This window comes from uncultured Methylobacterium sp. (assembly GCF_964242245.1).
GTDB lineage: Bacteria > Pseudomonadota > Alphaproteobacteria > Rhizobiales > Beijerinckiaceae > Methylobacterium.
The window spans coordinates 1-54019 of the sequence record NZ_CAXTBY010000002.1 but is presented as its reverse complement, the minus strand read 5'-3'; the positions used below and the strand labels follow the sequence as shown (position 1 = coordinate 54019).

Genomic DNA, 54019 nt, shown 5'->3' with positions numbered 1-54019 from the left:
TCCCGGTTCTCGACGACGAAGTCGTTGCCCTCCGCGTCGCCGAGGACGAGATCCGGCAGGTTTTCGCGCTTCTTCGTGAGGTCGAGGCCGGCCGCGGGACCGGCCACCAGCAGCATCGCGAGACCGAGCCCCGCGATCGTCGAGATCCGCCTCGTCACCACCGTTCCCCTCCCCTCGCGCCGCCGCTTCGGGCGGTTCCGATCACTGCGGCGAGATCGCCACGCCCCAGGGCAGCAGGCCCACGGGGATGCTCTTGACCACCTTCTCCGCCGCGACGTCGATCACCGAGACGTCGTTCGAGGTGCCGTTGGTGGAAAACAGCATCGCCTGGTCCGGGGTGAAGGCGAGCTGCCAGACGCGCTGCCCCACCGGCAGGTACTTCTGCACGTCGTAGCTCCTGGCATCGATCACGGCGACGCGGTTGGCCGGGCCCAGCGCCACGAAGGCCTTGGTGCCGTCCTTCGTGATGCGGATGCCGACGGGCTGGATCGCCTCGTCGTTCACGCTCGGGATCTTGAAGGTGATCCGCTTGACGACCCGGCGCTGGGCCACGTCGATCACGCTCACCGTGCCGCCGACCTCGGACGAGACCCACAGGAACTTGCCGTCCGCCGTGAACTCGGCGAATCGCGGGCGGGCATCGACCAGCACGTTGTCGATGACCTGGAAGGTCTTGGTGTCGATGAAGTGGGCCATGTTGGTGGTCTCGGAGGTGTTCACCAGGACCTTGCCGTCCGGCGACAGGCCCATGCCCTCCGGCTCGACGCCCACGGGCACCTCGGCCAGCACCTTGTTCTTCTCGATGTCGATGATCGTGACTTGGCTGTCGTCCTCGTTGGCGACGTAGAGCGGGTTGCCGGTGGCATCCAAGGTGAACTGCTCGGGGTCCGGCCCGGAGCGCAGCGAGCGCACCACCTTGCCGCTGACGGTGTCGAGGACGTCGATGCGGTCGTCGTCGCTGGCGCAGACGAACACCTCCTTGCCGTCCCGGCTGACGACGATGCCGCGCGGGCGCCGGCCGACCTTCCAGGTCGCGGTGACGGCCATGGTCGCCGAGTCGATGACGCTGACCGAGTTGCCCTTCTCGTTGGAGACGTAGACCGTGTAGGCTTCGGCCGACGCCGACGGGCCGAGTGCCGCGGCGAACGCCGCCAGCCCCAGCCCTGCTCTCACGCAGCGGTCCATGTCACGTCCTCCCGTGGCGCTCTATCGGCGCCGGATTCCCGTAGAGGGGAGTGTAGGGCGTTTTCCGCCCGATGCGAGGGCGGCCCATCGGCGCCGGGCGCTTCGTGATCCGCACGCGTCGCCGCTCACTTGAACTTGCACGTCGTCTCGGGAAGGTCGGTGCCGAGGGTGTCGAGCGGCGTGCGCTGGTGCAGGAAGCCCTGCTCCGGTGCCACCGAGACCAGGGCCCTGGGCTGCACCACGATCAGCGGCTGGCGCAACTGGTGGTCCCAGGGACGGAAGCTCAGCGAGACGCCCTTGTAGGCCGGCAGCCCGAAAGTCGGCTCGGTCAGCGCAGGGATCATCACCGCGGGATCGGTGCTCTTCGTGGTCGTGGCGGCGTTGCCGACGACGCGGAATGCGGCCCAGACCTGATAGTCGAGCGGCCGCATCAGGCGGCCGGAGAGGCGCCGGAAGCGGTTCTGCGCCTGCGCGGCGCCCCACGTCTCCAGCACCGGCGACCACGTGGTCGCCACGAGACCCTGCGTGCCCGCGACGGGCCGCGGATCGACGGTGCGATAGGGGACGTAATCGCCCCAATCGGCCTCCTCGTCGGCCACGACCGCCACGTCGTAGTCGAGGCCGCGGGTGAACACCATCGCCTCGGCCCGGGTCGGCGTGTCGCCCCGCGCCTTGGCCAGCGGCCCGAAGGTCCAGGGCTTCTCCGCGGTGAGCTTCAGGGCGAATTTTCTCGCCGAGTTGCGCATCGCGTCGGCGTAGAGCTTGTCCGCGTCGGTCGGCCCGACGATCAGGAACAACTTCCGCCAGCGCATGACGGTCAGGTACTGCGCCAGCGCGTCGGTGAGCATCGCGCGCGACGGCGCCACGTGGAACATGTTCGCGCGGCAATCGGGCCCGCGCAGGCGATCGTCCGGGGCCTGCGCGTTGAGCACGACCGTGCCGGGTCCGGCAGCCTCCGACACGGCCAGCACCTCGTCGGCCGGGAGCGCCAGGACGAGGAAGCGGATGCCCTTGCCCATCAGCGCCTTGGCCGCGTCGACCGCGCTCGGGCCGCCCTCGACGAGGGCGATCTCGTCCAGGGCGAAGGTCTGCTTGGTGAAGCGGCCGGTGGTGTTGTTGTCGGCGATCCCCATCCGTGCCCCGGCCACCCCCTCGTCCTCGGGAGGGGCTTCGGCGTCGTAGGAGGACGGCGCCGGCTGCGGCCGGTAGATCAGGCCGACATGGGTCGCGGCCGCTTCCGCGGGCGGGCTCGGCGCGGCCGCGGGCTCCTGGGCCCGGGCACCGTCGCCCGGGGCCGCCGATGCGGCGAGCGCGAGGATCGCGGCGGCGCGGAGGTATCGTGCAGGATCGTGCATCGGGGCGGCACGTAACAGCATTCGGACCCCCGACTCAACGCCCGGTCCCGCGAAGCGCCGTGCCGGCGTTCCGTGGCCCGCCCGGTGCCGTGCCCGGCTGCTGGGCCCGGCTGCTGGGATTGCCAAACCGCCCGGCCGCACGACCTATAAGGAGCTATAAGGAGACGCGACCCGCGAGGTTCGCGCGTCCCGCCCCGACCCGGAGCCCCGCCATGCCCCTCCGCCGCGCGCGCCTCGCGGGTTCGATTGCCTTCCTCGCCCTCTGCCATCCCGGCGCGGTGCTCGCCGGACCCGAGAAGGCGGCGATCTTCCCCGTCGAGCTGTTCGACCCGGGCGTCGTCGGTGGCCGTAAGGCCCGTCCGGACGAGGCCCGCAAGCTCGCCCTCGTGACCGATGAATTGCGCAGCGCGCTCAAGGACAAGGCCGGCCTCGAACCCGTCGACACCGCGCCCCAGGCGAAGGAGGTGGACAAGCAGGGGCCGCTCTACAGGTGCGACGGCTGCGCCGCGCCCATCGCCAAGGCGCTAGGTGCGGATCTGGCCGTGACCGGTTATGTGGAGAAGGGATCGGGCCAGATCTTCAACCTCAACGTCGTCATCGCGGACGCGGCCACCGGCAAGGTCGTGCGCGGCGGGCAGGTGGTGATCCGGGCCGACACCGACGACACCTGGACGCACGCCATGCGCTGGATCGTCAAGAACCGCCTGCTGGCCGAGCCCCTGCCCGGCAAGTCCTGATTTTTTTCCACTGTTTCGAACGCTGTCGAGTCCATCGTGTCCGAGTCGCCGCAACCCGGAAGCCCCCCCCGCCTCCTCGTCAGCGTCCGCGACGCCGCCGAGGCGGAGACCGCCATCCGCGCCGGCGCCGACCTGATCGACGCCAAGGACCCGGATCGCGGTGCGCTTGGCGACTTGCCGCTCGCCGCCGTTCGTGCGATCCGCGCAGCCGTTGCCGGCCGCGCCGCAACGAGCGCCGTGGCGGGCGAGCCGGACGGGGACGCCGCGATGGCGGCCCACGTCCGCGCGATGGCGGAGAGCGGCGTGGACTGGGTCAAGGTCGCAGTCCGCCCCGCGGTCCTGAACAAGGTGGCGGCCTTGCGCCGCGCGGCGGACGCCGCGCCCGGGCGCCTGATCGCCGTGCTGTTTGCCGAGGACGACCCGAGGCCGGACTCCGTCGCCGCGCTGGCCGCGGCGGGGTTTCGCGGGGCGATGATCGACACCGCCGGCAAGGACGGCTGGCGCCTGCCCGACCTTCTCAACTCCCACCGGCTCGAAACCTTCACCGCCGCCTGCCGGGCGCGCGGGCTGATCTCGGGCCTCGCCGGGTCGCTCCGTACCGCCGACGCCGCCGCTCTGGCCCGCCACCGGCCGGACTATCTCGGCTTCCGCGGCGGGCTCTGCCTGCGGGGCGATCGGCGGAGCGCCCTCGATCCGGCCCGCGTCGCGGACGCCGTGCGGACCTTGCGCGGTCTCGCCGCCCGAGACGCCGCGTGAGGCCGCTCGCCGTCGTCAAGGTCGGCGGCAGCCTGCGTGCCGACCCGGCCCGGCTCTCGGGCCTCCTCGCCGCGCTCGCCGACGGCGTTCACGGCCGCTGCGTGATCGTGCCCGGCGGGGGCGCCTTCGCCGATGCGGTGCGTGAGGCGCAACGACGCGACGGCTTCGACGATTCCGTCGCGCATCGGCTGGCGCTCGATGCGATGGGCCGGATGGCGAAGGTCTTTCACGCGATCGAGCCGCGGCTATCTCTGCGTTCAGTCGTACCCGCCGCGCTCTCCCCTCTGCGGGGGAGGGTGGCCCTCGCGTCAGCGAGGGTCGGGAGAGGGGAGCGACCTTTCCGGACGACGCGCTCCCCTCACCCGACCCGCTTCGCGGGCCCCCCTCTCCCGCACAGGGGAGAGGGAAAAGCCCGCAGCCTCGCGCAACACGAAACCGTCGTCTGGGACCCTGCCCTGCTGAAGGCCGGCCATCCCGACATCGCCGAGACCTGGGATGTCACCTCCGACAGCCTCGCGCTCTGGCTCGCGCGCGGGATCGGCGCCGCGCGCTGCGTGCTGGTGAAGTCCGCCGACGCGCCGTCCGGCCGGAGCCCGGCGGACCTCGCCCGTCTCGGCCTTGTCGACGCCGCGTTCCCGGCCTTCGCCGCGCGCTTTGCAGGCTGCATCGAACTCTGGGGACCGGCCGGCATCGCGACCCTGCCCGACCGGATCGCCGCGTGAGCGCGTCGGACGCCGAGACGCGCCCGGCCGAGCACATCGTGTTCGTCACCGGCAAGCTCGCCCGCGCCCGGTTGGAGAAGGTCGCGGGCACCCTGCCGGCCGAGCGCTTCGCCTGGAGCATCGCGGATGCCGGCGTGAAGGTCGCCGCGCTGATGACCGAGGAGATCATCCGCCGCCGCGTGACCATGCCGGAGGGCGCGACCCGTATCGTCCTGCCGGGCCGCTGCCGGGCGAGCCCCGCGGCGCTGAGCCGCCATTTCGGCCTGCCGGTCGAGCGCGGGCCGGACGAGATCGTCGACCTGCCGGCCCATCTCGGCCTCGCCGGCCGCACGGTCGACCTGTCCCGGCACGACCTGCGCATCTTCTCGGAGATCGTCGACGCCTCCAAGATGACGGCTGCCGAGGTGGTGGCCAAGGGCCTCGACCTCGCCCGGCGCGGCGCCGACGTCATCGACCTCGGCGGCCTGCCGGACACGGCGTTCCCGCACCTCGAAGACTGCGTGCGCGGCCTGAAGGCGGAAGGCCTTCGGGTCAGCGTCGATTCGTTCTCCGTCGACGAGTTGCGCCGCGGCGCGGCGGCCGGGGCCGACTTCCTGCTCAGCCTCAACGAGGAGACGCTGGACCTCGCCTTCGAGACAGAGGCGGTGCCGATCCTCGTGCCGGTGCGGCCGGACGACCTGCCGTCGCTGGATCGCGCGATCGCGCGGATGCGCACGGCCGGCCGGCCGTTCATCGCCGACCCGATCCTTGAGCCGATCCACTTCGGCTTCGTCGACTCGATTGCCCGCTACCGCGAGACGCGGGCCCGCTGGCCCGACATCGCGATGATGATGGGCACCGGCAACCTCACCGAACTCACCGAGGCCGACAGCCTCGGCATCACCGCCCTGCTCGCCGGCATGTGCTCGGAACTCGCGATCGGCAACGTGCTGATCGTGCAGGTCTCCAACCACACCCGCCGCACGGTGGAGGAGCACGACGCCGCCCGCCGGGTGATGTACGCCGCCAAGCAGGACGCCGCCCTGCCCAAGGGCTACGGCCGGGCACTTCTGGCCCTTCACGACAAGCGTCCCTTCGTGCAGACGCCCGACGAGATCGCAGGGCTGGCCGCCGCGGTGCGGGACCCGAACTACCGGATCGCGATCGCCGAGGACGGCATCCACGTGTACAACCGCGACGTTCACCGGGTCGGCACCGACGCGATGGCCTTCTTCCCCGACCTGGATGTCGCGAGCGACGGCGCGCACGCCTTCTACCTCGGCGGCGAGCTGGCGAAGGCCGAGACCGCGTGGCGGCTGGGCAAGCGCTACGTCCAGGACGAGCCGCTGGACTGGGCCTGCGCGGCGGAGGCCGAGGTCGCGGACACCACCGCCTTCAAGCAGGCCGGCCACACCAAGCATTCCGGCCCGGACGCCCCGGCGGCCACCCGCGACGCGCGGGTCCCGACCGAGGCCGACGCGTCGGCGCCCCGCACCGTCGCGCCGGACGAGGCCGGGCGCGCGGCGGCGGTCGCCGAGACGCCGCGGGACGCGCCGCAGAGGATCGCGTGCGGCAAGCTCGTGCCGGCCGGGGAGGCGTGAGCGGGTGCCCTTGATCCTCGAGACCATCGTCACGACGCTCTCGCCCGAGGGCGCCCTGCACCTCGTGCCGTTCGGGCTGATCCGCGAGGGCGAGGACACCATCCTGGCGCCGTTCCGGCCCTCGCCGACCATCCTCAACCTCGACGCGAACCCGTTCTTCTGCGCGTCGAGCCCCCGCGACGTGCGGGTGATCGCGGGCGCCGTCACGGGGCGGCGCGACTGGCCGGTGGTGGCCTGCGACAAGATCCCGGGCCGGCGGCTCGCCGACAGCTTCGGCCACGCCGAGTTCGCGGTGGAGGCGGTCGAGGCCGACGAGACCCGCCCGCGATACCGCGGACGCACGGTCCACGCCGCTGCCCACGCGCCGTTCATCGGCTACAACCGGGCGCAGGCCGCGGTGCTGGAGGCGGCGATCCTGTCGACGCGCCTGCACATGCTGCCCGCGGACAAGGTTCTGGCGGAGATGCGCTACCTCGCCATCGCGATCTCCAAGACGGCCGGCTCGCGCGAGCGGGAGGCCTGGGGATGGATCGAGGACAAGGTCGCCGCGGCCTTGAACCGCGACGCGCGCAGCCTCGCTTGAAGCAGACGCCGCGTGCGGAACGCGGCCATACAGGAGAGAGACGTCCATGAGACTATCCGCCCTCACGACCGCCGCGGCGCTCGCCGCAATCCTGGCCACGACCGCCCAGGCCCACGGCCCGACCCGCCGGAAGGTCGAGGAGACCGTGCAGATCAACGCGAGCCCGGACAAGGTCTGGGCGGTGATCGGTAACTTCCAGGACATGAGCTGGCTGCCGCCGGTGGAGAAGACCGAGGGCAAGGAGGGCAACACGCCCGACAAGGCCACCCGGCTCATCACCCTCAAGGGCGGCGCTACGGTGGAGGAGAGCCTCTACAAGTACTCCGCCGAGGCTATGACCTACGCGTACCGGATCACCAAGGTCGACGTGAAGACGCTTCCCGTGAACGATTATTCGTCCACGCTCAAGGTCGAGCCGGACGGCGACGGCAAGTCCAAGGTCGCCTGGAGCGGCGCGTTCTACCGCGGCTACATGAACAACGATCCGCCGCCCGAACTGAACGACGAGGCCTCGCAGAAGGCCGTGCGCGGCCTCTACCGCACCGGCCTGGACGCCCTGAAGGCCCAGGTCGAGAAGGGGTCTTGAGCCGTCCCGCGCGGCGCAAATTCTGGGGTGGGCAGCGCGCCGGTGTCCTCGCCCTGTGCCTCGGGCTGGCGTTCCCGCCGGCCCTGGCGGGCGAGGCGGTCGTCACCGCGCAAGGGGACGACGCCGTCGACGTGATCGACCTCGATGCCGGCACGATCCTGCGGAAAATCCCGGTGGCGGGCTCGCCCGCGGGCGTCGCGCTCTCGCCCGATCGCAGGACCGCCTACGTCACGCGGCCCGACGGGCCGGGCGTGGCGGTGATCGACCTGCCCTCACGCAGCGTCGTGCAGATGCTGGCCCTGCCGGGCGGCCCGCTCGGCATCGCCGTCAACCCGAGGACCGGGGCGGTCTACGTCGCCGACTGGTACGCCAGCCGGCTCTTCGTGCTGGTGCCGGGCGAGGCGGGCCTGAGGCTCGACGGCGAGATCGCGGTCGGCGCGTCGCCCTCCGGCATCGCGGTCACGCCCGACGGCGCGACGCTTCTGGTGGCCAACCGCGAGGCGAACTCGGTCTCGCTCGTCGATGCCGCGACCCGGCGCGAGACGCGGGTCGTCGCGGTCGGGCAGCACCCGTTCGGCATCACGATCGATCCGCAGGGGCAGCGCGCCTACACCGCCAACGTCACCGGCGACGACGTCTCGGTGATCGATCTCGCACAGGCCCGCGAGGTCGGCCGGGTCAGGACCGGAACGCGGCCCTACGTGGTCGCGCTCGCGGGCGGGCGCGGCTTCGTCACCGACCAGTATTCCGGCACCGTCACGGCGTTCGACCTCGCCACCCTTCAGCCCGTGGGGCGCGTCGAGGTCGGCGACCACCCGGAGGGCATCGCGGCCTCGGCCGACGGCCGCGCGCTCTACGTCGCCAACTGGGGCTCGAACACGCTCTCGGTCATCGATGCCGCCGCCCTCAAGGTGACGCGCGCGATCAGGACCGACGACGGCCCGCGGGCCTTCGGGGACTTTTTGCGATAGATCTCTTCGCGACAGATCCCTCGGTGTCTCCGACGCGGCCCGCCGATCGGGCGGGGCGGGGGCGTCCCGGTCGGCCGGAAGAACCGCGCCTCACGCCGCCTCCGGCGGCGCCCCGTCGTCCGGGCCGGCGGGCGCGTGCAGCATGTCCTCCAGTTCGTCGATCAGCCGGTCGATCTGGTCCGGCGTCGCCAGGACCTTGACGACCTCGCCGTCCTCGGTGGCCAGCGCCAGCTCGATGTGCGGGCCGACCCGCGTGGTCAGGGCGCGGGCCAGGATTTTCAGGGCGGTCATCGGTCTCTCCGTGAAGGGCCGGCGTCGGCGGCGATGAGCCCGACGGCGAGCGCCGGGCCGCAGGTCGAGGCCTCATCCAGGCCGCCCGCGAGGCGCGGCGCCAGGACGTCGGTGAAGGCGCGGCACGGCCGGCCCAGGCGCTCGGCGAGGCGGACGCCCAGGAAGGCCCCGGCGCCGCAGGCGATCAGCGGCGCGGCCGCCGGCATGTCCGCCCGGGAGAGCAGGGTCGCCGCCGCGTCCGACAGCAGGCGCACCTGCGCCTCGGCGAAGTGCCCGGCGAGCGCGCGCCACGCCTGCGCCGTCCCCTCCCCGCGGTCGCGGCCGACCATGCGGGCGAGCCGCGCCTCGCTCTCGGGAAGCGACCGGCCCTTGCCGTCGCCGGTCGGCTGCCGGTCGGCGCCGTCGGGCAGGTCTCCGGTCAGCCGGTACACGTCGGCGGCGTGGGCGAAGGTCTCGGCCATCAGCCGGGTGCGCCGCCCGGCGAACGGCGCGTGGTCGGAGAGCGCCAGGAGCGGCGTGCGCACCACCCCGGTGTAGACCAGTTCGCCCGTCTCCAGGCGCTCGGCGTCGCTGTATCCGCGCGCGGCCGGTGCGCCGCCGAGGATCGGGATCAGGTCGGCGGTGGTCGAGCCGATGTCGATCAGCAAGGCGTCGGCCGCGTGCCGCCCGAGCAGGGTGGCGGTCGCGTGCCAGTTCGCCGAGGCGATGGCGGCGGCGTTCGCCCGCGCCTCCGCCGGCGCGACGAAGCCCGCGCGTCCGGCAAAGATCGCCACCCGGCCGGGCAGGCGCTCGGCGGCCCAGGCGGCGAGCCGCCCGACGCCGTCGGTGCGGTCGGAAAAGCAGTCGGTCAGCTCGCCGGTCATGGTGACGGCGTGCAGGGCCTCCCCCCGCGCCCAGTCGGGAAGCCCCGAGAGCGCCTCGTCGAGGGCGGTCAGCCCGCGCCAGAGCGGGCACGGCGCCTGGACGACGGCGCGGACCGCTCCGTCCTCGACCAGGGCCGCCTTGACGTGCACGCCTCCCAGATCCCATCCGATCGTCCTCGCGTGTCGAAGGGTCGGATGAGCGGCGGCCAAGGGATGTCTTTCGTGACGGACGACGGACCTGGAAATCCGTTCGCGGTGATCCCGGTGCTCGACCTGCGCCACGGGCAGGTGGTGCGGGCGCGCGCCGGTGCACGGCAGAGCTATGCCCCGATCGAGACGCCCTTGGCAAAGGGTTCGGACCCGGCCGACGTCGCACGGGGGCTGCTGGCCGCGTTCCCGGCGCCGATCCTCTACGTCGCCGACCTCGATGCGATCATCGATCGCAGCAGCCCCGACCGCGGCGCGCTCGCGGCGATCCTGCGGGCCTGCCCCGGCCTCCGGCTCTGGGTCGATGCCGGGTTCACCCGGGCCGCCGACGTGGACGCGTTCCTCGCCGACGGGCTCGGCCGGCCGGTGATCGGCAGCGAGAGCCAGCCGGACGCGGACCTCGTCGCCCGCCTGGGCGAGCGCGCCGTGCTCTCCCTCGACAGCCGCGGGCCTGAGCGCCTCGGCCCGGAAAGCCTGCACGCGGAGGCCCGCCACTGGCCGCCCGAGGTGATCGTGATGACGCTCGCCCGCGTCGGGGCCGGCTCGGGGCCGGACCTCGAAGGTCTCGCGGCGGCTCGGGCCCGCGGGCCCGGCCACCGGATCTACGCCGCGGGCGGCGTGCGCGGCCCGGCCGACCTCGCAGCCCTCCGCCGCGCGGGGGCTGCGGGCGCGCTGGTCGCCTCGGCGATCCACGACGGCCACCTGCGCGCCGGGCACGGGCCCTGAACCTTCAAAGGCGCGCGCGCGGCTGCTATGGAGGCCCCACCCGCCTCGACGACCTGCGAAGTTGCGAAGATTATGGACAAGTTCACCACCCTCGACGGCGTCGCGGCGCCCATGCGGATCATCAACGTCGACACCGACCGGATCATCCCGAAGCAGTACCTCAAGACGATCAAGCGCACCGGCCTCGGCGCCGGCCTGTTCGCCGAGATGCGCTTCAAGGACGACGGCGCGGAGAACCCGGACTTCGTGCTGAACAAGCCGGCCTACCGGCACGCGAAGATCCTGGTCGCGGGCGACAATTTCGGCTGCGGGTCGTCGCGCGAGCACGCCCCCTGGGCGCTCGCCGATTTCGGCATCCGCTGCGTGATCTCGACGAGCTTTGCCGACATCTTCTTCAACAACTGCGCCAAGAACGGCATCCTGGCGATCGTGGTGGCGCCCGACGACCTGGAGAAGCTGTTCGCGGATGCCGAGCGCGGCGCCAACGCGACGCTCTCGGTCGACCTCGCCGCCCAGACGATCAAGGGGCCGGACGGCGGCACCCTGCACTTCGACATCGACCCGGGCCGCAAGCACAACCTCCTCAACGGCCTCGACGAGATCGGCCTCACCCTGACCCAGGCGCCCGCCATCGACGCCTACGAGGCGCGGCTCGCAGCGCGCGGCTGGGCCTGAGCCGCGCACGAACGCCGGACCGCCGCGCAGCCGCCCCGATTAAGCCCGCGTTAACCCTCAGTTCCCCAGGCTCAGGCGCCCCGACGGCCACGCGAGCGACGACGATGCAGCGATCCCTCCGCAGACTGATCCTGCCGTGCCTCGCCGCGAGCTTCGTCGGCACCGCCGCGCGGGCCGACTTCCAGGCCTGCCTCTCCGGCCTCCAGGCGCAGGCGGCGTCCGTCGGCGTCTCGGCGCAGACCTTCCGCGCCGCCACCGACGGGATCAGCTTCGACGACAAGGTGATCGAGCTCTCCCAGGCCCAGCCCGAGTTCAAGACGCCGATCTGGGACTACATGGCGGCGCTGGTCGACGACGAGCGGGTCGACGACGGCAAGGCGGCGATGCGCGAGCACGCGCAGGCGCTGGCGAACGCGGAGGGCCGCTACGGCGTCGACCGCTACACCGTTGCCGCGGTCTGGGGCGTCGAGTCGAACTTCGGCAAGAACCTCGGCAAGATGCCGCTGGTGCAGTCGCTCGCCACGCTGGCCTGCTCGGGCAACCGCCGCCGCGACTTCTTCCGCGGGGAGCTGATGGCGACCTTGAAGATCATCGAGCGCGGCGACATCGAGGCCTCGCGCCTCAACGGCTCCTGGGCCGGCGCCTTCGGCCAGACTCAGTTCATGCCGACCACCTACCAGCGCCTGGCCGTCGACGGCGACGGCGACGGGCGCCGCGACGTGGTCGATTCGGTGCCCGATGCGGTCGCCTCCACCGCGAACTTCCTGCACGTGGCCAAGTGGTCGAACGGCCAGGGCTGGGGCTACGAGGTCAAGCTGCCGAAGGGTTTTCACGCGGGCGACACTGGCCGTAAAAACCGCAAGCCCGTCGCCCACTGGGCCTCCCTCGGCGTTGCCCGGGTCGACGGGCGCCCGCTCTCCGGCGAGGGCCCCCTCGGCCTGATGCTCCCCGCCGGGATCGACGGACCGGCCTTCCTCGTCACGAGGAACTTCGACGCGATCTACTCGTACAACGCGGCCGAATCCTACGGGCTCGCCATCGCCGTGCTGTCGGATCGCCTCCGCGGCCGGGCCGGCATCCAGGCCGGCTGGCCGACCGACGACCCGCCGCTGTCGCGGGCCGAGCGCCGCGACCTCCAGACCCGCCTGACGGCACGGGGCTACGACGTCGGCGAGCCGGACGGCAAGGTCGGCGCCAAGACCCGCGATGCGATCAAGGCGGTCGAGCGCGAACTCGGCATGCCTCAGACCGGGCGACCGGGGGCGAAGGTGCTGGAGGCCTTGCGGCGGGGGTGAGGTGGGGGCGGTCGATTGCTGAAGCGGCGTCTGCGGCCCGTCGTTCCGGCCGTCCTACCGACGCTATTTTCGCGAAGGGAGCGGCTTAACGCGTACCGACTTCATGCAACGTCGCGTATGTGATTTTATGGAATGTCACAGATCAGAGATTGCGGAACGCGCTGTGATTTTTACCTAAGGATGGTATCATAGCCTAAATTGCCGCCTTGGGCGTTGCGGCTCGTTTGCTGCGGAGACGGCCCGATGAAGAAGCCAAAGGCTAGTAGTCAAGTTGACCGCGACACTCAAGATTTTCTTTCAAAGTATTTGAAGGAAGTAAAAGAAAACAACGCAGCGGTTTTTGTAGGCGCAGGACTCTCAAAATCCGCAGGCTATGTTGATTGGTCCGGTCTTTTATCTGAGGTTGCAAAAGGGTTAGGTCTTGATGCGAATAGAGAAACAGATTTAGTCGCGCTTGCTCAATATCACCTAAATTCAAACGCTACTAACCGGCATCATTTAACTCAACTCTTAATTGACGAGTTTTCAGATCTAAAAGATCCAACAGAAAACCATCAGATTTTAGCCCGTCTGCCAGTCCAAACTTTCTGGACGACGAACTATGACCGATTGATTGAAAAGGCGCTTGAGGCTGGCGGCAAACGTGTCGATGCAAAATACACTAAGGAACAGCTAGCTACGACGAGGCGGGGTCGTGATGCCGTTGTTTACAAGATGCATGGAGATATCGAACAACCTGATAAAGCAATTTTGAGTAAGGATGATTACGAAAAGTATCATCAAACACATGGGCCTTTTACCACTGCATTGTCAGGTGATCTTGTAGAAAAAACCTTCCTGTTCCTAGGATTTAGCTTCACGGATCCGAACCTCGATTTTATTATGTCGAGGATTAGAGCAACATTTACAAATCATCAGCGCCAGCATTACTGCATCGCGCGCAAAAGGTCGCGGAATAAAGGTGAAAAAGAGGCTGAATTTCAATACGCGAAGATCAAACAGGATTTGGTTACGCAAGATCTAATGCGATTTAACATTAAAACCATTTTTGTAGACGAATTTTCAGAAATCACTGTTCTGCTCAAAACACTTGAGGATCGATATCGTCGCCGAACAGTGTTTATTTCAGGAAGTGCGGCCGACTATGGCACTTGGGGTCAGGCTGCGACTGAGGATTTCGTGGCGAAATTATCGAGGGCGCTGATAGATAAGGATTTGCGGATCACTAGTGGCTTTGGGTTAGGTATCGGCGGTGCGGTTGTAACGGGAGCCGTACAGCAGATTTACTCCACACGCCAACGCAGCGTGGACGAACAGCTTGTGCTTCGACCGTTCCCAATTGGAATTACTGACACAACAGAAAGACAAGAGACTTTTACCCGCTACCGAGTGGAGTTAATCGCCCAAGCTGGCATAGCCGTTTTCATCATGGGAAACAAAACGGTTGGTGGCAGCATTGTTACTGCCGATGGGATGCGCAGTGAATTTGAGTTAGCCAAAAAAAGCGGCCTTTATCTCATTCCAGTTGGCGCTTCAAACTCTATGGCGGGCGACCTATGGAATGAGGTAATGAGTGATTTCGATAAATGTTATCCTGGAGCGAGTTCTAGCGTAAAAAAACTAATGTCGAAGCTGGGCGAACCCACTGATAAACCGGAAACTTTGCTTAGACCCTTACTGGATCTCATCCAAAACTTAGCATCAGGAGAGTAGCGTGGCCCGTCATACCTTTTTTAGTTTTCACCACCAATTAGACAATTGGCGCGCCGGTCAGGTTCGCAATAGCTGGGTTACGCAAGATCGCGTTGATGCTGGATTCTGGGATGCCGCCGAATGGGAGAAGGTGAAGAAACTCGATAAGGCTTCAATTCAAAATTGGATTGATGGCCAAATGAAAGGCACGTCAGTTACTGTCGTTTTGATTGGCGCAGAGACCTCGCAGCGAGAGCATGTTAAATACGAAATCAGTCAAAGCGTGCTGCTCGGCAAAGGCATGCTGGGTATCTATGTTCACAATGTAAAAAACAAAGAAGGGCTGACCACTTATCAAGGCTCAAATCCATTACCGTCAGGTTATCCCACCTATAATTGGATCTTCGATGATGGTCGCGCAAACATAGGCAGTTGGATTGAAGCGGCTGCCAAGAAAGCAGGAAAGTAGCTCTGGCGCTACTACCCGACCTCAAACGGGTAGTAGCGTCCATGACTGTCTAGCAATCTTGGATCGATAAGTTCCGCGCTGTCAGGGATAAGCACCCCGCCAATGTTACGAATGTCGTCTTTCCTTCTCTTGGAACGGCGACCATTGCTCATGGGCACAATCATTCTGTCTTCCGTCGGAGAGTACACTTCAAAAAATAAACCTTGAAGCGCATGGTATCGAAGACTTGGTTTGGAAAGCTCAAGATTGCACCTCTGCTCTAAGCCTTGAAATCGTGCTGGCATGCACGCCATAGCTCCGCGCAATCGCCCTGTTTGGTTCGCCTGCTTCCTCGCGCGCGAGGGCTTCGCGCCGCTGGAAATGATCGAGCGAGGGCGCACGGCCCAGCCGCACGCCTGCCAGCTTCGCACGGCGGCGGCCTTCGCTGGTGCGGGCGTGGATCAGTGACCGCTCGAACTCGGCCATGCCGCCCAGCATCGTCACCAGCAGCCTGCCGTGCGGGGTGGTGGTGTCGGCCCATGTGTCGGCCAGCGACTTAAAGCCCGCCCCCTTCTTGGTGATCGCCTCCAGGGTGTTGAGGAGGTCAACAGTCGAGCGCGCCAGCCGGTCGAGCCGGGTAACGGTGAGAACGTCGCCCGCCCCAAGCTGCTTGATGGCGCGGGCGAGGGCAGCGCGGTCGCGCTTCGCCCCGCTGGCCTTCTCCTGAAACACCTTCACCGCCCCGGCGGCGGTGAGCTGGTCGAGCTGGCTGGCGAGGTCTTGGGCGTTGGTCGAGACGCGGGCGTATCCGTAAATCATCCACGGAGCCTAGCCGAAACCGGGACGGGAGGAATCCTTTTTCGCACGGGTCTTTTGCACAGCAAAAGGGATTCAAAATCAACGCTTTGCCACCCGTGCAAAAGTCCTGATTTTCGCACCGGCGAAATTCTCCGAATGCACTGCACGTCGAATGCGAAAAGCCCGCCGCGATCCGGTCGCGACGGGCTTCTTTCCGCGAGATGCGCCCTCCCGTTCACACGGAAGCGCGAACCGTCATTCGGCGGCGGTGACGGGGACCTTCGCGCCCTTGGCGGCCTTGTTCTTGTCGGTGCGCTCCGCGATGCGGGCGGACTTACCCCGGCGGTCGCGCAGGTAGTAGAGCTTGGCCCGGCGGACCTTGCCGCGGCGCACCACCTTGATCGAGTCGATCAGGGGCCCGTGGACCGGGAAGACGCGCTCGACGCCCTCGCCGTAGGAGATCTTGCGGACGGTGAAGCTCTCGTTGAGGCCCCCGCCGGAGCGGCCGATGCACACGCCCTCGTAGGCCTGCACGCGGGTGCGTTCGCCCTCCTTGACCTTGACGTTCACGATCACCGTGTCGCCGGGCTGGAAGTCGGGGATGGTCTTTCCGAGGCGGGCGATCTCTTCCCGCTCGAGCTGCTCGATGATGTTCATGGCAATAGCTCCGGCCGTCGCGCCGCGCTGCCCCGGACGGGCGGCGGGCGTCAGGATTTCGGCATCCTGTTGTGAGTTGGCGCCGCGATACACCACGCGGTGCGGCTTGTCGACGTGGCGTGCGCATGGGGCGCGCATGGGCGCGCGGTTGAGAAAACCCGCCCGCCGGTCCACATGGGAGGTCGGCGCGCGCGCGCCGTTCCCGGCCGGCCTTGAACCGGCGCAGCGGACGAGGATCGAAGCCATGTTCATCCAGACCGAAGCCACCCCGAACCCCGCCACCCTGAAGTTCCTGCCCGGCCGGGTGGTTCTGCCCGAATCGACCTTCGAGGCGCGCGACGCCGAGGCCGCCGCCCGCTCGCCCCTGGCTCAGCGCCTGTTCGATGTCCCGGGCGTGGCCGGCGTGTACTTCGGCCACGACTTCATCTCGGTCACCAAGGCCGAGGACGGCAACGAATGGCCCCAGGTGAAGCCGGCGCTGCTCGGCGCGATCATGGAGCACTTCCAGTCCGGCGCGCCCGTGATGGTTGAGGGCTCCGCGCACGAGGACGACGAATCCGAGGAATTCTACGATGCAGCCGACCACGACACCGTGGTCACGATCAAGGACCTGCTCGAAACCCGCGTGCGCCCGGCCGTGGCGGGAGACGGCGGCGACATCACCTTCCGCGGCTACAAGGAGGGCGTCGTCTACCTGGAGATGAAGGGTGCCTGCTCCGGCTGCCCCTCCTCCACCGCGACGCTCCGGCACGGGGTACAGAACCTGTTCAAGCACTTCCTGCCGGAGATCCGCGAGGTCCAGGCGGTCTGACGCCGTTTCGGAGCTTTCCGCCTCCCCGCGCCCGTTCGGCAGGCGGGGCGCCCGCGCAACACCCGGTCCCGAACCGCTCCGCGATGGCCGCCCCGCACTGACGGGCACGGCCGCTTTGCCGTAGGCTTCCCGCCTCGGCACGGGGACGGCGTGCAGGCGCCGGCGAACGGGAGTGGGCGTGCGGATTCTGGCCATCGACACGGCACTCGACCTCTGCTCGGCCTGCGTCGCCGACGGACCGGACGCGCTGATCGCGCACGAGAGCCTCGTCCTCGTCCGCGGCCACGCGGAGGCCCTTCTGCCCCTGGTCGAGCGGGTGATGGCCCGCGTCGAGGGCGGCTTCGAGAGCCTCGACCGCGTCGCCGTCACCGTCGGCCCCGGCAGCTACACGGGCTTACGCGTCGGGCTCTCGGCGGCGCGGGCCGTCGGCCTCGCCACGGGGGCGCCGGTGGTCGGCGTCACGACGTTGTCGGCGCTGCTCGCTCCGCAACTGGCGCTCGGCGGTGCCGGCCTGGACGCTGCCGCGATCGATGCCCGGCACGGCGCGGTCTATCTCCAGGCGATGAGCGCGGACGACGGCATCGTCGTGCCGCCGACGCACCTGAGCCTCGACGAGGCGGCCGACCGGCTCGCACCCGGCCCGATCACGCTCGTCGGCTCCGGTGCGGGCCCGCTCGCCGCGGTGCTGCGCGCCCGCGGGATCGCGGTCGCAGTCTCCGGCGCGGGCGGCCCCGACATCGCCTGGGTCGCCTCCCTCGGCCTCGTCGCCGACCCCGCCCAGGCCCTGCCGCGGCCGCTCTACCTGCGCGGGGCCGACGCCCGGCCGCAGGACCATGCCCGGCTCGCCCGCCGATGACGATGGCCCTCCTCGACGTCCCCCTCCCTCCCTCGGGCGCACGGCCGCAGGCTCGCAGACCGGCGCACCCGGCCTGCCGCGGCGGGTCGCCCGCGCGGCGTCAGCAGCAAGGCCCCCTGGAATGATCCGGCCGATCTCTCCGTTCTGGCCGCTGGAATGGTGGCTCGCGTGGTGGGACGCCTGGGGGCCGGAGCCCTACGTCGCCCCCCTGCACGAGGCCGCGCAGGCGTCCACGCTCGCCCGCCTCCACGCCACGGCCTTCGCCCGCCCCTGGGACGTGCACGAGTTCGAGCGGATGCTGTGCGAGCGCGCGACGCAGGGGCACGCCCTCTGGCGTGCCGGCAGCATGCAGGGCTTCGTGCTCTCGCGACGGGTGGCGGACGAGGCCGAGATCCTGACCGTCGTGCTGGCGCCCGCCGCCCGCGGCGGCGGCCTGAGCCACCGGCTCCTGCGCGAGCACCTCGGCCACCTCGCCCTGATCGGCGTCGCCCGGGTCCACCTGGAGGTCGACGAAGGCAACGCGCCGGCGCTGAGGCTCTATGCCCGCCACGGCTTCGCGCAGGTCGGGGCGCGCACCGGCTACTACGCCCGCCCCGACGGCGGCCGCGCCACCGCGCTGACCATGCGCGCCGACCTGTCGTGAGCCCGACGCCCCTGCCGTTCGACGTGTCCGACCGTCGGCCGTCTGCCCGTGCGCGCCGCCGCGCGTGCGGCAAGGGAGGCCTGATGCCTCGGCGTCGCGGAAAGCCGCCGTGACCCGCGTCGGGGTCGCCGGCCGGCTCGCGATCTGCGTGCTGGCCTTCGCCTGTCTGGCGGGCCCGCACTGGCTCGCCCTGCGGTTCGGACGCCGCCGCGGCTGGAACCGCGCGCCGGCCCTGCTCCATCGGGTGTTCCTGAAGGTCTTCTCGGTTCGGGTGACGCAGAGCGGCACGCCGCCCGCGGCGGGCGAGGCGGCGCTGGTGCTCGCCAACCACGTGTCCTGGCTCGACATCGTCGCGCTCGGATCGCTGCGGCCGCTCTCGTTCGTGGCCAAGTCCGAGATCGCGGGCTGGCCGCTCATCGGCACGCTCGCCGCCCTCCAGCGCACGGTGTTCATCGACCGGGCCCGCCGCGGCGCGACCGCCGCCGTCAACGCCGCGGTCGGCGACCGGCTGGCGGCGGGCGAACTCGTCGTGCTGTTTGCCGAGGGCACCACCGGCGACGGCACCCGCCTGCTGCCGTTCCGCTCCTCCCTCGTCGGGGCGGCCCGGGCCGCGATCCGGTCGGAGGGCGCCGGTCCCGACCGCATCCGCCTGCAACCGCTGGCGATCACCTATCCCCGCCGCAACGGCCTGCCCGTGGTGCGGGCCGAGCGCCCCGAGATCGCGTGGTACGGCGACATGGAACTCGCCCCCCACCTCGCCCTGTTCGTGCGGCAGGGCCCGATCGACGTGCACGTGGCCTGGGGCCCGCCGATCGCCTTCGAGGCCGGCACCGACCGCAAGGCCGCGACGGCGCAGGCCGAGGCCGCCGTGCGCGCGGCGATGCGACAGCCTCAGGGTCGCTCGGCATGGGGCGAGGCACCGCCCCCGCGAGCCGTTCCCGACAGGACGAGCACCGGACCTGCGACGGCGTGACCCTGCCCATCGGGACGCGCGCGACGACCCATGAAATCCGTGATAACGCACGGCCCTAGGAAGAACCGGGACCCGACGCGTTGTCGAAAAAAGCCTTCGTCAAATCCTACGGCTGCCAGATGAACGCCTACGACGCCGCCCGCATGGCGGATGTCCTGGGCGCCGAGGGGTTCTCGGCCACGGACAGCGTCGCGGAGGCGGATGTGGTGGTGCTCAACACCTGCCACATCCGCGCGAAGGCGGCGGAGAAGGTCTACTCGGAACTCGGGCGCCTGCGCGTGCTGAAGGAGGCCCGCCGGGCGGAGGGCCGCGACACCCGCATCGTCGTCGCCGGCTGCGTCGCGCAGGCCGAAGGGGCCGAGATCTTTTCGCGCGCGCCCACGGTGGATGTCGTCGTCGGGCCGCAGAGCTACCACCGTCTGCCCGAGCTTCTGGCACGATCCCACGAAGAGCGCGCCCTCGACACCGAATTCCCGGTCGAGGACAAGTTCGACCACCTACCGGCGCGGCGCACCGCCGGCGCCTCCGCCTTCCTCACGGTGCAGGAGGGCTGCGACAAGTTCTGCGCGTTCTGCGTCGTGCCCTACACCCGCGGCGCGGAGGTCTCGCGCTCCGTGGCCGCCGTGGTCGCCGAGGCGGAGAGGCTCGCCGCCGGCGGCGTGCGCGAGATCGGCCTCGTCGGCCAGAACGTCAACGCCTATCACGGGCTCGGACCCGACGGCGTCCCGGCCTCGCTCGCCGACCTGATCCGCCGGGTCGCTCGCGTGCCGGGTATCGCGCGCATCCGCTACACCACCAGCCACCCCAACGACATGGGCGACGACCTGATCGCCGCGCATGCCGAGACGCGCGCGCTGATGCCCTACCTGCACCTGCCGGTGCAGTCGGGGTCGGATCGGGTGCTCGCGGCGATGAACCGGCGGCACACCGCCGACGCCTATCGCCGCATCGTCGACCGGGTGCGGGCCGCGCGCCCCGACATCGCCCTGTCCTCGGACTTCATCGTCGGGTTTCCCGGCGAGACCGACGCCGCGTTCGACGCGACGATGCGGCTCGTTGCCGAGATCGGCTTTTCCAGCGCCTATTCCTTCAAGTACAGCCCCCGCCCCGGTACGCCGGCGGCCGAGCGCGCCGACGCGGTGCCTGAGGCGGTGATGAACGCCCGGCTCCAGGCGCTCCAGGGCCTGCTCGACTCGCAGCGCCACGCCTACCAGCGCGCGGCCGTGGGGCAGGTGGTCGCGGTGCTGGTCGAGAAGGCCGGGCGCCGGCCGGGCCAGGTCGCGGGCAAGACGCCGCACATGCTCGCGGTGCAGTTCGACGCGCCGCCCGACGTCATCGGGCAGATCGTGCCGGTGCGCGTCGTCGCGGCGGGAACGAACAGCCTGTTCGGTGAGGCGATCGGGACGGCGGTGGCCGCGTGAGGCTTCGTCCTCTCACGCCGCATCGCCCTCTCCCCTCTGCGGGAGAGGATGGCCCGCGAAGCGGGTCGGGTGAGGGGAGCGACGGTGCCGGAACCGGCGCTCCCCTCACCCGACCCTCGCTCACGCGAGGGTCACCCTCCCCCGCAAAGCGGAGAGGGGTATACCGTTGCGCTATCGAAGGAAGCTTCAGTGCCGCCATTTGACGGAACGGCCGGACGCGGCGGCCCCTTGCGCGGCCGCGGGCCCGCCGCGCGGCTCATCGGACAGGACGAGGCCGTGGAGGTCTCCCTGACCTTCGACGACAACCGGCTGGCGAGCCTCGTCTTCGGCCAGTACGACCAGAACGTCGCCCACATCGAGCGGCGGCTGGCGGTGACGGCCACCGCGCTCGGCAACCACCTCGTGGTCAAGGGGCCTGCCGACGCCGCGGAGCGAGCGCGCCGCGTATTCGAAAAACTCTACGCGCGGGTGCGGACCGGCGGTAGCGCGCTCACGCTCGGCGACGTCGACGGCGCGATCCAGGAGGCCACCGTCCAGGGCCAGCTCTTCCCGGCCGCCGCCGTCGCCGCCGAGCCCGACCGGCCGCACTTCGAGCAGATCGCCACCCGCCGCCGCGGCGCCGTGCGCGCCCGCAACAGCGCGCAGGACGCCTACATCAAGGCGTTGCGCGCCAACGAACTCGTGTTCGCGGAGGGGCCCGCCGGCACCGGCAAGACCTGGCTCGCCGTCGGCCACGCGGTCTCGCTGCTGGAACAGGGCCACGCCGAGCGCCTGATCCTCTCGCGCCCCGCCGTGGAGGCGGGCGAGCGCCTCGGCTTCCTGCCCGGCGACATGCGCGAGAAGGTCGATCCGTACCTGCGCCCGATCTACGACGCGCTCTACGACTTCATGGAGGCGCGCCACGTCGACCGCGGCCTCCAGACCGGCGTGATCGAGATCGCGCCGCTCGCCTTCATGCGCGGGCGCACGCTGACCAACGCCATCGTGCTGCTGGACGAGGCGCAGAACACCACCTCCATGCAGATGAAGATGTTCCTGACGCGGCTCGGCGAGAACTCGCGGATGATCGTCACCGGCGACCCCTCGCAGATCGACCTGCCGCCGGGGCAGAAGTCGGGGCTCGTCGAGGCGGTCAACGTCCTGTCCGGCGTCGAGGGCATTGGCCGCGTCACCTTCCGGGACGTGGACGTGGTGCGCCACGACCTCGTGCGCCGCATCGTCACCGCCTACGAGGGCGCGGCGCACGGCGAGACGGATGCCGACCGCAACCCGAACCCGCGGCGGCGGCCGCTGGCGTGAGCGTCGGCGCCGTGCGGCCGGTCTACGAGACGATGAAGCGCCCGACCCTGTCGTGCATGTCCTGCGCGACGCTCGGGACGAAGAACGGCGTCTCCCAATCCGCGCCATGCGCGATGGTGTTGCGGCCGTCGTAACAGGTCCTCGCGCTGGCACAGTCCGCGTGGCCCTTGTCGGCCAGCACGTCCACCTTTGACAGGAGGGCGATGTCCCGAACCGCCGTGCGGGACCAAGCCTGCCATCGGCCATCGTGAAGAAAGGGCCCTCCGGGCGGATGTCCGAACACGCGATCGACCTCGCCATCGACGATCCCCGCTGGGAATCGGCCATCCCCGACCTCGAAGCCTTCGTGGTCCGCGCCGTCGAGGCCGGCCTCGCCGCCGCGCCCGAGCCGCGATCCGGTTCGGTCGAGGTCAGCGTGCTGCTCGCCGACGACGCGACCGTGCAGGGGCTGAACCGCACGTGGCGCGGCAAGGACAGGCCCACCAACGTCCTCTCCTTCCCGGCCGCCCCCCAGCCCGCCCATGCGGGCGCCGCGGTGCCGCTCGGCGATGTCGTTCTTGCGTACGACACGCTGCTGCGCGAGAGTGCGGAGCAGTCCAAGCCGCTGGCCCACCACCTCGCGCACCTCCTGGTCCATGGCACCCTCCACCTCCTCGGCCAGGACCACGAGACGGGTGACGCCGACGCCGAGGCCATGGAGGCTCTCGAGGTTGCAGCACTTGCCACCCTCGGCGTACCCGACCCCTACGCCGACTGAGCGGCGGCCTCGCCCGAAACCCCAGACCCGAGAGACATGACCCACGATCGAAGTCGCGGCGCGGCCCAGGCCGCGCTCAGTTCCAACGAGGCCGAATCCGGTGCGCGCGAGCCCTGGTACGACCGCCTGCTCCACGTGCTGCACCTGAAACCGCGCGATTCCCTGCGCGACGACATCGAGGATGCCCTAGCCGAGCCGGATTCCGGCGAGAACGCGTTCTCGCCGCTGGAGCGGGCCATGCTCAAGAACGTGCTCGGCCTGCACAAGGTGCGCGTCGACGACGTGATGATCCCCCGGGCCGACATCGTCGCGGTCTCGGTGGAGACCGGCCTCGGCGACCTGCTCAAGCTGTTCCGCACCGCCGGCCATTCCCGCCTGCCGGTCTACGCCGAGACGCTGGACGACCCCCGCGGCATGGTCCACATCCGCGACTTCGTCGACCACATCGCGGCCCGCGCCGAGGCGAATCCGCGCCGCGCGGCCGCCAACGGCTCGGCGCCGGCCGTCGCGTCCCCTTCCGAGACCGACGCCGCGGTCCCGCCCGCCGCCCGCGTGCGGAAATCCCCGGCCCGGGCGCTGCGCACGCTCAACCTCGGCAACGTCGACCTCAGCGCGACGCTGGCCTCGACCAAGATCCAGCGGCCGGTGCTGTTCGTGCCGCCCTCCATGCCGGCGATCGACCTCCTGGTGCGGATGCAGGCGACGCGCACCCACATGGCTCTGGTGATCGACGAGTACGGCGGCACCGACGGGCTGATCTCGATCGAGGACCTGATCGAGATGGTGGTCGGCGACATCGAGGACGAGCACGACGTGGTCGAGGGCCGCCTCGTCCAGCGCCTCGAGGGCGAGGCCGAGGTGTTCGTGGCCGACGCCCGCGCGCCGCTGGCCGAGGTCTCGGAGGCGACCGGCGTCGACCTCGTCGCTGCGGTGGGCGAGATGGCCGAGGAGATCGACACGCTCGGCGGCATGATCGTGACGCTCGCCGGCCGCGTGCCCTCGCGCGGCGAGCTGATCGCCGGGCCGGGCGACCTCGAGTTCGAGGTCCTCGACGCCGACCCGCGCCGCCTCAAGCGCCTGCGCCTGCACCGCGGCCCCGCCCGGATCACCGCATTGGTGCCGCTCGCCCTGCCCCCGCCCGCGCCGAACCCCGTCGAGACGCCCGGTCCGTGACCGCAGGCCGGGCGGGCGGCGTCCGCGCCGCGGCGCTGACGGGCGACCCGGCGGCGCGCGTCGCCGCGGCGGTCATGCGGCTGCGCGGCTGGCGCAGGCTCGGCCTCGCCTTCCTCGCCGGAGCCGTCGGCGCCTTGGCGATGCCGCCCGTCGGGGCGCTGCCCGCCCTCGTCGTCTCGCTGGTGCCGGCGGTCTGGCTGGTGGACGGCGCGGCCGGCTCGCGCAGCCGCGTCGCGGCCCGGATCGTCCCTTGCGCCCTCGTCGGCTGGGCTTGGGGCTTCGGCTACCTGTTCGCCGGCCTGTGGTGGCTCGGCTCCGCCTTCCTGGTCGAGGCGGACGAGTTCCTGTGGGCGCTGCCGCTGGGCGTCCTCGGCCTGCCCTTCGCCCTCGGCCTGTTCTACGCCGCGGGCTTTTCCGTCGCGGGGCTGCTCTGGATCCGCGGCCCCGCCCGCATCGCCGGTCTCGCCTTCGGGATCGGCGCCGCCGAGTGGCTGCGCGGGCACCTCTTCACCGGTTTCCCGTGGAACACCCTGGGCATGGCGCTCGGCCAGAACCTCTGGCTGATGCAGTCCGCCGCCCTCGTCGGCCTCTACGGCCTCACCGTGCTCGCCGTGCTGCTCTGCGCCGCGCCCGCGACGCTCGCCACCGGCTCGCATCCGCGCAGCCGCTTCGGCCCTTCCACGGCCGCCGCGATCGTGCTCGCCGCGATGGCGTTCCACGGCGCGACGCGGGTCGAGCCCGAGGCCGACCCGACGGTCGCGGGCGTGCGTCTGCGGCTGGTGCAGCCGAACCTCCCCCAGGACGCCAAGGTCCGGCCCGAGAACCGGGGTGACATCGTCGACCGCTACGTCGCGCTCAGCCGGCGCCCGCCGGAGAGCGGTTTGGCGCCGACGCACGTCGTCTGGCCGGAATCCGCCTTCCCGTTCCTGATCCAGCGCGACCCGGCGGCCCTGGCCCAGGTCGGCGCCGGCTTGGGCCCGGGCCAGCACCTGATCACTGGGGCGGCGCGCGCCGAGGAGGCGCCGCCGGGGGAGCGCCCCCGCTTCTTCAACGCGATCATGGCGATCGAGCCCGGCGGGCGCATCGTCGACAGCTACGACAAGGTCCACCTCGTGCCCTTCGGCGAGTACCTGCCGGCGCCCCTCGACGCGGCCCTGCGGGCGGTGGGCCTGCGCCAGTTCGTCTCCGTGCCGGGCGGCTTCTCCGCCGGCAGCCCCGCCGCCCAGCGCATCCTCACCGTGCCCGGCCTGCCGCCGGTCGCAGCCACCATCTGCTACGAGGCGATCTTCCCGGCCGCGATCCTGCCGGCCGCGCCGGCGCAGGCCGATCAAGCCCCCGGCCTGATCCTCAACGTCACCAACGATGCGTGGTTCGGCGACACGCCGGGACCGCGCCAGCACCTCGCGCAGGCGCGGCTGCGCGCCGTCGAGGAGGGCCTGCCGCTGGTGCGCGACGCCAACACCGGCATCTCCGCGGTGATCGATCCGCACGGGCGCATCGTCGCCCGGTTGCCGCTGGACCGGGAGGCGGTGCTCGACGCCGACCTGCCGGCTCCGATCCTCGGCGGCACCCTCTACGGCCGCCTCGGGGACGGGCCCTTCGCCGCCATGCTCGCCGCCTGCCTCGTCGGGGCGCTCGCGGCGCGGCGCCGGGCGTGAGGTCCGCGCGCCCGGTGCCGCCGCTGCTCCTCGGCTGCGGCCTGATGCTGGTGGCGTTCAACCTGCGTCCGGCGCTGAGCACCGTCGGGCCGCTGCTCTCCGCAATCCGCGACGAGACGGGCCTCGGCGCGGCGGGCGCCGCGCTCCTCACTACCCTCCCGGTTCTCTGCCTCGGCCTCGCCTGCGCGCTGATGCCGGTGGTTCTCCGGCGGGTCGGCGCCGACCTCGGCGTGCTCCTCGGCCTCGTGGTGATCGCGGGCGGTCTCGCCCTGCGGGGCGCCGGCGGCCTCGCGGCGCTGTTCTCGGGCACCGCGATCGCGGCGACCGGCATCGGCCTCGCCAACGTCCTGCTGCCTGCCCTGGTCAAGCGCGACTTCCCCGGCCGCGCCGGCGCGATGACGGGGGTCTACACCATGACCCTCTGCCTCGGGGCCGCGGCCGGCGCGGGGCTCGCCGTGCCGATCGACGCGGCGCTCGGGCACGGCTGGCCGGCGGCGCTCGCGGTCTGGGCGGCGCCCGCGCTGCTCGCGGCCGCGGCCTGGGCGCCCCTCGTCCGCGCCGCGCCCGAGCGGTCGGCGCCGCCCGCCCCGGTGTCGCTCCTGCGCGATCGGGTCGCGTGGCAGGTCACTGCCTTCATGGGCCTGCAATCCTCCCTGGCCTACGTCCTGTTCGGCTGGCTGCCTCTGGTCCTGCAGGGGCGCGGCCTCTCCGCGCTGGACGCCGGCCTCGTCGCGTCGGTGACGACGCTGCATCAGGCGCCCGGCGCCCTCCTCGTCGCGATGCTGGCATCGCGCGTCCCTGATCAGCGCGGCTGGATCGTCGCCGTGCTGCTGGCCACGCTCGCGGGCTTCCTCGCCCTCGCCTTCGGTCCGGCCCCGCTGTGCATCCCGGCGGCCGGTCTCCTCGGCCTCGGCATCGGCGGCTGCTTCGGGCTGGCCCTGAGCCTCATCGTCCTGCGCACGCGCGATCCCGCCTCCGCCGCCGGCCTCTCGGCGATGGCGCAGGGCATCGGCTACGCCCTCGCCGCGCTCGGCCCCCTCGGCTTCGGCCTCGCCCACGAGGCGACCGGCGGCTGGGGCCTGCCGGCCGGCCTGTTCGCCGCGATCGTCGCGGCCGCGGGCGCCGCCGGCCTGGGAGCCGGCCGCGACCGGGCGGTCGGACAGCCGCACGAGGCCTGACGACCCCCCCGCCGGGGGCCATTACTCTTTCCGGCGCAGACGGCTCGCGAAGAAGCCGTCGAGCCCGCCGCGCAGGGTCTCCGATCCTTGGAGGTGGGACGGAACGGTGCGCAGATCACCCTGCGCGTCGATCAATTCGGCGAGCCCCCCGACCTCGTCGGCCCGCACCGGCACCCGCTCGAAGGCGGCGTTGCGGGCCAGGAACGCGGCGACCTGATGCTCGCCCTCCTCCGGTTCGAGGGAGCAGGTGCAGGTGACGAGGCGGCCCCCCGGCCGCACCAGGGCCGCCGCCTTGTCGAGCAGGCGCGCCTGGAGCAGGCGCAGGCGGATCAGGTCGGAGTCCGTCTTGGTCCAGGCGACGTCCGGGTGGCGGCGGATCGTGCCGGTGGCCGAGCACGGCGCGTCGAGGAGCACCGCGTCGAAGGCGTCGGGGGCCTCGAAGGCGAGCGCGTCGCCGACGACGATCTCCGCCTCCAGGCCGAGGCGCGCGAGGTTTTGCGAGAGCCGCTCCAGGCGCGGCGCGGAGCGGTCGAGGGCGGTCACCCGCGCGCCCGCGGCGGCGAGCTGCGCGGTCTTGCCGCCGGGCGCGGCGCAGAGGTCGGCGACGCGCTCGCCCGGCCGCGCCCCGAGGAGCCGCGCGGGGATCGCGGCGGCGGCGTCCTGCACCCACCACGCGCCCTCGGCAAAGCCCGGCAACTCGGAGACCGGCACGCGCAGGTCGCCGAGGCGCAGCGAGCCGGTCGGCAGGATTGTGGCGCCGAGCCGCTCGGCCCAGGCCCCGGCCTCGCCGCGCGGCGTCAGGTCGAGGGCAGCGCCGGCCAAGTGCGCGCGGGCGATGGCCCGGGCGGTCTCGGGCCCGTAGGCCCTGCTCCACCGCTCGGCGAGCCAGGGCGGCGTGTTGCCGTCGAGCGGGTCTTCGGATTCGGCCAGGATCGCGTCGCGCTCGCGCACCACGCGCCGCAGCACCGCGTTGACGAGGCCGGCCAGGTGCCGCGCCTGCGGGTCGGCCTTGGCCAGCCGCACGGCGAGGTCGACCGCGGCGTGGTCCGGCACGGCGAGGTCGAGAATCTGCGCCGCCGCGGTCGCCAGCAGCGCGACGAGGCGCGGCTGGTCGTCCGGCAGCCCCTGCGCCATGCGGGCGGCCAGCGCCCGCCTGAGGAAGCCGAGGCGGCGGAAGGTGGCGGTCGCGATCGCGCGGGCGAGCCCCGCGTCGGCGGTATCCAGCCCGGCCGCCCGGCCGGCCTGGGCCAGCGCGTCCTCCAGGGCAAGCGCGCGGTTCTTACCCAGCAGGTCGGCCACCGCGCTCTGCGCCACCCGGCGGGCGGAAAGGCCCGCCGCGTCCGGCTCGGCGACCCCGGTAGATGGCCCCCCTTCCCCCCGAGGCTTGCCCGGACGCCTGCCGGCATCCGGACTCTTGGTCGCGTCCGCGGTCCGTTCCGGCCCGGACGCGTTGCGGCCCCTGCCCATGACTGCCATTTTCTATCTGATCACTACGGCCGGCCTCGAGCCGGTGGAACCCCACGCCCTCCCACCTGAGCGAGCCCGATGCAAGCCGAGATGCAGGACGACACCACCGCGGACGAAACCCGCCGCCTGACCCCGGCGGCGCGGCGCGCGCTGGCGGAGGCGGCCGAGCGCCGAGCGGCGATCGACGCGCGCGCCGCCGCCGTGTCCGCGAGACCCGAGCGCCTCGGGCGCGGCGGCCTGGAGCCGGTGCGCTACGACGACTGGGAGGTGAAGGGCCTTGCCGTCGACTTCTGATCCGTGTCGGGATCGGACGATCCGCCCGGACGCCGCGTGGGACGATGGCGTGGCGCCGGCCGGAACGTCCGCGTCGGCCCGCCGTTTGGCTCCCGTCACGGCAGCGCGGAGCAGGGTTCAGGATGGCGACGGGAAAAGTTTCGAGCCGCGACGCGGCCACGGGTGCGAACGGCGAGGTGTCGCTGGCGGCGGGCGCGCGGGTCGCGATGCGGATGTGGCGCGACGAGCCGCCGAACGCCGACAAGCCGAGCACGACCTCCCCGCACGAGACTGTGGGCTACGTGATCTCCGGCCGCGCCAAGCTGGTGCTGGCGGGCGAGACCATCGCGCTGGAGCCCGGAGACTCCTACTGCGTGCCGGCGGGCGCGGTGCACACCTACCGTATCCTCGAGAGCTTCACGGCGGTTGAGGCGACCTCGCCGCCGGCGGCGTGAGGCCTCCGGCGCCGAGCGGATCGAGGGCCCGTCCTCACCGCGTCATGTAGACCCGCGTGCCGACGGAGACGCGGTCGTAGAGATCGACCACGTCCTGGTTGTACATCCGGATGCAGCCGTAGGAGGCGTAGGTGCCCACCGAACTCGGGCGGTTGGTGCCGTGGATCGCGTACTCCCCGCCCGACAGCGTCATCGCGGCGGCGCCCATCGGGTTGTGCGGCGAGCCGCCGGCGATGACGTTGGGCAGGCGCGGGTTGTCGCGCTTAACCTCGCGCGGGGGCGACCACGCCGGCTGCACGTACTTCCCGTCGATCGCGGTGGCGCCGAACCACTGCTTGCCGGGCTTGCCCACCGCCACGGGGTAGCGGATCGCCGTGCCGTCGCCGTTGACGAGGTAGAGCCGGCGCTGCGACACGCTGATCACCACCGAGCCGGGCGTCGCGCTCTCCGCGAACGGCACCACCTCGCGTGCCGCGACGGGCGCGACTGGACCGAGGCCCGCCAGCATCGCGCCGGCCAGACCCGCACACACACTCTTACGCCACACCATCGGACGACATCCTCGCAAGCGCGACCGCACGCTGCGGGACTAATCCATGCTCGCAGACCGTGTTCCAGGTCTTGCTTGCGCCGGGGCGCGGTTGCTCACCCTTATGCCAAAGAGCGGTAAAGATTGATTATTATCGGACATCGTAAACCGTCGAGCGGTCGCCGATTTGCTTGAACGATGTCAGTCCTTGAACATGGTTCGCGCCGAGATCGACTTTCCTTCACGAATCAGCGCTCGTACAGGCGGGCGGCGCTCGGGTCGGCCTGCTGCCAGTCGTGGCGGGCGAGTTCGGGGTCGCGGTGCTCCTCGACCGGATGGCCGACGCAGAGGTAGGCCACGAGGTGCCAGTCGTCGGGCATCTCCAGGATTGCGGCGACGCGGGCCGGCTCCAGGATCGACACCCAGCCGACGCCGAGGCCGCGGGCGCGGGCCGCGAGCCAGAAGGCCTGCACGGCGCCCACCACCGAGTAGCGCAGCATCTCGGGCATGGTCGCCCGCCCGAGGCCGTGGCCGGCCGCCGTGCCGTCGTCGCAGAACACGGCGAGGTGCACCGGCGCCTCGCGCAGGCCCGCGAGCTTCAGGGCGCGGTAGCGTTCGCCCCGGGCGTCGGAATAGCCCGCGGCGGCTTCGGCGTTGCAGCGCTCGAAGCTCGCGACGATGCCCGCCCGCCGGCCGGGGTCGGAGACGCGCACGAAGCGCCAGGGCTGGCTGTTGCCGACCGACGGGCTGAGCTGGGCCGCAGCCAAGCTCTCGCGCAGCACGGGCTCGGCGACCGCATCGGTGCGGAAGCGGCGCACGTCGCGGCGCCACGCGAACAGGTCGTTGAGCGTGCGGCGGAACGCGTCGTCGAAGCTGGGTGAACGCGGGTCGGTCATCGTCGCCGAGCCTCATAGCGCATTTCCGGTGCTGTGCGGTCCATCGAACCCTCGCGGGCTCGACGATGCGCGCCTGCGGGGGCCGCAATGCGAAGCCCCGAGACAACAAAAAAGGCCGCCCTTGCGAGGCGGCCTGAAGTCCTTGGGTCTCGAAACCTCTGGAGTGTCGGATCGTGGGGACCGGCGACGCCCGAGGGCTGGGGAGCTCGGGTTTCGGGCGCCGCCGGGCACGGCCCAACGAGGTTCGATGCCTGTTGTGCCCGCGCAACAAGGCTCGGGAAAGGCGCGATCGGGGCGAAACCGCGGCGTTTCGTGTGCCGGCGCGGCGCTTGGGCAACAGAGCCCCGCGACCCTTGCGAGCCGCGGCCCGGAGGCCCATCCTGGAGGAAGGCCAACGGGGAACGCGGGAGCGACGATGAGCGAGCGGACGAGCGGCGAGACGCGCGACGATGCGACGGCCCGGGTGGTGCCCTTCCCCGCGATGTCGGCCGCCCCGCAGATCGCCTTCGACCGGCACGAGCTGCGCACGATCTTCAACCTCTACGGCCGGCGCGTCGCCGAGGGCGAGTGGCGCGACTACGCCCTCGACTTCCGGCGCGACAAGGCTGTGTTCTCGATCTATCGCCGCACCTCCGAGATGCCGCTCTACCGGATCGAGAAGGACCCGAGGCTCGCCCGCCGCCAGGGCGCCTACGCGGTGATCACTGCGGCCGGCCTCGTGCTGAAGCGCGGGAACGACCTTGCCCGCGTGCTCGCGGTGCTGGAGCCGCCGCTGCGCGCGGTGTGACGACCGGATCACCGAAGGAGTCCGGCGGCGTTGCGGTCTTCCCTTTCCACCCGGCTTCGTGCCGGCCTGCGCCCTATCTCCCTCCCTTTGCGAGCTAGCGTATTCACACATCTCGCGGTGAATTCGCGTGATGCGCGGTTTCCTCTCCCGCAAAGGCTTGCGGCTTCACACATCTTGAGACCGGTGCTGCGTGGATCGGGCGAAGCACCGGCCGGCCCCCTCTCCCAGGGGGAGAGGGCTGGGGTGAGGGGCGTGCCGTATCCGGTGCGTTCTCATCCCTCACCCTGTCCCTCTCCCGAACGGGAGAGGGGACCCCCGCTCTTCCCGGATCTCGTGGAGCCGATGTGCGAATACCGTAGCCCGGGAAGGGAGGACGCGGCTGCTGCTCTGCGCGATGTGTGAACCCGGTCGCGCAGAGGGGGAGGGAGGTGCGCTGACCGTGGTTCCTTCGGGGAAGCCGTCTGCTCGGACGACCCGAAACGAAAAAAGCCCCGGCGTTTCCGCCGGGGCCTTTCCTTCGTCCGATCCGGTGCGGCTCAGCGGCGGTCGCCGAGCAGCGAGAGCAGGAACTGGAACATGTTGATGAAGTCGAGGTACAGCGTCAGCGCGCCGTTGACCGACATCTTGGCCGCCATCTCGCCGTCGAAGCTCGCCGAGAGGTACATCTCCTTCAGCTTCTGGGTGTCGTAGGCGGTGAGCCCGGCGAAGATCAGCACGCCGAGCACCGAGATGGCGAACTGCAGCGCCGACGAGGCCAGGAAGATGTTGACGATCGACGCGATGATGATGCCGATCAGGCCCATCATCAGGAACGAGCCCATCCCCGAGAGGCTGCGCTTCGTGGTGTAGCCGTAGAGGCTCAGGCCCGCGAAGGTCGCCGAGGTGATGAAGAACACCCGCACCACGCTCGCCCCCGTGAACACGAGGAGCAGCGTCGACATCGAGGCGCCCATCACCGCCGCGAAGGCGAAGAACATGGTGCGTGCCGACGAGGCCGACATCCGGTCCATCCGCATCGAGAAGACGAGGATGAAGGCCAAGGGCGCGAACATCAGCACCCACTTGAGGGGGCTGTTGTAGAGGGTCTGGCCGAACGGCGTCAGCGCGAGCCGGCCCGTCGCGGTGGCCGTGGTGGCGGCCATGTTGAGGCCGAGCGCCACGAGGCCGGAGATGCCTAGGCCCACGACCATGTTGTTGTAGACGCCGAGCATGAAGGCCCGCAGGCCCGCGTCGTAGGAGACCTGGGTGCCGGCCTGGGCCGGTGCCTGGGCGCCGTAGCGGAAGGGGGAGTTGTCGAATGCCATGGGGAGGGTACCTCGGGAGGCTCTCTCAAGCGTGGTGTTTGATCCGAGGCCCACGCACGGACCTCTGGCGCCGCTCGGGCGCCTCGGTGTGGAATATGTTGCGTTCCGCGCTCTTCCACAAGGCCCCCGCCGAGCTTGTCTCTGCGGTTTTCGCGCGGCTCGAAGCATTACGTTTCTTCGTAAAGTCAGGGATTAAAGTTCGTTAAACCTTCGCCGCGCGTTTCTTCGACCATGCCGGGCACGTTCATGGCTGGCGCAGGTAAGGCGCCGGCTTCTGGCCGAGGATGCGCCACGTGCCCGCGAGCCCGAGCACCACGGCCAGCACCACGGCGGAGGCCGCCGCGACCAGCGCGCCCGAGAGATCGAGGGCGAAGTCGAGGCGCATCACCCGCGTGACGATCACCCAGCCGGCCAGCGTCCCCGCGAGCAGCCCGAACAAGGCGGTCACGAGCCCGAGCGCGCCGTATTCGAGGCCGTAGGCCGCGAGCAGCCGGCCGCGGGTCGCGCCGAGCACCTTGAGCACCACGGCGTCGTAGAGCCGCGCCCGGTGGCCGGCGGCGATGGCGCCGGCGAGCACGAACAGGCTCGCGAGCACGGCCACCGCGCTCGCCCCGCGGATCGCCAGCACCAGCTTGCCGATGAGATCGCCGACGGCATCGAGCGCGTCCTTCACCCGCACGCTGGTGACGGACGGGAAGGCGCGGGCGACGTCGCGCAGCACCCGGTTCTCCAGCGGCGCATCGGTGCCGCCCGGCAGCGTGAGCGTCGCGAGGTCGGAATGCGGCGCGCCCCGGAAGGTGCCGGGGGAGAACACCATCACGAAGTTGATACCGAGGTTGCGCCACTCCACCTTTCGCAGGTTGGCGATGGTCGCGGTGAGGTTGCGCCCCAGCACGTTGACGGTGACGCGGCTGCCGACCGTCAGGCCGAGGCTCTTGGCGAGGTCCGCCTCGAACGAGACCAGCGGCTGGCCCGCCGCCTCCGCGTTCCACCACGACCCGGCGGTGAGCGTCGAGCCCTCGGGCAGGTCGTCGGCGTAGGTGATGCCGCGGTCGCCGTCGAGCACCCAGGCCGCGTCCTCGGGCGGCCTGATCTTCTCCGCCGGCACGTCGTCCAGCGCCACGATGCGGCCGCGCATCATCGGCACCCGCTCGATCTTGGCCGTGGGCGCGGCCTTGGCGAGGAAGTCGCGGAAGGCCGTCGAATCCGCTGCCGGGATGTCGAGGAAGAACAGGTTGGGCGCGCGCGCCGGCAGCGTCGCCTGGATCGTGCGGCGGACGTTGACGTCGATCAGGCTCAAGGTGACGAGCAGCGTCACCCCTAAGCCCAGCGAGAGGACGATCGCCGGGGTCAGGGCACCTGGGCGGTGGAGGTTCGCGAGCGCCATCCGCGGCGCGGCGCGCTTCGGGTGCGGCATCCGGCGGGCCGCGGCCATCAGGCCGACCCCCACGAGGCGCAGGCATCCGAAGGCGAGGCCGGCGGCAACGATGAAGATCAGCGCGATCCGCCGGTCGAACGCGGTGCCGACGGCGAGGGCGACGAGGGCGGCGAGCGCCGCGACCAGGATCACCCGGTAGCGCGCGCGGATGCGGCCCGCCGCCGGATCGACCGCGTCGCGAAACAGCCCCGAGACGGGGATGTCGTGGGCGCGTCCCAGGGGCGTGATCGCGAAGGCCAGCGCCGTCAGCAGCCCGTAGGCCGCCGCGAGCAGCAGTTCGAGAGGCGCGAGCGTCGGGTTCAGCGGCAGCGGCAGGTTTTCGCGGAACAGGGCGTCGAGGCCGAAGGGCAGGGCCGCACCGACGCCCAAGCCGATCAGCGTTCCGAGGCCGGCGATCAGCATCACCTGCGTCAGGTAGAGCCCGACCACCTTCGAGCCCGGCGCGCCGACGCTCTTCAGGGTCGCGATCGAGGGGCGCTTGCGCGCGACGAAGGCGTTGACGGCATTGGCCACGCCCACGCCCCCGACGATCAGCGCGGTCAGGCCGACGAGCGTCAGGAACTGGGTGAAGCGCTCGATGCTCTTGGCGAAGCGCGGATCGGCGTTGGTGCGCGCCCGCATCTCCCAGCCGGCCTGCGGCGCACCCTCGGCGATGCGGGCCGCCGCCGCCTCCAGGGCCGCGTCGTCGGCGCCGGGCAATTGCAGGCGATAGCTCCAGCGGTTGAGGCTGCCCGGCTGGACGAGGCCGGTGCGGCGCAGCGCCCCTTGCGCGATGATCAGCCGCGGCCCGAAGCCGATGCCGGCGCCGATCTTGTCGGGCTCGGAGACGAGAGCTGCCCGGATCGCGAAGGCGTGGCCGGCCAGCGTGATCCGGTCGCCGACCTTCAGGCCGAGGCGGGTCAGCAGCGCCGGGTCGGCGAGCGCCCCGTCGGCGCCGTCCCCGGCCGCGAGCAGGTCCGGCAGCGGCGCCTGCGGCTCGGTGACGAGGTCGCCCACCGCCGGGTAGCCGGCCTCCACCGCCTTCAGCTCGACCAGGGCCGCGCCGTTGCCCGCCACCGCCATGGCGCGCAAGCTCGCCACCACGTCGACGCGGCCCGCCGCGTCGAGCACGGCGCGCTCGGCCGGGCTCGCCTCGCGGTTGATCAGGCCGTAGCTGAGATCGCCCCCGAGGATGCGCTTGCCCTCGCGCCCGAGCCCGTCCGAGAGCGAGCGCGAGATCGAGGCGACGCCGGCGATGGCCGCGACGCCGAGCGCGATGCAGGCGAGGAAGACGGCAAAGCCGGACAGGCCGCCGCGCAGTTCCCGCAGCGCGAGGCGCAGGGTGAGCGGCAGGCGCGACGGGGGCGTGGATCGGGGCTGAGGAAGCGTGCCGTGCATGGCTACCTCCGCTCCCCCCATCGCGTCTTCCTTCCCCCCTCTGCGGGGGAGGATGGCCCGCGAGCTAAGTCGGGAGAGGGGTGCGACGATGCCGGAACCGGCGCACCCCTCTCCCGACCCTCGCTGACGCGAGGCCCACCCTCCCCCGCAGAAGGGGGAGGGAGAAGGGTGCGGCCGCCAGCGGCCTTGCGATCGGACATCCTGGAAGAAACCGTCATGCCGTCACCGGCTCGTCGATCCGCCCCGAGCGCAACGAGACGGTGCGGTCGCAGAGCCTTGCCAATCCCGGATCGTGGGTGACGAGGACCAGCGTCGCGCCGCGGTCGCGCTTCAGCGCGAACAGCAGGTCGACGATCTGGCGACCGGTGGCCTCGTCGAGGTTGCCGGTCGGCTCGTCGGCCACCAGGATCGCCGGGTCGGGCGCGACCGCGCGGGCGATGGCGACGCGCTGCTGCTCGCCGCCGGAGAGCTGGGCCGGGTAGTGGTGCATCCGGTCTGCGAGACCCACCGCTGCCAGCTCGGCGCGTGCGCGGGCGTGCGCGCCCGGCTTGTCGGCGAGTTCCAGCGGCAGGGCGACGTTCTCCAGGGCCGTCATCGTCGGCACGAGGTGGAAGGCCTGGAACACGATGCCGATGCGGCGCCCCCGGAAGCGCGCCAGCGCATCCTCGTCGAGGCCGCCGAGGTCGGTGTCCTCGATGCGGATCGCGCCGGCATCGGGCCGCTCCAGCCCCGCCATCACCATCAGCAGCGTGGACTTGCCCGAGCCCGAGGGCCCGACGAGCCCGATCGCCTCGCCGCGGGCGACGGTGAGCGAGATGCCGCGCAGGACGTGGACGCGCGCCGCGCCGCGCCCGAGGCTGAGGTCGATGTCCGACAGGGCGATGGCCGGCCCGCCGGCAGTGGCCGCGACGCGTGCGGTCTCGATGGAGGTCTTGCCGGCGGTCACGGATGGGCCGATCTGTGCGGGATGACGAGCATGGGCGATGGAGTTCACGGTTGGCTGAGGATCATTCGACGGGCTGCGGCACGGCCCGTGCCGGCCGCGGATATGATGGGCGCCATGGGGCCACGCCATGATGGCCGCCGCAGGGCGGTGCTGATGGTGCTCTTTGCCGCATCGGCGCTGGGACTGTCGATGGCCGGTCCGGCTCACGCCGAGCCGAGATCTCTGAAACTCGTGGCCCTGGGCGACAGCCTCACCGCGGGCTACCGTCTGCCGGCCGCCGCGGCGTTCCCGAGCGTGCTGGAGCGGGCGCTGGCTGCCAAGGGCGAGAGGGTCTCCGTCGCCAATGCCGGGGTCTCGGGGGAGACCGCCACCAACGGTCTCGACCGGGTCGCGTGGTCGGTGCCGGACGGGACGGACGGGGTGATCCTCGAACTCGGCGCCAACGACATGCTGCGCGGCACCGACCCGGCCGTGACGCGCAAGGCCCTGGAGGCGATCATCGCCGGCTTGAAGGCCCGTGGCATCCCGGTGCTGCTCGCCGGCATGCGCGCCTCGACCAACCTCGGGCCGGACTACGTCGCCCGCTTCGACGCGATCTATCCCGACCTCGCGGCCCAGTACGGCCTCGTGCTCTACCCCTTCTTCATGGCCGGTATGGTGGGCGAGCGGGCCTACACCCTCGACGACGGACTCCATCCCAACGTCAGGGGCGTCGAGGTCATCGTCGCCGGCATCCTGCCGGCGGTGGAGACCTTCCTCGGGCGGCTCCGGTCCGCAGGCCGCTGAGGAGGCGTACCGATGCCGCGCCTGTTCACGGCGCTCGCCGTCCCGCCCGAGGTGACCGACGCCCTGGCGCCGTTCCGCGGGGGCTTGGCCGGCGCCCGCTGGATCGAGGCGTGCGACTACCACGTCACCCTGCGCTTCCTCGGCGACGTGCCGCTGCACATGGCCGAGGATGCGGCGGAACTCCTGGGCGAGATCCGCCCGCGCGCGCCGGTCGAGATCATCCTCGAAGGGCTCGCGGCCTTCGGCGGCGACAAGCCGCGGGCGATCCTCGCCGCGGTCTCCGCCAATCCCGACCTCGCCGACCTCCAGGCCGAGCAGGAGCGGCTGATCCGCCGGGCCGGCGCGGAGCCGGAGCGGCGCAAGTTCGTGCCGCACGTGACGCTCGCCCGCCTGCGCCGCGCGGCCACGCCGGAGGCCGTCGCGATGTACCTGTCGCAGGCGCCGCTCTTCACCCCGCTGCAATTCTTCGCATGCGAGGTCGTGTTGTACTCGGCCCGCGACTCGACCGGAGGCGGGCCTTACGTGGCCGAGGCCCGCTATCCGTTCGCGTGACGGCGCCTGTCCGAGGATCGCTCGCCTGCGATCGCGCCTCCCGTTCGCTCGGTCCGGGTTGACCCGCGCCGGGTTCGCGTCGAATCTGATGCGATGACCGGTCGATCGAACCTGCGCACGAGCCTCGCCGCCGCCGCCGCCGTCGCTGCGAGCCCGGCGCTCGCGGAGCCGCCGACCCGGATCGGCACCTGCGCCACGACGACGGTGACGCGGATCGGGACGCGCTTCAGCGACAAGCTGGTCAAGCCGAAGGGCGACGATCCCGGCGAGGGCACCAGCTTCGCACTGGCCAACGGCGTCTACGGCGTCTCGTACGGGTTCATCCCGGAAGTCGCCGCCTCGCGGATCGGCGACCGGGTGATCACCTGCCTCGTCTCGATCCCCAAGGGCTGTCCCAAGGGCGACGATCGCGGGCGCTTCTACACCACGACCAACCTGCGCACCCAGGAATCGTGGACGGCTGCCGACTCGCAGCACATGTGCGGCGGCGCGTAGCGATAATCGCGCTCCGATGAGCATCCATCGTCCCACGTGACGGCACGACGATCGCGGCGCCATACCCGACGCTCGATGTTGCATCCGCTATAACCCGTCGGCGTGCTCGGCCCGCGCCGAACGATCACAGCCGCCGCAGCGCCACGCTCTCGATGCGGTGGCTCGCGCCCTTGGCGAGGATCAGGCTGGCGCGCTGGCGCGTCGGCAGGATGTTCTCGCGCAGGTTCGGCAGGTTGATGGTGGTCCACAGCCGGTCGGCGATGGCGAGCGCCTCGACCTCGGGCACCTCGGCGTACTTGCGGAAGTACGAGCGGGGATCGCGGAACGCGGTCTGGCGCAGGCGCATGAAGCGCATCACGTACCAGCGGTGCAGGTCGTCCTCGTGCCCGTCGAGGTAGATCGAGAAGTCGAAGAAGTCCGACACGAACGGGATCGCGGTGCCGTCCCGCGGCAGGCGCGCGGGCTGGAGCACGTTCAGGCCCTCGACGATTAGGATGTCGGGGCTCTCCACCACCCGCTCCTCGCCGGGCACCCGGTCGTAGACGAGGTGCGAGTAGAGCGGCGCCGAGACGCGCTTGCGGCCCGACTTCACGTCGTGCAGGAACTGCAGCAGCGCCGCGGTGTCGTAGCTCTCGGGGAAGCCCTTCCGCTCCATCGTGCCGTTGCGCATCAGCTCGGTGTTGGGCAGCAGGAAGCCGTCGGTGGTGACGAGATCGACCCGCGGCGTGTTCGGCCAGCGGGCCAGCAGCGCCGCGAGCACCCGGCCGGTGGTGGACTTGCCGACCGCGACGGACCCGGCGAGCCCGATGATGTAGGGGGCCTTGGTCTCGCGCTCGGCCATCAGGAAGCGCTGGGTCGCCTTGAACAGCCCCTGGCTCGCCGCGACGTAGAGGGCGAGCAGGCGCGACAGCGGCAGGTAGATCGCCGCCACCTCCTCCAGCGAGATCGGGTCGTTCAGCGATTGCAGGCGCTCGACGTCCTCCTGCGTCAGCGTCAGCGGCGTGTCGGCGCGCAGTTGCGCCCAGGCGTCGCGCGTGAACAGGCGATAGGGCGAGAGCCGCTCCGGCCCCTCTCCCGTGACGGGATTTTGCCCCGCGACCGGGTTCTGGCCGGCGGTCGCGGCGGCTGAGGCCGGGCTCATGCGGGGGGCCGTCCCGCCTTCTCGGCCAGCCCGCTCTGGGCCGTGCGGCGCTGCAGCTCGGCCATCACCGCGGCGAGCTCGACCCCGCCGGCGCGCAGCAGCACGAGGAGATGGTAGAGCACGTCCGCCGCCTCGTTGGTCAGCCCGGTCTTGTCGCCCTGAACGGCGGCGATGGCCGCCTCCACCGCCTCCTCGCCGAGCTTCTTGGCGGCCAGGGCCGGCCCGCCCGCGAGCAGCTTGGCCGTGTAGGACCGCTCTGGCGCGGTGCCGGCGCGGCTCGCCACGAGGCGCGCGAGGTCGTCGAGGGTGTAGGCGGACATGAAGACCCGTGCGGCGGGGTGCGGAACGCGGATGCCGTGGCCGGAACCTGCGGCAATGCCGGGCGCCGGGCAACCCGGCAGCCGGCACGAAACCGCCCGGCCACCGCCATTCGCGCGACGGGACGCCCCGATTGTCGGATAAATCCCGGATCGGTCAGCCGTCGCGGCGCATCGCCAAGCCCGCCGCCGCCATGTGCGCCTTGGCCTCGGCGATGCTGAACTGGCCGAAATGGAAGATCGAGGCGGCGAGCACGGCGCTGGCGCGGCCCTCGGCGACGCCCGCGACGAGATCGTCGAGGCCGCCGACGCCGCCGGACGCGATCACCGGCACCGGCACGGCGTCGGCGATGGCGCGGATGAGCGCGAGGTCGTAGCCCGAGCGGGTGCCGTCGCGGTCCATCGAGGTGACGAGGAGTTCGCCCGCGCCCCTGGCGGCGACGGTCCGGGCGAAGTCGACCGCGTCGAGGCCGGTGGGATTGCGCCCGCCGTGGGTGAAGATCTGCCACGCGTCCGCCTCGCCCGGTGCCGACGTGCGCTTGGCGTCGATCGCCACGACGATGCACTGCGCGCCGAATTTTTCCGCCGCCCGCGCGACGAGGTCGGGGTCGTTGACGGCTGCGGTGTTGATCGCGACCTTGTCCGCGCCCGCGAGCAGCAGCGCGCGCACGTCCTCGACCGCGCGCACGCCGCCGCCGACGGTGAGCGGCATGAAGCAGGCCTCCGCCGTGCGGCTCACCACGTCGAGCAGGGTGCCGCGCGCCTCGTGGCTCGCGGTGATGTCGAGGAAGCACAACTCGTCGGCGCCGGCCGCGTCGTAGGCCTTGGCCGCCTCCACCGGATCGCCCGCGTCGCGCAGTTCGAGGAAGCGCACGCCCTTGACGACGCGCCCGTCCTTCACGTCGAGGCAGGGGATGATGCGGGTCTTGAGCACAGGGTCCCTCAGGCGGTCGTGTCGTCGGGATCGATCGCGAAGGAGCGGGTGAGCATCTCGTCGCGGGTGTAGGGGCAGGCCTCGGGGAAACGACCCAGCGCTATCCGGGTCTCACGCGATGCTCCAACCCTCGCCACGTCGTAGGCCCGCTCCAACGCCTCATCCAGTCGGCTCTTCAGACCAGGATTGTCCTTGAGTATGAAGCCTGACTGTTTGCGCTGCTCCATGATTGAAAGAGTCCAGGATCGTGTGCGCCGGCTTGGTTGATGGTCGAACTTCAGCATGTGCAGCAGGAGAATGCGCCACGCACTGACGAGGCTGTCGAACTGGCTGCGACCCAAGCTCTCGATCTCCTCGGCCAAGTTTTCCAGGTCGAGCGCCATCAGGTCGCCGGCCCTGAGGCGCGCGCCCTGTTCCTGCGTCCACGTGTAGAAGTCCTCGGCATATGCGACATCCGCAGGAACGGACCGAAGCGCAGACTTGGTTGCAGACGTCATCGCAGCCTCCCGACCACGCAATTTTATCATGTTGCACCGGCGCGTGCCTGAGCAATCGCAGCGAGCGCTGCCCGCGGGTCGATCCGCCCATCGTACAGCGCTCGGCCGGTGATGGCGCCGGCGAGCATCGCGCAGTCCGGCTCCAGCAGGCGATGCACGTCCGCGATCGAGGCGAGCCCCCCTGAGGCGATCACCGGGATGGTCACGGCCTGGGCCAGCGCCACGGTCATCTCGATGTTCAGGCCCTTGAGGATGCCGTCGCGGGCGATGTCGGTGTAGATGAGCGCCGCGACGCCGGCATCCTCGAACCGGCGCCCGAGGTCCTCGGCCGTCATGCTGGAGGTCCGCGCCCAGCCCTCGACCGCGACGCGCCCGTCCTTGGCGTCGATGCCCACCGCGATCCGGCCCGGATGGAGCCGGGCGGCCTCGCGGACGAAGGCCGGGTCGCGCACGGCCGCCGTGCCGATGATGACCCGAGCGACGCCCTTGGCGAGCCAGCCTTCGAGGGTGCGCATCTCGCGGATGCCGCCGCCGAGCTGCACCGGCAGGTCCACCCGGGCGAGGATCGCGTCGACGGCGGCCGCGTTCCGCGGCGCGCCCGCGAACGCCCCGTCGAGGTCGACCACGTGCAGCCAGGAAAAGCCCTGCCCGGCGAACGCCGCCCCTTGCGCCGCCGGGTCGTCGTTGAACACCACGGCCTGCGCCATGTCCCCCTGCACGAGGCGGACGCAGCGCCCGTCCTTCAGGTCGATCGCCGGGTACAGGATCACGCGCGGGCTCGTTTCTCGGTTCTGGGGGGCTTGCGGCTACGGCCGCCAGCGCAGGAAGTTCGCGATCAGGGCGAGCCCGAGATGCTGGCTCTTCTCCGGGTGGAACTGCGTGCCGGCGAGGTTGTCGCGCGCCACCATCGCCGTGACCGGGCCGCCGTACTCGGCCTCGGCCACCACCTCCGCCGGACGCTCAGCCTTCAACGCGTAGCTGTGCACAAAGTAGGCATGCAACCCGTTCTCCCCGGTCGGAATGCCGTCGAGGAGGGCATGCCCGCGCGCGGACGCCAGGGTGTTCCAGCCCATGTGCGGGATCTTGAGGTCGGGGTCGGCCGGACGGATCGGGCAGACGTCGCCCGGGATCCAGCCGAGGCCGGCGGTGGTCGCGTATTCGAGCCCGCGGGTCGCCATCAACTGCATGCCGACGCAGATGCCGAGGAAGGGGCGCCCGTCCCCGATCACTCGATCCGTCATCGCCGCCACGAGGCCGGGAACGGCGTCGAGCCCGCGGCGGCAATCGGCGTAGGCGCCGACGCCGGGCAGCACCACCCGGTCGGCGCGCGCCACCACCTCGGGATCGCCGGTCACGACGATGCGCGCGCCGGTCGCGGCCTCGCGGGCGGCCCGCTCGAAGGCCTTGGCCGCCGAGTGCAGGTTGCCCGACCCGTAATCGATGATCGCGACGGTCTCGGCGCTCACGCGGCAGGGTCCCAGGGCGGTCTCACCGGCCGCCCTGGGCCGGGAACAGGCCGATGACCGGCTCGGCAGCGCGCCCGGCCGGGAAGGACGGGCCGGCGCGGAGCTCAGTCGTGCGGGACGGATCGAGCCAGCGCGTCATGGCCTTGGCCTCCGCCTCGTCGGCGCTGCCCGCGACCACCGCGTCGCGGGCGGGCCAGCCCCGGCGCGCAAGCGTCCAGCGGCGGAGCGAGCACGCCTCCATCCCGATCAGCAGCGCGGCGAGCAGGCTGACCAGGGCACCCGAGAGCGGCGCCAAGCCGAGGCCGTGGCCGAGCGCGGCGAGCGCGCAGAGCCCGGCAAGGACGATGGCCGCCGCGAGCCACAGGCGGTGATAGAGGAACCACAGCACGGAGAACGCGAAGGCCGCGCCGGAGAACCCGTCCGGCACGAGCTGCGCCCGGTCGAGGTCGTGCGCCTCACCCGGCCGGGCCTCGCGCGGCAGGTGAAGCGTGTAGCTGCGCATCCTCATCGCGACGCATCCCTTCTTCGTTTGCCAAGTGTCCGATTCGTTTGCCAAGTGTCCGCGTCATCGCCCACGGGCGCCGCGCGTCCTGCCGAAGCGGCCGAGAGCCGTGCCCGATCCAGGTGGATCGGGCACGGCTCTCGGTCCTTGTGTGATCGCGCTCCCTGACGACGAACCAGCGTCCACTTCGTCGGAGAGCGCTCTAGAGCGAGCCCTTGGTCGAGGGTACGCGGCCCTCCTCGCGGGGATCGACCGCCACGGCCTGCCGCAAGGCGCGGGCCAGACCCTTGAAGCAGCTCTCGGCGACGTGGTGGGCGTTGTCGCCGTAGAGGGTCTCGACGTGGAGCGTGAGCCCGGCATTCATCGCGAAGGCCTGGAACCACTCGCGGACCAGCTCGGTGTCGAAGGCGCCGATCTTCTCGACGCGGAAGGCCGTGCGGAACACCAGGAACGGCCGGCCCGAGATGTCGACCGCGACGCGCGTCAGCGTCTCGTCCATCGGCAGGTGAATGTCAGCGTAACGCGCGATGCCGCGCTTGTCCCCGAGCGCCCGCGCGAAGGCCTGTCCGAGCGCGATGCCGCAATCCTCCACCGTGTGGTGCTGATCGACGTGAAGGTCGCCGGTCACCCGCGCCTCGACGTCGAACAGCGCGTGGCGGGCGAACAGCTCCAGCATGTGGTCGAGGAAGCCGACGCCGGTGGCGATCCCGGCCTTGCCGGTGCCGTCGAGGTCGATCGCGACCGACACGTCGGTCTCCGCCGTCCTGCGACTGATGCTGGCGCTGCGCATGCGTCTCGCGTGCTTCGGGTTCGTGGACCGCGGAACGCGGCCGGTCCCGCCTTCTAGAGCCACGCCCGATCGCGTTGCAATCGGTTGCGGCTCCAGGTCCTTGTCTTATCGCGCGCTCTTTCGCCGAACCGGCGTCCACTTCGTCGGAGAGCGCTCCAGTGCGGATGCCGCCGCCGGGGAAAGAGGCGGCCCGCGCCCTACCCGTTCAGGACGCGGCCGGCGACCGCGTCGAGCTTGGCCAGCAGGCCTGCATCGCGCTGATCCGGCGCCGTCATGATCGCGCCGTCGAGGGCCCGGTGCGAGCCCGCCGGGCAGTCCTCGCGCTCGGGCGGCAGGTCGCGGGCGAGGCGGGCCACGAGGCGGGCGGCCTTGTCGGCGTTGGCGCGCGCGACCGCGACCACCGAGGCGACGTCGACGGCGTCGTGACCCGGGTGCCAGCAGTCGAAGTCGGTCACCATCGCGATGGTGGCGTAGGTGATCTCGGCCTCGCGGGCGAGCTTGGCCTCCGGCATGTTGGTCATGCCGATCACGTCGAACCCTTGCGCCTTGTAGCTCTTCGATTCGGCGAGCGAGGAGAAGTGCGGCCCCTCCATGCACACGTAGGTACCGCCGCGGTGCACGGCGATTCCTTCCGCCTCCGCCGCCGCGGCGATCCGCTTCTGGAGATTCGGGCCGACCGGGTGGGCGAGCGAAACGTGGGCGACGCAGCCGTTGCCGAAGAACGAAGAAGGCCGGCCCACCGTCCGGTCGACGAACTGGTCGACCAGTACGAACAGGCCGGGATGCAGCTCGTTGCGGAACGAGCCGCAGGCCGAGAGCGAGACGAGATCGGTGACGCCGGCCCGCTTCATCGCGTCGATGTTGGCGCGATAGTCGATCCCCGAGGGCGAGAGCCGGTGCCCGCGCCCGTGGCGCGCCAGGAAGACGACCGTCGTGTCCCCGATGCGGCCGATGCGCAGGGCGTCCGAGGGCTCGCCCCACGGCGAGGCGACCTGCGCCTCGCGCACGTCCTCCAGGCCCGGCAGGTCGTAGACCCCGGAGCCGCCCATCACCCCGAGCACCGCAGCCGTCATGGTCGTCATCCTTTTGCTGCGAGATCGCGAGGGCCGCCGCATGCCCCCTCTCCCAGGGAGAGAGGGCTGGGGTGAGGGGCGTGACCTCTCCGGATACGTCACGCCCCTCGACCTGCCCTTCTCCTGATCCCAGTCGGGGCTACCCGACTTGAACAAGCGACCGACACATCTCGGGCCTGCCCGAGATGTGTCGGAGAAGGAACCCGCGCGAGCCTCGGGCAACGTCGTGAAGTTCGCAGTGCGATATCACGGCCGCCGTCTCGCGCCCAAACGCAAACGGGCCCCGCGCGGGGCCCGTTGTCATCCGTCGTCTCAGGCCGATCAGAAGGTCTTGTGCAGTTCCGGCTGGAGGCCGTGGACCTCGCCGCCGACATCGGCCCAGACCCGCTTCTTGACGTAGTACAGCAGCCCCGCGAGCAGCATCAGGAACAGGATCACCCGGAAGCCCAGCGCCTTGCTGGCCATCATGTGCGGCTCGGCCGCCCAACTCATGAAGGAGGCAACGTCCTTGATGTACTGGTCGACGGTCTCGGGCACGACCGGCTGGCCCTGCTCGTTCTTCGGGTAGGTCACCTGCCCGTCGCTGATCGGGTTCGGCATCGCGATCAGGTGGCCGGGATAGTACTTGTTGTAGTGCACCCCGTCCGGCACCTCGGTGCCCTTCGGCGGCTCTTCGTAGCCGTTGAGAAGAGCGTGGATGTAGTCGGGGCCCTGCTCCGAGTAGCCGACGAAGGGCAGCGCGTCGACGATGAACCACGGGAAGCCGCGCTCGTAGGTGCGGGCCTTGGCCAGCACCGAGAAGTCCGGAGGCGCCTTGCCGCCGTTCGCCGCGGCCGCCGCCTGATCGTTCGGGAAGGGCGGCGGGAAGGTGTCGGCCGCGCGGCCGGGCCGTTCGAACATCTCGCCCGCATCGTTGGGGCCATCCTTGACCGTGTAGGTCGCGGCCAGCGCCTTGACCTGACTCTCGGAGAAGTCGGGCCCGCCCTCCTGCGCGAGGTTGCGGAAGTTGACGAGCTTCATCGAGTGGCAGGCGGAGCAGACCTCCTTGTAGACCTGGAAGCCGCGCTGGAGCTGCGCCTGGTCGAAGCGGCCGAACACGCCGGCAAAGCTCCACATCACCCGCGGCGGCTGGGGCGCCTCGTGCGCGTCCTCGGCGAGGACCGCCGAGGTGCCGAGCGGAGCTCCGAGGACGAGCGCGAACAGGGACGCGGCGAGGAGGGTCTTGGTTTTCATCGTCGTATCCGGTCCTGCCCTCAGCCCTTGGTGGTCGGCGACGCGGCGGCACCCGCCGGCATGCCCGACCCGCTCACCTGCTTGCCCGGGCCCGTCACGCTCTCCAGGATCGAGCCCGGAAGTGCCTTCGGGGTCTCGAACAGGCCGACCAGCGGCATCACGAGGAGGAAGTGCGCGAAGTAGTAGAACGTGCAGATCTGGGCCGCGATGACGTAGCCGCCGGTGGGCGGCATCGCGCCGAGGTAGCCCAGCAGGACCGTCACGACGAGGAACAGCCAGAAGAACTGGCGGTAGATCGGCCGGTAGTTGCACGAGCGCACCCGCGAGGTGTCGAGCCAGGGCGCGAGCGCCAGGATCAGCACCGCCGAGAACATCAGGATCACGCCGCCGAGCTTCGAGGGCACCGCGCGCAGGATCGCGTAGAACGGCAGGAAGTACCACTCGGGGACGATGTGCGCGGGCGTCACGGCGGGGTTGGCCGGGATGTAGTTGTCGGCGTGGTTGAGGTAGTTCGGCTGGTAGAAGATCAGCCACGCGAACAGGATCATGAACACCACGGTGGCGAACACGTCCTTGATCGTGGCGTAGGGCGTGAACGGCACCGCGTCCTTGCTCGACTTGATCGGGATGCCGGTCGGGTTGTTCTGGCCGGTGACGTGCAGCGCCCAGACGTGCAGGACGACGACGCCGGCGATCATCCACGGCATCAGGTAGTGCAGCGAGAAGAAGCGGTTCACGGTCGGGTTGCCCACCGAGTAGCCGCCCCAGAGCAGGCTCTGGATGGTGTCGCCGACCACGGGGATCGCCGCCAGGATGTTGGTGATGACGGTGGCGCCCCAGAAGCTCATCTGGCCCCACGGCAAGGTGTAGCCGAGGAAGGCGGTGGCCATCATCAGGAGGTAGATCACCACGCCGAGGATGTAGAGCACCTCGCGGGGGGCCTTGTACGAGCCGTAGTACAGCGCCCGGAAGATGTGGACGTAGACGGCCACGAAGAACATCGACGCGCCGTTGGCGTGGGCGTAGCGCAGCAGCCAGCCGTAGTTCACGTCGCGCATGATGTGCTCGACGGAGTTGAAGGCCTCGGTCGCCGACGGCTCGTAGTGCATGGCGAGCCAGATGCCGGTGACGATCTGGATGCCCAGGAACGCGATCAGGATCGCGCCGAAGGTCCAGAAGTAGTTCAGGTTGCGCGGCACCGGAAAGGCCACGAACGACGAGTGGACGAGGCCGGCGATCGGCAGCCGCGCCTCGAACCACTTGGCGACCCGGCTCTTCGGAACGTAGGTGTTGGCGACTGAGCTCATGGGGGTATCCCGGTCCTTTCGTCTCAGGCCGCCGCCTTGCCGCCATCCTCGCCGATGCGGATCTTCGCGTCGGTCTGGAAGGCGTAGGGCGGGATGGGAAGGTTGATGGGGGCCGGCCCGCGGCGGACGCGGCCCGCCGCGTCGAACTGCGATCCGTGGCAGGGGCACGCCCAACCCTCGAAATTGCCCTGGTGGCCGATCGGTACGCAGCCGAGATGGGTGCAGTTTCCGTACACCACAAGCCACTGATCGTGGCCGGTTTTGACGCGCGTCGTGAAGGCCGCCGGGTCGATCAACTGGCTCTCGGGAATCCCCTTCATGTCCGCCACCTCCTTCTCGGTGAGCTTGCGGACGAAGATCAGCTTGCCGCGCCAGAACACGTTGATGATCTGGCCGTCGGTGATCGGGGTGAGGTCGACGTCGATCGGCGCGCCGGCGGCGATGGTCGCCGCGTCCGGCGCCATCGAAGCGACGAAGGGCCACGCCACGGCGCCGACGCCGACGGCGAGGCCGGCGCCGGTGGCCAGGAACAGGAAGTCGCGGCGGGTGCCGTCCGGAGCGGCGGAGCCGGCGGACGCGGTGGCGGAGGGATTCGCCAAGATCGTGAAACTCCAAGCGTGCGGACGGCGCGGCCCCGGGCGGACCTCAGGATCCGCGGCGGGGCGCCAGGGAAATCGGAAGGACGGCCGGTCCGACACGGGACCAGAGCATCATCGTTCTAAGGTGTGCAATGCGACCGCGCGTCGCCCGGAGTCAAGCCAAGCTGCGCCGCCGCCCTGCACCGTTCGGTGTATCACGCCCGCGCCGCGGCGGCGCCCGGCGCCGGTTGCCGCGCGTGGTCCGGCCGCAGGCCCGGACGGGTCAGCCGGCGCCAGCGCGCCACCAGCAGAACCGCCACGACGAACAGGCCGGCGCAGAAGCCGAGCCAGATGCCGGTGCCCTCCAACCCCGCGCCCCAGGCGAGCGCGGCGCCCAACGGCACGCCCAGGCCCCAGTAGCCGCCGATTGCGATCAGCATCGGCACCCGGGTGTCCTGCAGGCCGCGCAGGAGCCCGAGCGTCACGGACTGGACCCCGTCGGCGACGGCAAACAGGGCGGCGAGCCCGAGGAAGCCGACCGCGTAGGGGATCACCGCAGCGTTCCGCGGCGCATCGGCGTCCAGGAACAGCCCGATCAGCATCCGTGGCGCCCCGAGCTGGATGCTGGCGCACGCGACCATGAAGCAGAGCGCCAGCGCCAGCGCCACGTGGGCCGCCCGGCGCATCCTGTCCAGGTGGCGCGCACCCCGGTGCAGCCCGACGCGGACGGTCGCGGCCTGCCCGATTCCGTTCGGCACCATGAAGCAGATCGCCGCGACCTGGATCGCGACCGCGTGCGCGGCGAGCTGGCTCGCGCCGAACAGGCCCATCCCGAGCACCGCCGCCTCGAACAGCCCGGCCTCGGCGAGCCCCGTGGCCGCCATCGGCAGGCCGAGGCGGAACATCGCGGCAAGCCGCACGCCGTCGAACCGCCAGACCCGGTGCAGCAGCCGGAAGCGCCGCAGCGACGTGTCGAACCGGATCACCGCCAGCAGCACGGCAAGGGTGAAGGACGCAGCCGCAGTGGTCGCGAGGCCGACGCCCGCGAGGCCGAGCCCGAGCCGTCCCGGACCCTCGAAGGCGAGCCAGAGCGCGAGGCCGACGTTGACCGGCAGCGCCAGCAGGCTGGCCGCCAGCGGCCAGGCCGGCCGTTCCAGGGCGGCAAACGTGCCGCGCAGCACCATGAACAGCAGCGCGGGCCACATCGCCCATTGCAGCGCCCGCATGTAGCGGCCGGCGGCCTCCGTCAGTTCCGGCGGTTCGCCGAGCGCGTCGAGGAGCGCCTTCGTGTGCCAAAGCCCGAGCATCAGCGGGATCGACACCAGGGTTGCCGCCCAGAACCCGGCCCGCACGAGGCGGCGGACCGCGTCGGTCGCGCGCGGATCGCGGCCCAGCGCCTCGGCGATCAGCGGCGCCACCGCCGAGGTCAGCCCGATGCCGCAGATGAACAGGATGAAGTACAGGCTTGTGGCCAGCGTCGCCGCCGCGAGGTCCCCCGCGCCGAGGCGCCCGAGCATCACCGTGTCGGCGGCGATCAGACCGTGCTGGGCGAGGTTGGTGAGCACGAGCGGCGCGGCGAGCGCGAGCGTCGCGCGGATCTCCCGGCCCCAGGGCTGAAGGCGCGGCACCCGTGCCCGCGCGGCGGACGCCGCGAGGCCGATCGTCGTCATGAAGCCTGTTCCCGTTTCAATCCGCGCCGTCGGCTTCCGCCGCGCCGCCGCCTCGGCGAAGCCGCGGTGGTCGGCCAAGCACCGCCCGTCCGGCAAGAGGTCTTGGCTAGGCGTTGGTTGGTGGCCAAGAGCCAGCTCTTGACCGAGAGTTCCTGCGTCAGCCGTCCGCGCACCGTTCGAGGCGGGAGGCACGGCCGATGGCTACCGGATAGGGCAAGATCATGACGATGTGGGTGTCGCCTGCCCAGGCGGGAAGGCGGCGCCGGACGGACATCGTCGAAGCGCTGCCGATGCGCATCGACGCAGGTGCCATCGCCAACGACCCGCGCGTGGCGGACGCCTTCGCCCACGGCGGCCGGGCCGGCATCCTCACGCCGTTCACGCCGATCTTCCCGACCCTCAAGGCCCTGAACCTCGACCTGATCGGCTTCCCCCTTCCAACCGGCGCGAACCTCGCTCGCCTCCACATGCCCGACAAATACGGCGACATCCTCACCGGCCGCCGCGTCATGATCAAGGACGCGGTCGGGACGGGCCGAACCTTGACGGGGGTCCAGCTTGGCCGCGACGGCATCAGCCTCTTCGCCTCGGTCCCGGCGCGGATCGGGGACTGCCTCGTCGGCGTGGGCTCGACGCGCGGCCCGAGCTTCCTCGCCGACCTGAAGCGCCGGCTCGGCGTCGACATCGCAATGCACCTGCGTCAGGACGACGGCATCCAGACCATGGGCGCGACGTCTGCGGAGAAGACGGTGCTGCCGACGGCGACGCATCGGGCCGCCCTCACGGGCCCGACCGCCCGGGAGGCGGTGAGCCTCGGCGACCACCCGGCGGCGGTGCTCGCCGGCCCCCTGAGGAACTACTCGGGGCAGGCGATCGGGACGATCGAGGTCGCCCTCGACACGTTGACCTTCATGGCCGCCTGCGATCGCGCCCTGATGGTGCTGCTGGCCGTGCTCGGCGCCATCGCGGTCGCCGCGATCGGGCTCGCGCTTGCCCTGAGCCGCCATCTCGGTCGCCCGATCCGGGCGCTGGCTGACACCATGACGGCGCTGGCCGGGCGCGCGCACGACCGCGTGGTCCCCTCGGTCGGCCGGGCCGACGAGATCGGCGCCATGGCCCGGTCCGCGGCGGTGTTCCGCGACGGGCTCGTCGCGCAGCGTCGGCTGGAATCCGAGAAGGCGGCGGACGACCTCGCGAAGCTGCGGTAGGCCGAGCGGCTGAACGGCCTGGTCCGCGGCTTCGAGGCGTCCGTCGGCGACATCGTCGACATGGTGTCCTCGGCCGCGACCGAGATGCAGGCGACCTCGCGCCTCCTCTCCGGCTCGGTCCGGGAGACGACGGCGCATGCAGGCGCGGTCGCCGCCGCCGCCGAGGAGGCCGGCGCCAACGTCGATTCGGTGGCGAGCGCGGCCGAGGAACTCGGCGCCTCGGTCGAGGAGATCGGGCGTCAGGTCGCCCATTCCCTGCGCCGGTCCGCGGCCGCCGTGGCCGAGACGGACGCGTCCGCCGCGATCGTGGCCGAACTGAGCCGGTCGGCGACCCGCATCGAGGACATCGTCGGCCTGATCTCCGGCATCGCCGGGCAGACCAACCTGCTGGCCTTGAACGCCACCATCGAGGCGGCGCGGGCCGGCGAGGCGGGACGGGGCTTCGCGGTGGTGGCCCAGGAGGTCAAGGCCCTGGCCGAGCAGACCGCGAAGGCGACCGGCGACATCTCGGGCCAAGTCGCCGGCATCCAGGAGATGACGCGCCGGGCGGTCTCCGCGATCGGCGGCAGCGCCGAGACCATCCGCGGCATCAACGGCGTGGCCTCCGCGATCGCGAGCGCGGTGGACCAGCAGGGGGCGGCCGTCCGCGAGATCGTCGGGGCGGTGACCCAGGCGGCGCTGGGGACCGGCGCGGTCACGGCGAGCATCGGGATCGTCTCGCAGGCGGCGTCCGAGACCGGCAGCACCGCGGCGCAGGTCTTTGCCGCCTCCGAGGCGCTGGCGCGGCAATCCGAGCTTCTGCGCGGGCAGGTGCAGGCCTTCCTCGACGACGTGCGGGCCGCCTGAGGGTCCCCACGGCGATCCGTGCTTCGTTGGACCGGACTGTCCGAGAGGAGCACCGCTTGCGGATCGAAGCACCGATCGCCGTGGGAGCCCTGAGGCGCCTACTCGGCCGCGTCCTCGTAGCGGGTCCCGCCCTCCCCTGCCACGCGATCGGGCAGGAAGCCGCCCGATTGCCGCGCCCACAGCCGCGCGTAGAGGCCGCCGCCGCGGATGAGCGCGGCGTGCGTCCCCTCCTCGACGATGCGGCCCTCGTCGATGACCACCAAGCGGTCGAGCGCCGCGATGGTCGAGAGCCTGTGGGCGATGGCGAGCACGGTCTTGCCCTGCATCAGGGTGTCGAGGCTCTCCTGGATCGCCGCCTCGACCTGGCTGTCGAGAGCCGAGGTCGCCTCGTCGAGGATCAGCACCGGGGCGTCCTTGAGGATGACGCGGGCGATGGCGATGCGCTGGCGCTGGCCGCCGGACAGCTTAACGCCGCGCTCGCCGACCTGCGCGTCGTAGCCGCGCCGGCCCTTGTGGTCGACGAGGTCGGCGATGAACCCGTCGGCGTGGGCGAGTTCGGCCGCCCGCGCGATCTCGGCCTGCGTTGCGTCGGGCCGGCCGTAGGCGATGTTGTCGCGGATCGAGCGGTGCAGCAGCGACGTGTCCTGGCTCACCATGGCGATGGCGGCGCGCAAGGATTCCTGCGTGACGCGCGCGATGTCCTGCCCGTCGACCAGGATGCGCCCGCTCTCGACGTCGTGGAGGCGCAGCAGCAGCGAGGTGATCGTGGTCTTGCCCGCCCCGCTGACACCGACGAGGCCGACCTTCTCGCCCGCGCGGATGTGCAGGTTGAGGTCCTCGATCACGTTGGCGTCGCCGCGCCCGTAATGGAAGCCCACGCTCTCGAAGCGGATGTCGCCGCCCGCGACCTTGAGCGTGCCGGCACCGGGCGCATCGATCAGCCCGTGCGGCCGCGCGATGGTCTGCATGCTCTCCTGGATCACGCCGACGTTCTCGAACACGCCGCGCACCGTCTGCATCACCCAGCCCGACATCGCGATCAGCCGCAGCACCAGGGCCAGCCCCGCCGAGGCCTCGCCGGTGGTCATGCCACCGCGCTGCCACAGCAGCAGCGAGGCGCCGGCGGTCGCGAGCAGCAGGGCGCTGTTCAGCACCCCGAGGAGCGTCGTCGTCGAAGTCACCAGCCGGAACTGGTGCAGGTAGGCCGACGTGTGGACGTCAACCGCGTCGCGCACGGCGGCGCGCTCCTCGCGGTCGCGGGCGAAGAGCTTGACCGTGAGGATGTTGGTGTAGCTGTCGACGACGCGCCCGATCAGCGCCGAGCGGGTGTCGGCCGTCCTGTGGGAGCGAGAGCGGGCGCGGGGCACGAACCACGTCGTCAGGCCCGCGTAGACGGCGACCCAGACGATCACCGGCAGGGTCAGCCACAGGGAGATCGAGCCGAACAGCCCGATGGCGGTGATCGCGTAGATCGCCACGTAGAGCAGCGTGTCGATGAACACGACCGCGAGCTCCCGCACCGCCGGCCCGACCTGGACGACGCGGTTGGCGAGCCGTCCGGCGAAATCCGCCTGGAAGTACGAGAGCGAATGGCCCAGCGTGTAGAGGTGCGTGCGCCAGCGGATCTGGTTGGTCGATTGCGGCACGATCACTTGGTTCGAGAGCAGCTCGTGCAGCCAGATCGAGACCGGGCGCACCACCAGCACGAGGGCGACCGCGAGCCCGATCGCGATGCCATGGTCGGCGAGGACGTTCGCGCGGTCGGCGGTGCTCAGCAGGTCGATGAACCAGCGCATCAGGAGGTAGAGGGAGGCCTCCACCGTGCCCGCCACCACCGCGACGACGAACAGGCACGCCAACGCCCCGCGGATCGGCCGCAGGTAGAAGGCGGCAAAGCCCAGCACGGTGTTCGGCGGCATCCGCGCCTCGTCGAAGGGCGCGAACGTATCGATGCGGCGCTCGAGCCAGTCGAGGAACATGCTTTTGCGGTGCTTTGCGTGGCTGGGGGTGAAGCGGTCATCTAAGCCTGCACCCGCGCCGGCCAAGCGGGGAGCGATGCCGCAGCGCGGCAGGGCTGCCATGCGCGCGCCCATCCGCACCCCATCCATCGCACGACCTCCGAAACCCGTCGCCGTCGGGGAAGCATCGCCTGACCCGACTCTCTTGAGCGTCCCTTCCCTCCCCCCGCGGGCTACCGTATTCACCCATCTCTCGACGCGATCGGATGAGGCGCGGGTCCCCTCTCCCCGCACGCGG

At 71.0% G+C, this 54019-nt stretch carries 58 protein-coding genes (1 of these 58 cut by a window edge); 30 read left to right on the top strand and 28 right to left on the bottom strand.

Translation table 11 applies throughout. The features are described 5' to 3' along the window. The 3 genes from ACFE8Y_RS00885 to ACFE8Y_RS00875 all read right to left on the bottom strand — a co-directional run. Window positions 1-116: the beginning of a hypothetical protein gene (locus ACFE8Y_RS00885; protein ID WP_375462550.1), read on the bottom strand. Its footprint begins 280 nt before the window's first position; 116 of the gene's 396 nt are visible here — the first part of the coding sequence; it begins with the start codon at window positions 114-116; its stop codon lies off the left edge, out of view. An 85-nt stretch (window positions 117-201) separates the two neighbouring features. Further along, the gene (locus ACFE8Y_RS00880; RefSeq protein ID WP_375462491.1) at window positions 202-1185 is read right to left on the bottom strand and encodes a YVTN family beta-propeller repeat protein; all 984 of its coding nucleotides are present in this window, start codon (window positions 1183-1185) and stop codon (window positions 202-204) included. 125 nt (window positions 1186-1310) lie between these two features. Continuing rightward, window positions 1311-2540 carry an ABC transporter substrate-binding protein gene (locus tag ACFE8Y_RS00875; RefSeq protein WP_375462490.1) on the bottom strand — a complete coding sequence of 410 codons (1230 nt, stop codon included), beginning with the start codon at window positions 2538-2540 and terminating at the stop codon, window positions 1311-1313. 212 nt (window positions 2541-2752) lie between these two features. Between ACFE8Y_RS00875 and ACFE8Y_RS00870 the strand changes: the two genes are divergently transcribed. Genes ACFE8Y_RS00870 through ACFE8Y_RS00840 form a run of 7 tightly spaced genes read left to right on the top strand, consistent with a single transcriptional unit; the run spans window position 2753 to window position 8475 of the window. Beyond that, on the top strand, window positions 2753-3277 hold the full coding sequence (locus ACFE8Y_RS00870; RefSeq protein ID WP_375462489.1) for a DUF3280 domain-containing protein: 525 nt from the start codon (window positions 2753-2755) through the stop codon (window positions 3275-3277). Between the two features lie 36 nt (window positions 3278-3313). Beyond that, window positions 3314-4033: a (5-formylfuran-3-yl)methyl phosphate synthase gene (locus ACFE8Y_RS00865; protein WP_375462488.1), complete on the top strand. Its 720-nt coding sequence runs from the start codon at window positions 3314-3316 to the stop codon at window positions 4031-4033. After that, the gene (locus ACFE8Y_RS00860) at window positions 4030-4755 is read left to right on the top strand and encodes a uridylate kinase (protein ID WP_375462487.1); all 726 of its coding nucleotides are present in this window, start codon (window positions 4030-4032) and stop codon (window positions 4753-4755) included. Before ACFE8Y_RS00865 ends, ACFE8Y_RS00860 begins: the two co-directional genes overlap by 4 nt. After that, on the top strand, window positions 4752-6335 hold the full coding sequence (locus ACFE8Y_RS00855; RefSeq protein ID WP_375462486.1) for a DUF6513 domain-containing protein: 1584 nt from the start codon (window positions 4752-4754) through the stop codon (window positions 6333-6335). Before ACFE8Y_RS00860 ends, ACFE8Y_RS00855 begins: the two co-directional genes overlap by 4 nt. A 4-nt stretch (window positions 6336-6339) precedes the next feature. Beyond that, window positions 6340-6918, top strand: a complete 579-nt coding sequence (locus tag ACFE8Y_RS00850; protein WP_375462485.1) for a DUF447 domain-containing protein — start codon at window positions 6340-6342, stop codon at window positions 6916-6918. Between the two features lie 46 nt (window positions 6919-6964). Beyond that, window positions 6965-7504: an SRPBCC family protein gene (locus tag ACFE8Y_RS00845; RefSeq protein ID WP_375462484.1), complete on the top strand. Its 540-nt coding sequence runs from the start codon at window positions 6965-6967 to the stop codon at window positions 7502-7504. Window positions 7505-7557: 53 nt separating this feature from the next. Next, the gene (locus tag ACFE8Y_RS00840) at window positions 7558-8475 is read left to right on the top strand and encodes a beta-propeller fold lactonase family protein (protein ID WP_375462549.1); all 918 of its coding nucleotides are present in this window, start codon (window positions 7558-7560) and stop codon (window positions 8473-8475) included. Between the two features lie 90 nt (window positions 8476-8565). On the opposite strand, the gene ACFE8Y_RS00835 is transcribed toward ACFE8Y_RS00840, so the two are convergent. Both ACFE8Y_RS00835 and ACFE8Y_RS00830 read right to left on the bottom strand, forming a co-directional pair. Beyond that, window positions 8566-8766, bottom strand: coding sequence for a hypothetical protein (locus ACFE8Y_RS00835; RefSeq protein ID WP_375462483.1), 201 nt, complete (start codon window positions 8764-8766; stop codon window positions 8566-8568). Beyond that, window positions 8763-9839: a hydantoinase/oxoprolinase family protein gene (locus ACFE8Y_RS00830; RefSeq protein WP_375462482.1), complete on the bottom strand. Its 1077-nt coding sequence runs from the start codon at window positions 9837-9839 to the stop codon at window positions 8763-8765. The genes ACFE8Y_RS00835 and ACFE8Y_RS00830 overlap by 4 nt, the downstream gene beginning before the upstream one ends. Window positions 9840-9842: 3 nt before the next feature. Between ACFE8Y_RS00830 and ACFE8Y_RS00825 the strand changes: the two genes are divergently transcribed. From ACFE8Y_RS00825 to ACFE8Y_RS00805, 5 genes are all read left to right on the top strand, one after another. Then, window positions 9843-10562, top strand: coding sequence for a HisA/HisF-related TIM barrel protein (locus ACFE8Y_RS00825; RefSeq protein WP_375462481.1), 720 nt, complete (start codon window positions 9843-9845; stop codon window positions 10560-10562). Window positions 10563-10634: 72 nt separating this feature from the next. Beyond that, the gene (gene leuD / locus ACFE8Y_RS00820; protein ID WP_375462480.1) at window positions 10635-11237 is read left to right on the top strand and encodes a 3-isopropylmalate dehydratase small subunit; all 603 of its coding nucleotides are present in this window, start codon (window positions 10635-10637) and stop codon (window positions 11235-11237) included. A gap of 104 nt (window positions 11238-11341) precedes the next feature. Further along, window positions 11342-12532 (top strand): lytic murein transglycosylase, encoded by a 1191-nt coding sequence (locus ACFE8Y_RS00815; protein ID WP_375462479.1) that lies wholly within the window; start codon window positions 11342-11344, stop codon window positions 12530-12532. Window positions 12533-12775: 243 nt separating this feature from the next. Beyond that, a complete protein-coding gene (locus ACFE8Y_RS00810; RefSeq protein WP_375462478.1) occupies window positions 12776-14245 on the top strand; it encodes an SIR2 family protein in 1470 nt (489 codons plus the stop codon). A gap of 1 nt (window position 14246) precedes the next feature. After that, window positions 14247-14693, top strand: a complete 447-nt coding sequence (locus tag ACFE8Y_RS00805) for a TIR domain-containing protein (protein ID WP_375462477.1) — start codon at window positions 14247-14249, stop codon at window positions 14691-14693. A 240-nt stretch (window positions 14694-14933) separates the two neighbouring features. Here the strand turns inward: ACFE8Y_RS00805 and ACFE8Y_RS00800 are convergent, their stop codons facing one another. Both ACFE8Y_RS00800 and rplS read right to left on the bottom strand, forming a co-directional pair. Further along, the gene (locus ACFE8Y_RS00800) at window positions 14934-15491 is read right to left on the bottom strand and encodes a recombinase family protein (protein ID WP_375462476.1); all 558 of its coding nucleotides are present in this window, start codon (window positions 15489-15491) and stop codon (window positions 14934-14936) included. A 234-nt stretch (window positions 15492-15725) separates the two neighbouring features. Beyond that, the gene (gene rplS, locus ACFE8Y_RS00795) at window positions 15726-16127 is read right to left on the bottom strand and encodes a 50S ribosomal protein L19 (protein ID WP_375462475.1); all 402 of its coding nucleotides are present in this window, start codon (window positions 16125-16127) and stop codon (window positions 15726-15728) included. 244 nt (window positions 16128-16371) lie between these two features. Here rplS and ACFE8Y_RS00790 point away from each other — a divergent pair, with 244 nt between their 5' ends. From ACFE8Y_RS00790 to ACFE8Y_RS00765, 6 genes are all read left to right on the top strand, one after another. Beyond that, the gene (locus tag ACFE8Y_RS00790) at window positions 16372-16938 is read left to right on the top strand and encodes a NifU family protein (protein WP_375462474.1); all 567 of its coding nucleotides are present in this window, start codon (window positions 16372-16374) and stop codon (window positions 16936-16938) included. A 178-nt stretch (window positions 16939-17116) separates the two neighbouring features. Next, window positions 17117-17794, top strand: a complete 678-nt coding sequence (gene tsaB, locus ACFE8Y_RS00785) for a tRNA (adenosine(37)-N6)-threonylcarbamoyltransferase complex dimerization subunit type 1 TsaB (RefSeq protein WP_375462473.1) — start codon at window positions 17117-17119, stop codon at window positions 17792-17794. Between the two features lie 121 nt (window positions 17795-17915). After that, entirely contained in the window at window positions 17916-18437 is a 522-nt protein-coding gene (locus tag ACFE8Y_RS00780) for a GNAT family N-acetyltransferase (protein WP_375462472.1), read from the top strand. Window positions 18438-18546: 109 nt separating this feature from the next. Then, window positions 18547-19410: a lysophospholipid acyltransferase family protein gene (locus ACFE8Y_RS00775; RefSeq protein WP_375462471.1), complete on the top strand. Its 864-nt coding sequence runs from the start codon at window positions 18547-18549 to the stop codon at window positions 19408-19410. 80 nt (window positions 19411-19490) lie between these two features. Continuing rightward, on the top strand, window positions 19491-20831 hold the full coding sequence (gene miaB, locus ACFE8Y_RS00770) for a tRNA (N6-isopentenyl adenosine(37)-C2)-methylthiotransferase MiaB (protein ID WP_375462470.1): 1341 nt from the start codon (window positions 19491-19493) through the stop codon (window positions 20829-20831). 228 nt (window positions 20832-21059) lie between these two features. Next, window positions 21060-22130, top strand: coding sequence for a PhoH family protein (locus tag ACFE8Y_RS00765; protein WP_375462548.1), 1071 nt, complete (start codon window positions 21060-21062; stop codon window positions 22128-22130). A gap of 22 nt (window positions 22131-22152) precedes the next feature. Here the strand turns inward: ACFE8Y_RS00765 and ACFE8Y_RS00760 are convergent, their stop codons facing one another. Further along, on the bottom strand, window positions 22153-22311 hold the full coding sequence (locus ACFE8Y_RS00760) for a hypothetical protein (protein WP_375462469.1): 159 nt from the start codon (window positions 22309-22311) through the stop codon (window positions 22153-22155). A gap of 90 nt (window positions 22312-22401) precedes the next feature. Between ACFE8Y_RS00760 and ybeY the strand changes: the two genes are divergently transcribed. The 4 genes from ybeY to ACFE8Y_RS00740 all read left to right on the top strand — a co-directional run bounded on the left by ybeY (window position 22402) and on the right by ACFE8Y_RS00740 (window position 26896). Next, window positions 22402-22887 carry an rRNA maturation RNase YbeY gene (ybeY, locus tag ACFE8Y_RS00755; RefSeq protein ID WP_375462468.1) on the top strand — a complete coding sequence of 162 codons (486 nt, stop codon included), beginning with the start codon at window positions 22402-22404 and terminating at the stop codon, window positions 22885-22887. 36 nt (window positions 22888-22923) lie between these two features. Then, window positions 22924-24060, top strand: coding sequence for a CBS domain-containing protein (locus ACFE8Y_RS00750; protein WP_375462467.1), 1137 nt, complete (start codon window positions 22924-22926; stop codon window positions 24058-24060). Between the two features lie 74 nt (window positions 24061-24134). Beyond that, window positions 24135-25718 (top strand): apolipoprotein N-acyltransferase, encoded by a 1584-nt coding sequence (gene lnt / locus ACFE8Y_RS00745; RefSeq protein ID WP_375462547.1) that lies wholly within the window; start codon window positions 24135-24137, stop codon window positions 25716-25718. Then, window positions 25715-26896 carry an MFS transporter gene (locus ACFE8Y_RS00740; RefSeq protein ID WP_375462466.1) on the top strand — a complete coding sequence of 394 codons (1182 nt, stop codon included), beginning with the start codon at window positions 25715-25717 and terminating at the stop codon, window positions 26894-26896. Before lnt ends, ACFE8Y_RS00740 begins: the two co-directional genes overlap by 4 nt. A 21-nt stretch (window positions 26897-26917) precedes the next feature. Here the strand turns inward: ACFE8Y_RS00740 and ACFE8Y_RS00735 are convergent, their stop codons facing one another. Continuing rightward, entirely contained in the window at window positions 26918-28363 is a 1446-nt protein-coding gene (locus ACFE8Y_RS00735; RefSeq protein WP_375462465.1) for an RsmB/NOP family class I SAM-dependent RNA methyltransferase, read from the bottom strand. Between the two features lie 78 nt (window positions 28364-28441). On the opposite strand from ACFE8Y_RS00735, the gene ACFE8Y_RS00730 reads away from it, so the two are divergent. Further along, window positions 28442-28657, top strand: a complete 216-nt coding sequence (locus ACFE8Y_RS00730) for a DUF1674 domain-containing protein (protein ID WP_375462464.1) — start codon at window positions 28442-28444, stop codon at window positions 28655-28657. Window positions 28658-28779: 122 nt separating this feature from the next. Then, a complete protein-coding gene (locus ACFE8Y_RS00725; protein ID WP_375462463.1) occupies window positions 28780-29091 on the top strand; it encodes a cupin domain-containing protein in 312 nt (103 codons plus the stop codon). A gap of 34 nt (window positions 29092-29125) precedes the next feature. Here the strand turns inward: ACFE8Y_RS00725 and ACFE8Y_RS00720 are convergent, their stop codons facing one another. After that, window positions 29126-29641 carry a L,D-transpeptidase gene (locus ACFE8Y_RS00720; RefSeq protein WP_375462462.1) on the bottom strand — a complete coding sequence of 172 codons (516 nt, stop codon included), beginning with the start codon at window positions 29639-29641 and terminating at the stop codon, window positions 29126-29128. Window positions 29642-29868: 227 nt separating this feature from the next. Further along, the gene (gene bluB / locus ACFE8Y_RS00715; RefSeq protein ID WP_375462461.1) at window positions 29869-30516 is read right to left on the bottom strand and encodes a 5,6-dimethylbenzimidazole synthase; all 648 of its coding nucleotides are present in this window, start codon (window positions 30514-30516) and stop codon (window positions 29869-29871) included. Window positions 30517-30931: 415 nt separating this feature from the next. On the opposite strand from bluB, the gene ACFE8Y_RS00710 reads away from it, so the two are divergent. Continuing rightward, window positions 30932-31303, top strand: a complete 372-nt coding sequence (locus ACFE8Y_RS00710) for a DUF2794 domain-containing protein (RefSeq protein ID WP_375462460.1) — start codon at window positions 30932-30934, stop codon at window positions 31301-31303. A 536-nt stretch (window positions 31304-31839) separates the two neighbouring features. Here ACFE8Y_RS00710 and ACFE8Y_RS00705 read toward each other — a convergent pair. From ACFE8Y_RS00705 to ACFE8Y_RS00695, 3 genes are all read right to left on the bottom strand, one after another. After that, complete coding sequence (locus ACFE8Y_RS00705; protein WP_375462459.1) at window positions 31840-32607, bottom strand: Bax inhibitor-1/YccA family protein; 768 nt, start codon at window positions 32605-32607, stop codon at window positions 31840-31842. Window positions 32608-32851: 244 nt separating this feature from the next. After that, window positions 32852-35422 carry an ABC transporter permease gene (locus tag ACFE8Y_RS00700; protein ID WP_375462458.1) on the bottom strand — a complete coding sequence of 857 codons (2571 nt, stop codon included), beginning with the start codon at window positions 35420-35422 and terminating at the stop codon, window positions 32852-32854. Window positions 35423-35636: 214 nt separating this feature from the next. Beyond that, window positions 35637-36368, bottom strand: a complete 732-nt coding sequence (locus tag ACFE8Y_RS00695; protein WP_375462457.1) for an ABC transporter ATP-binding protein — start codon at window positions 36366-36368, stop codon at window positions 35637-35639. 114 nt (window positions 36369-36482) lie between these two features. Between ACFE8Y_RS00695 and ACFE8Y_RS00690 the strand changes: the two genes are divergently transcribed. The 3 genes from ACFE8Y_RS00690 to ACFE8Y_RS00680 all read left to right on the top strand — a co-directional run bounded on the left by ACFE8Y_RS00690 (window position 36483) and on the right by ACFE8Y_RS00680 (window position 38201). After that, window positions 36483-37154, top strand: coding sequence for an arylesterase (locus ACFE8Y_RS00690; RefSeq protein ID WP_375462456.1), 672 nt, complete (start codon window positions 36483-36485; stop codon window positions 37152-37154). Between the two features lie 12 nt (window positions 37155-37166). After that, complete coding sequence (gene thpR / locus ACFE8Y_RS00685; protein ID WP_375462455.1) at window positions 37167-37706, top strand: RNA 2',3'-cyclic phosphodiesterase; 540 nt, start codon at window positions 37167-37169, stop codon at window positions 37704-37706. 93 nt (window positions 37707-37799) lie between these two features. After that, the gene (locus ACFE8Y_RS00680) at window positions 37800-38201 is read left to right on the top strand and encodes a hypothetical protein (protein WP_375462454.1); all 402 of its coding nucleotides are present in this window, start codon (window positions 37800-37802) and stop codon (window positions 38199-38201) included. 124 nt (window positions 38202-38325) lie between these two features. On the opposite strand, the gene coaA is transcribed toward ACFE8Y_RS00680, so the two are convergent. The 13 genes from coaA to ACFE8Y_RS00615 form a co-directional block, all read right to left on the bottom strand. Beyond that, window positions 38326-39342: a type I pantothenate kinase gene (coaA, locus tag ACFE8Y_RS00675; RefSeq protein ID WP_375462453.1), complete on the bottom strand. Its 1017-nt coding sequence runs from the start codon at window positions 39340-39342 to the stop codon at window positions 38326-38328. Then, the gene (locus tag ACFE8Y_RS00670; RefSeq protein WP_375462452.1) at window positions 39339-39662 is read right to left on the bottom strand and encodes a phosphoribosyl-ATP diphosphatase; all 324 of its coding nucleotides are present in this window, start codon (window positions 39660-39662) and stop codon (window positions 39339-39341) included. Before ACFE8Y_RS00670 ends, coaA begins: the two co-directional genes overlap by 4 nt. 154 nt (window positions 39663-39816) lie before the next feature. Beyond that, a complete protein-coding gene (gene hisF / locus ACFE8Y_RS00665) occupies window positions 39817-40593 on the bottom strand; it encodes an imidazole glycerol phosphate synthase subunit HisF (protein ID WP_375462451.1) in 777 nt (258 codons plus the stop codon). Between the two features lie 8 nt (window positions 40594-40601). Further along, window positions 40602-41090: a DUF29 domain-containing protein gene (locus ACFE8Y_RS00660; RefSeq protein ID WP_375462450.1), complete on the bottom strand. Its 489-nt coding sequence runs from the start codon at window positions 41088-41090 to the stop codon at window positions 40602-40604. Window positions 41091-41116: 26 nt separating this feature from the next. Continuing rightward, entirely contained in the window at window positions 41117-41860 is a 744-nt protein-coding gene (gene hisA, locus ACFE8Y_RS00655; protein ID WP_375462449.1) for a 1-(5-phosphoribosyl)-5-[(5-phosphoribosylamino)methylideneamino]imidazole-4-carboxamide isomerase, read from the bottom strand. A gap of 36 nt (window positions 41861-41896) precedes the next feature. Next, window positions 41897-42556: an imidazole glycerol phosphate synthase subunit HisH gene (hisH, locus tag ACFE8Y_RS00650; protein ID WP_375462448.1), complete on the bottom strand. Its 660-nt coding sequence runs from the start codon at window positions 42554-42556 to the stop codon at window positions 41897-41899. A gap of 22 nt (window positions 42557-42578) precedes the next feature. Next, a complete protein-coding gene (locus tag ACFE8Y_RS00645; protein WP_375462546.1) occupies window positions 42579-43058 on the bottom strand; it encodes a DUF2628 domain-containing protein in 480 nt (159 codons plus the stop codon). Between the two features lie 202 nt (window positions 43059-43260). Beyond that, the gene (gene hisB, locus ACFE8Y_RS00640; protein WP_375462447.1) at window positions 43261-43848 is read right to left on the bottom strand and encodes an imidazoleglycerol-phosphate dehydratase HisB; all 588 of its coding nucleotides are present in this window, start codon (window positions 43846-43848) and stop codon (window positions 43261-43263) included. Between the two features lie 197 nt (window positions 43849-44045). Then, window positions 44046-44921: an S-methyl-5'-thioadenosine phosphorylase gene (locus tag ACFE8Y_RS00635; protein ID WP_375462446.1), complete on the bottom strand. Its 876-nt coding sequence runs from the start codon at window positions 44919-44921 to the stop codon at window positions 44046-44048. A gap of 321 nt (window positions 44922-45242) precedes the next feature. Continuing rightward, window positions 45243-46154: a cytochrome c1 gene (locus ACFE8Y_RS00630; protein ID WP_375462445.1), complete on the bottom strand. Its 912-nt coding sequence runs from the start codon at window positions 46152-46154 to the stop codon at window positions 45243-45245. A gap of 20 nt (window positions 46155-46174) precedes the next feature. Next, window positions 46175-47461, bottom strand: a complete 1287-nt coding sequence (locus ACFE8Y_RS00625) for a cytochrome bc complex cytochrome b subunit (protein WP_375462444.1) — start codon at window positions 47459-47461, stop codon at window positions 46175-46177. Window positions 47462-47484: 23 nt separating this feature from the next. Then, complete coding sequence (gene petA / locus ACFE8Y_RS00620) at window positions 47485-48060, bottom strand: ubiquinol-cytochrome c reductase iron-sulfur subunit (protein ID WP_375462443.1); 576 nt, start codon at window positions 48058-48060, stop codon at window positions 47485-47487. 194 nt (window positions 48061-48254) lie between these two features. Further along, on the bottom strand, window positions 48255-49709 hold the full coding sequence (locus tag ACFE8Y_RS00615; RefSeq protein ID WP_375462545.1) for an MATE family efflux transporter: 1455 nt from the start codon (window positions 49707-49709) through the stop codon (window positions 48255-48257). Between the two features lie 221 nt (window positions 49710-49930). On the opposite strand from ACFE8Y_RS00615, the gene ACFE8Y_RS00610 reads away from it, so the two are divergent. After that, window positions 49931-50917 carry a cache domain-containing protein gene (locus ACFE8Y_RS00610; protein ID WP_375462442.1) on the top strand — a complete coding sequence of 329 codons (987 nt, stop codon included), beginning with the start codon at window positions 49931-49933 and terminating at the stop codon, window positions 50915-50917. Between the two features lie 60 nt (window positions 50918-50977). Further along, window positions 50978-51763 (top strand): methyl-accepting chemotaxis protein, encoded by a 786-nt coding sequence (locus ACFE8Y_RS00605; protein WP_375462441.1) that lies wholly within the window; start codon window positions 50978-50980, stop codon window positions 51761-51763. A 98-nt stretch (window positions 51764-51861) separates the two neighbouring features. Here the strand turns inward: ACFE8Y_RS00605 and ACFE8Y_RS00600 are convergent, their stop codons facing one another. Beyond that, window positions 51862-53742, bottom strand: a complete 1881-nt coding sequence (locus tag ACFE8Y_RS00600) for an ABC transporter ATP-binding protein (protein WP_375462544.1) — start codon at window positions 53740-53742, stop codon at window positions 51862-51864. Window positions 53743-54019: the final 277 nt, after the last annotated feature.

Excerpts from the sequence above, each read along its gene's own strand:
- ACFE8Y_RS00600 (WP_375462544.1), bottom strand. The coding sequence starts at position 53,742 with ATGTTCCTCGACTGGCTCGAGCGCCGCATCGATACGTTCGCGCCCTTC.
- ACFE8Y_RS00810 (WP_375462478.1), top strand. The coding sequence starts at position 12,776 with ATGAAGAAGCCAAAGGCTAGTAGTCAAGTTGACCGCGACACTCAAGAT.
- ACFE8Y_RS00615 (WP_375462545.1), bottom strand. The coding sequence starts at position 49,709 with ATGACGACGATCGGCCTCGCGGCGTCCGCCGCGCGGGCACGGGTGCCG.
- ACFE8Y_RS00750 (WP_375462467.1), top strand. The coding sequence starts at position 22,924 with ATGACCCACGATCGAAGTCGCGGCGCGGCCCAGGCCGCGCTCAGTTCC.
- ACFE8Y_RS00835 (WP_375462483.1), bottom strand. The coding sequence starts at position 8,766 with ATGACCGCCCTGAAAATCCTGGCCCGCGCCCTGACCACGCGGGTCGGC.
- hisB (WP_375462447.1), bottom strand. The coding sequence starts at position 43,848 with ATGCGCAGCGCCAGCATCAGTCGCAGGACGGCGGAGACCGACGTGTCG.
- ACFE8Y_RS00635 (WP_375462446.1), bottom strand. The coding sequence starts at position 44,921 with ATGACGGCTGCGGTGCTCGGGGTGATGGGCGGCTCCGGGGTCTACGAC.
- ACFE8Y_RS00720 (WP_375462462.1), bottom strand. The coding sequence starts at position 29,641 with ATGGTGTGGCGTAAGAGTGTGTGTGCGGGTCTGGCCGGCGCGATGCTG.
- ACFE8Y_RS00870 (WP_375462489.1), top strand. The coding sequence starts at position 2,753 with ATGCCCCTCCGCCGCGCGCGCCTCGCGGGTTCGATTGCCTTCCTCGCC.
- ACFE8Y_RS00625 (WP_375462444.1), bottom strand. The coding sequence starts at position 47,461 with ATGAGCTCAGTCGCCAACACCTACGTTCCGAAGAGCCGGGTCGCCAAG.
- ACFE8Y_RS00790 (WP_375462474.1), top strand. The coding sequence starts at position 16,372 with ATGTTCATCCAGACCGAAGCCACCCCGAACCCCGCCACCCTGAAGTTC.
- ACFE8Y_RS00610 (WP_375462442.1), top strand. The coding sequence starts at position 49,931 with ATGACGATGTGGGTGTCGCCTGCCCAGGCGGGAAGGCGGCGCCGGACG.
- ACFE8Y_RS00605 (WP_375462441.1), top strand. The coding sequence starts at position 50,978 with ATGGTGTCCTCGGCCGCGACCGAGATGCAGGCGACCTCGCGCCTCCTC.
- lnt (WP_375462547.1), top strand. The coding sequence starts at position 24,135 with ATGCGGCTGCGCGGCTGGCGCAGGCTCGGCCTCGCCTTCCTCGCCGGA.
- ACFE8Y_RS00630 (WP_375462445.1), bottom strand. The coding sequence starts at position 46,154 with ATGAAAACCAAGACCCTCCTCGCCGCGTCCCTGTTCGCGCTCGTCCTC.
- ACFE8Y_RS00645 (WP_375462546.1), bottom strand. The coding sequence starts at position 43,058 with ATGCGCAGCTACACGCTTCACCTGCCGCGCGAGGCCCGGCCGGGTGAG.
- ACFE8Y_RS00730 (WP_375462464.1), top strand. The coding sequence starts at position 28,442 with ATGCAAGCCGAGATGCAGGACGACACCACCGCGGACGAAACCCGCCGC.
- ACFE8Y_RS00780 (WP_375462472.1), top strand. The coding sequence starts at position 17,916 with ATGATCCGGCCGATCTCTCCGTTCTGGCCGCTGGAATGGTGGCTCGCG.
- ACFE8Y_RS00725 (WP_375462463.1), top strand. The coding sequence starts at position 28,780 with ATGGCGACGGGAAAAGTTTCGAGCCGCGACGCGGCCACGGGTGCGAAC.
- ACFE8Y_RS00815 (WP_375462479.1), top strand. The coding sequence starts at position 11,342 with ATGCAGCGATCCCTCCGCAGACTGATCCTGCCGTGCCTCGCCGCGAGC.
- ACFE8Y_RS00690 (WP_375462456.1), top strand. The coding sequence starts at position 36,483 with ATGGGGCCACGCCATGATGGCCGCCGCAGGGCGGTGCTGATGGTGCTC.
- ACFE8Y_RS00800 (WP_375462476.1), bottom strand. The coding sequence starts at position 15,491 with ATGATTTACGGATACGCCCGCGTCTCGACCAACGCCCAAGACCTCGCC.
- ACFE8Y_RS00735 (WP_375462465.1), bottom strand. The coding sequence starts at position 28,363 with ATGGGCAGGGGCCGCAACGCGTCCGGGCCGGAACGGACCGCGGACGCG.
- leuD (WP_375462480.1), top strand. The coding sequence starts at position 10,635 with ATGGACAAGTTCACCACCCTCGACGGCGTCGCGGCGCCCATGCGGATC.
- ACFE8Y_RS00660 (WP_375462450.1), bottom strand. The coding sequence starts at position 41,090 with ATGACGTCTGCAACCAAGTCTGCGCTTCGGTCCGTTCCTGCGGATGTC.
- ybeY (WP_375462468.1), top strand. The coding sequence starts at position 22,402 with ATGTCCGAACACGCGATCGACCTCGCCATCGACGATCCCCGCTGGGAA.
- ACFE8Y_RS00700 (WP_375462458.1), bottom strand. The coding sequence starts at position 35,422 with ATGCACGGCACGCTTCCTCAGCCCCGATCCACGCCCCCGTCGCGCCTG.
- ACFE8Y_RS00880 (WP_375462491.1), bottom strand. The coding sequence starts at position 1,185 with ATGGACCGCTGCGTGAGAGCAGGGCTGGGGCTGGCGGCGTTCGCCGCG.
- ACFE8Y_RS00705 (WP_375462459.1), bottom strand. The coding sequence starts at position 32,607 with ATGGCATTCGACAACTCCCCCTTCCGCTACGGCGCCCAGGCACCGGCC.
- thpR (WP_375462455.1), top strand. The coding sequence starts at position 37,167 with ATGCCGCGCCTGTTCACGGCGCTCGCCGTCCCGCCCGAGGTGACCGAC.
- ACFE8Y_RS00680 (WP_375462454.1), top strand. The coding sequence starts at position 37,800 with ATGACCGGTCGATCGAACCTGCGCACGAGCCTCGCCGCCGCCGCCGCC.
- ACFE8Y_RS00875 (WP_375462490.1), bottom strand. The coding sequence starts at position 2,540 with ATGCACGATCCTGCACGATACCTCCGCGCCGCCGCGATCCTCGCGCTC.
- bluB (WP_375462461.1), bottom strand. The coding sequence starts at position 30,516 with ATGACCGACCCGCGTTCACCCAGCTTCGACGACGCGTTCCGCCGCACG.
- ACFE8Y_RS00670 (WP_375462452.1), bottom strand. The coding sequence starts at position 39,662 with ATGTCCGCCTACACCCTCGACGACCTCGCGCGCCTCGTGGCGAGCCGC.
- coaA (WP_375462453.1), bottom strand. The coding sequence starts at position 39,342 with ATGAGCCCGGCCTCAGCCGCCGCGACCGCCGGCCAGAACCCGGTCGCG.
- ACFE8Y_RS00825 (WP_375462481.1), top strand. The coding sequence starts at position 9,843 with ATGTCTTTCGTGACGGACGACGGACCTGGAAATCCGTTCGCGGTGATC.
- ACFE8Y_RS00845 (WP_375462484.1), top strand. The coding sequence starts at position 6,965 with ATGAGACTATCCGCCCTCACGACCGCCGCGGCGCTCGCCGCAATCCTG.
- rplS (WP_375462475.1), bottom strand. The coding sequence starts at position 16,127 with ATGAACATCATCGAGCAGCTCGAGCGGGAAGAGATCGCCCGCCTCGGA.
- ACFE8Y_RS00710 (WP_375462460.1), top strand. The coding sequence starts at position 30,932 with ATGAGCGAGCGGACGAGCGGCGAGACGCGCGACGATGCGACGGCCCGG.